We start from the raw sequence: 57,671 nt of genomic DNA, 5'->3' as shown, positions 1-57,671 counted from the left end.
CGGTTGTTGTCCCCGTATGCGTAGTACCAGTCGTTGGTGCCGATCACCTGCGGCAGTGGCCGCGGTTGATGCGCCTGATTCAGCCGGGCGCAAAATGCCGTGAGGGCCAGCAAGGGGTCGGCGGCGGGACTCGTGAAGCTCACCACCTCACAGCACGGCAGCTGGCGGTCGCCCAGCAGAAGCGGGCGCGTGCCGCTGCGCAGATCCAGCCACAGCATCGTGGACGTATTCGTCACGGTCCAGCTGCACAACGTGTTGGGCTGCGTGGCCACCCCCAGGCAGTGGTTGCCTGCCGGGCCGTGTTCGACGAAGTACCAGGGATACACCGCGGCCTCGTCGAGCGGGGTGAAGCGCAGCTCACCGTAGGCCCGTTCGAAGGCGTCGCCCATGAACAAGGCGCCGGGCTGCGACTCGCGCGGCCAGGTCAGCCGCAGCCGCTGCAGCGGTTGGTCGCTGGCGGTAATGGCGACCGCCAGGCTGGCGAAAACGCCCGTGACCGTTGCGGCCGCGTCGCTGGTGGTTGCCTTGGTGGTGACGCGGATGCCGGCGGCCGCCCAGGTATCGCCCTGGCGGGACAGCTCCTGCCAGGCACCATCGGCGCGTTGCACGGTCATTTGGTTGGGATCAAAAGTCATATCACACCTCCAAAATTAGTTGGTCAAAGAAAATTCTCGGGCAGGGGTCAATGAAACGCGAAGTGCGGTTGGACCGATGCTGGGCGATGCGGGTCACCAAGGCCACGGTGGCACCGCGATGCGCCGGCAAGCCCTGTGTTTCACGTGAAACGAATGGCCGCCGTTTTGGTCGAGACGTCGCCGGGGCTGGACAGCGGGTGGCGAGACGTGTAAGCTTCTGCCTTGAAGAAAGCGTTTTTAAAAATCAAAAGGAGCAGATCACATGACCTTACAACAAGACTTGGCTCGCATCGACGCGGTGATCGCCCAGGGTCCGTACCAGGCGACCTGGCAGTCGCTGGCGCAATATTCGGTGCCTTCGTGGTACCGCGACGCGAAGTTCGGCATCTTCATTCACTGGGGCGTCTTCTCGGTGCCGGAGTTCGGCAGCGAGTGGTACCCGCGCAACATGTACATGCAGGACGCGCCAGAGTTTGCTCACCACCGCGCGACTTACGGCGACCAGCGCGAGGTCGGCTACAAGGACCTGATTCCCAAGTTCACCGCCGCCAAGTGGGATCCGCAGGCCTGGGCCGACCTGTTTGCGGCGGCCGGGGCCAAGTTCGTGGTGCCGGTGGCCGAGCACCACGACGGGTTTCAGATGTACCGCAGTGAAATTTCGCACTACAATGCCTACGAAATGGGGCCGCACCGCGACGTCGCCGGTGAGCTCAAGCTGGCCTTGAACCAGCGCGGCCTGGTCTACGGCGCCTCCTCGCACCGCATCGAACACTGGCACTTCCTCGGCCATGGTCGTGAATTCCCGAGCGACATCCACGACCCGCTGCACCGCGGCGACCTGTACTGGCCGGCGCAAAAGGAGCCGGCGGATGCGCTGGACATCACCACGCCACAGCCGGATACGGAATACATGCAGGACTGGCTGGTGCGGTCTTGTGAAATCGTGGACCGCTACCAGCCGCGCGAAATGTACTTCGACTGGTGGATCGAGCAGCTGGCGATGAAGCCTTACCTGCAGCGTTTTGCCGCCTATTATTACAACCGCGCGGCGCAGTGGGGCATCGTGCCGGTGATTGCCTACAAGTTCGACGCCTTCGCCTTCGGCACCGCGTTGCCCGACGTCGAGCGCGGCCAGTTCGCGGATGTCCAGCCCTACGCCTGGCAGACCGACACCGCCATCGCGCGTAATTCGTGGTCCTGGACCCCGGGCAACGATTACAAAAAGGCGCCGGAGGTTCTCTGCAACCTAGTCGATGTCGTCAGCAAGAACGGTAACTTGCTGCTGAACGTCGGCCCCCACGCCGACGGCACCATCGCCCCGGAGGAAAAGTCGCTGCTCTTGACCGTCGGCGCCTGGCTTGCGGTCAACGGCGAGGCCATCTACGGCTCCCGCCCGTGGCGCAAGCCGGCGGAAGGCCCGACCGCGGCGGTCGGCGGCAGCTTCGCCGACAGCAAGGCAATCGCCTACACCGACCAGGACTTCCGCTTCACGGTTAATGACGGCAACCTCTACGCCATCGCGCTGAACCCGACGCCGGGGCATGAGATGTGCATCACATCACTACGAAGCCCCCACGACCACAACTACGACGGCGTGGACTTCCACGGCGGCATCGCCGCGGTCGACGTGCTCGGCGCCGCCGGTGAAACCAAGTGGCACCGCGACGCGGCGGGGCTGCACGTCGCCGCAACTTGGACAACGGATGGGCTGCCCGTGGTGGTGCGGGTTAAGGTGAAGTAGGGCCCAGGCGAATGAAAACGGTCTGTATCGAGATTTGCGCGAAGCAAACCTCGGTATGGACCGTTTTTTCTAGGCCTGAGCGTGAGTCCAGTCGAAGTCGATTGCATTCAGCCATTGAGTGGTGATCAGCATATGCCCCTTGATGTTGGGATGAACGCGATCCGCACTCAGAATATAACTCGAGTTGTGCTGTAAATACGCATCGATGGCGGCCTGAATATCAAGATAACGGCAATGATTCTTGACTGCCAGAGCCTCGGCGACTTGACGATATTGATCGACCATCTGGCGCATCGGCTCACTGCCCTGGGGGATGAACATGAAGGGACTCATTATGGTTAAAGCCTTGACGTGAGGTTGTGTGACATCGATCATCCAAGAGAGGTTCTTCATGTACAGCTCGCTTGAGACAAGATCAGTGGGGTGGTAGAACGTTGAATCAAAGTGACGCCAGACGTCGTTGATGCCTATCAGGATCGTCACGTAATCGGGTTTGCGGTCGAGGACATCGGTTTGCCAACGGTCGACAAGCGAAGCTGTCGTATTGCCGTTGACGCCTTGGTTTTCCACCATAATTCGGCGTTCCGGATAAATGGCCGTCAGTGCAGCGCTGATGAGGTTAGGATAACCGTCGCCTAGCGACTCGGCTGTTCCCGGAAGCGCCTGATAGTCGCGACCTGCATCTGTGACGGAGTCGCCGACGAAGAGCACTTTGCTGTTGGTTTCTAAAATCATTTCAGTTCTCCTTAGCTAAGAATGATTGGATAGATCACGGACCGAGTTTCCTTTGATGAGATGATAGGGCAGTGTCACTTTCTTGATGGTGTCTGGCGCTGCGAGCTTCATCATCATTAGTGCCATCGCGGCCTGGCCGATTTCGAACTGGGCCTGTTGAATGTGGGTGATGACGAAGGCGTTCTCGTCGTAAACGTTGACTTCGGGACCGTCGAAGCAGACAAGCGAGTAATCTTCCGGTATGCGCTTGCCCATTCGTGCGATGGCACTTGAGACCAGCGAGGCGATGTTATACTCCGTTGCAATGACGGCCGTAATGCGAGGGTTTCGTTCCAGGTACTTCACGATGTTCTCAATGTCTGCCTCGATTGGCGTCTTGGAATCGGGAATGACGGATTCGACGGTCGATAGAATCTGCTCCTGGCTGACGGCCATGTTTTCGTCAATGTGGGCGGAGAGAAAACCATTAACTCGCTTGTCAATCGTGGTCACAGGCGAATCCGAAGTGACGATGCCAATGTGACGGTGCCCCTTCGTCAGCAGAAATTTCGTTAAGTCACTGGCGGCGGTGGTGTTGTCGGTGGTGACGCTGCAGATTGGCAGGTCGGACATCATGCGATCGAGGACGACGATGGGAAAGTTTTTAGAAATCAGCTTGAGAATCAGCGGGGAGGTGTACTCGGAGGAAGATGGCAGGATGATCAGCCCATCGACGCCCATTTCGAGCAATTCTCGAATCTGCTTATCCTCTTGCGTGGGTTCCCCGTAGCTGATTTTGGTCACAACGTTGACGGGATGATCATCGTAGGAAATTAGGCTGCGCAGGATATCGGTTCCGAAGACATCGGTGAAGTTTGTGACGACTAGACCAATTGTCACGTTTTTCGTGTCGGAGCTCGCACTGATAACAGCAGCCTGACTGGTTACAACGGTTCCTCGCCGCGGCTTTCGAACAACGAAACCCTGATCCCTGAGCATGTCCAGGGCCTTTTTAATTGTGATCGTGCTGACGTCAAATTGTTCGGCTAGTTCCTTTTCGCTTGGCAACTTTTCGTGAAGCTTGTATTGATTGCCCGTAATCGAGAGCTTGAGTCGTTCGTACACCGTTAAGTATAGTGGCTTTGCCAAGTTGTCACCTCCTGCTATTCCATATTAAATATAATATATATCCGAACCATCGAATTGGCAACGAAATCTTTGAGATAATTGCGACGCCTTGCCCTGCCTGCTTTCACGAGCTTAACAAAGCGCTAATTTAAACATCCCCAAACAAAATGGCAAAGAAAGCGTTGACATTAGGCCGTGGCCAAAATATAATGCACTTGTGATATGTGGTCTTGCTAATTAGCATAATCAATATATCAGAAGTACATATAAGCTGAAGGGGGTGGAAAAATGGAACTGACAAAGCGTCGGCCGCGTCGGCATCACTCGCAAAACGAGCAGCAAAACATCGCGTATCTGTTCATTCTCTTGCCAGTCGTCTTGCTCTTGCTTTTCGCTGCGATTCCGATCGTCATGGCTCTTTTTTACAGCTTCACGGACTACAACGTGGTGGAGAAGCCCAACTGGGTTGGCTTTTCCAACTTTGCCAAAATTTTTAAGGATGAGTACTTCTTCATCGCGTTGAAGAACACTGCAATTTATACAGTTCTATACGTACCACTTGGGTTGGTCACGTCGCTAGGGGCGGCGATGATCCTCAACGCGCATCATAAGGGGACCGGGATTTTCCGGACACTGTTTTACCTGCCGGTGCTGGCATCAAGCGTTGCGAACGCGACGATTTGGTACTGGCTGCTGAACCCGCAGTACGGTTTGTTCAACAAAATCCTTGGATTCTTCGGCGTCAACGGACCGGCATGGCTGTACAGCTCCAAGTGGGCGATGACCGCGATTGTCATCATGAGTGTTTGGATGAGTTTTGGCGGTAACATGATCATCTTCCTTGCGGGACTGCAAGGCATTGGCCCTGATTTGTACGAGGCGGCAGAGTTGGATGGCGCAACAGCCTGGGAGAAGTTCCTGCACGTGACTTGGCCGCAGCTGTCCAAGACGACGTTCCTGGTCACAACACAGCTTCTGATTGGGGCGTTCCAGGTGTTTGATCAGGCCTACATGCTGACGAAGGGTGGACCCGGGAATTCAACGATCACGCTGGTCTACTACATCTACAACAAAGGGTTTGGCGGGCTCAACATGGGCTACGCCTCGGCGCTTTCGTTTGTTCTGTTCATGATCATCTTCGTCTTTTCTGCCATTAACATGAAACTCAACCGCGAGGGCGAATAGGGGGCGCGTGATGAAAAGCTTGAAAAAGAAAAAGATGGTCAACCGCATTCTCTGGTACGTCGCGGTTACACTCATCAGTCTCACCACGGTTTTGCCGTTCGTTTGGACGATTTCGACCTCGCTGAAGAGCGGGGGCGAAATCCTTGGCGGCAGTATGAACATTATTCCTAAGCACTTTACCTTGGAAAACTACAAGGAAGTGTTCGCAACGATGCCGTTCCTCAACTACTTGAAGAACTCCCTGATTTTAGCGGTCGGCGGCGTTTTAACGAACCTGTTCTTCGGTGGCCTGGCCGGTTATGCGTACGGTCAGTTGCACTTTCGTGGTCGTAAGGCCAGCTTCATGATTTTCCTCGGATCGATGATGATTCCAGGGATTGTTACGATGATTCCGACGTTCATGGTTTTGCGCAGCTTCCCACTGATGGGTGGGAACAACATCCTTGGTCAAGGTGGCCTGGGGTTGATCAACTCCTACTGGGCAATTCTGTTGCCAGGGGCCGCCGGGGCGTTCGCCATCTTCTTTATGAAGCAGTTCTTTGAGGCACTGCCAAGAGAGCTTGGCGAGAGTGCGCGAATGGACGGCGCCGGTGAATTCAAGATCTTCTGGCGTGTCTACTTGCCGCTTGCAAAGCCGGCTTTGACAACGCTCGGTATTTTGACCTTCCAATCCGGCTGGAATTCCTTCATGTGGCCGATGATTGTCCTGAATGCGGACAGCATGAAGACGGTTCAGGTTGGGTTGGCGGCGTTCCAGTATAACCACAGCACGAACTATGGCCCATTGATGGCCGGCACCATCTTAGCAACATTACCGATTTTGATTCTTTTCATTTTTGCTCAACGTAATTATGTTCAAGGCATGGCTGAGTCTGGGATTAAATAGGAATGGAGACTGAATAAGATGAAAAAATTACTTACGGCATTGGCAACGGTCGCCGCGGTCGGAACGCTGGCGGCGTGTGGGAGCTCCACGAGCAAGGACTCCTCTGGCAAGAAAGAGCGCCAGACCATCACGATGTGGGGGGCCTGGAGCGGCAAGCAGATCAAGCAACTGAACGAGTTAATTGGCCAGTACAACAAGAGTCAGGACAAGTACACGGTTAAATACAAGGTTCAGGATCAGGTCGAACAGAAACTGCTGACCGGGATTGCCGGCGGTGAAGTGCCTGATGTTATTCTCTGGGATCGGTTCCAGACCAGTGTTTACGCCAAGAAGGGTGCCTTGATGGACCTGTCTGATCTGATTAAAAAAGACAAGGTCAACATGAAGGACTTCTATCCTGAAACCGTTAAGGAAATGAACTATGAAGACAAGCAGTACGGTATCCCGCTGCTTGTCGATAACCGTTCGCTGTTCTACAACAAGAAGCTTCTTAAAGAGGCCGGCGTAGAGCCGCCAACAACTTGGGCCGAACTTGAGAACGTTGCGAAGAAGACAACGAAGTGGGAGAACGGCAAGCTTGTCCAGGCCGGCTTCTCTTTGAACGACGTTGGCCTGTTCAGCCAGTGGATCAGCGCCGCCGGTGGTTCTGTCCTCAACAAGAGCCAGACGAAGACGGCCTTCAACTCCGAACAGGGGAAGACGGTTCTGAAGTTCTGGAACAAGCTGCTGAATGTCGACAAGGTTTACCAGCAAGGCTTTAACGATGGGACGGATCAGTTCGCCGCCGGCAAGGTAGCGATGGTTTACAACGGCCCATGGGCGTTGGCAGATTACGACAAAGTAGACGGTCTTGACTACGGGATTGTTCAGCCGGTGGCCGGCCCTAACGGCGACCACGGCGCCGGTACCGGTGGTTTTGGGCTCGTCATTCCTAAGACGGCTAAGTACAAGGATGGCGCTTGGGACTTCATCAAGTGGTGGACAACCAAGCCGGAAAACGGTGTTGAGTTTGCGAAGATCTCGGATTGGCTGCCGGCGAACATGGCGGCTGCCAAGGATGACTACTTCAAGAGCCCTAAGTACAAGGCCTTCATTCAGGCGATGAACTACGCCAAGATTCGTCCAAACGTGATGGGTTACGCCGATGTTGAAACGCTCGCACTGATTCCACAACTGCAGAACTTTGTTGCGGGTAAGACGAGTGCGGACAAGGCACTGGCCAACGCGCAAAAGCAAGGCGACAAGATTCTGAAGGAAGCTAAGTAGTTCCGGACGGAGGAGAGACATGACATATTCGCACTACGCAGACATTGGCCAGCAGAGCCTCGACGACTTTTACCTGTCGAAGGACCCGATTCAGCGGTACAACAATGCGTATCCAATCACGGATCTGCATCAAAACGACACGTTCAACTACTGGTGGATTGCCCACCTTGTGGATGTTCGCCTGGATGCTTATCTGCGAACTAAAGATGCTAAGTATCTGGAGCTTGCGGAGCAGACCTACGACTACAACAAGACCCGCAATCACGGCACGTTGCTGCATGTCTACTACGATGACATGCTGTGGAACGCCCTGGCGGCGCTGCGCCTATTTCAGATTACTGGTAAGGCGGGTTACCTCGATGACGCCAAAATGGTGTGTGACGACATTTTCCGCACGGCTTGGAACGACAACATGGGCGGCGGCTTTGCCTGGACGCGCATGCAACTCGATTACAAGAACACCCCTGCGAACGCGCCTGTCATGATTTTGGCGCTGCGCCTGTACCAAATCGAGCCGGACCCGAAGTATCTCGAGATGAGCAAGCGTGATCTTGAGTGGATGCGGCGCGTCCTGGTCAACCCCGATACCCTGTTCGTTGAAGATGGGATTAATCGAAACAAGGATGGGCAAATTGACACGCAATGGCAGTTCACCTACAACCAAGGCGTTTATATTGGTGCCTTGCTCGAATTCTACCACGTGACGGGCGAACAGACTTACCTGGATCAAGCGACTAAGTGTGCCCATACGTCACTGGACGTTCTTGTTAAGAACGGTGTCTTCGCCGATGCTGGGGACGGTGGCGATATCGGCCTGTTCAAGGGCATCCTGTATCGTTACATGACGCTTCTGATCAAAGAGACCGATGATGAAACCTTGACGGCGTTCACCCGCTCCAGCTGTGACATTCTCATTGCTCACGGGATGACGGCCGACGGTAAGCTGCTGCCACCGCGTGACTGGAACGACGCTGAGCCGACGTTACCGCTTGATTTATCGGATGAAATCGGGGCCGTGATGTCGCTTGAGGCCGCCGCGGCGCTTGAATAATCTATAGAGAACAGTGGTGGTGACATGAAATTCGTCGATTACGCCGATCGTGGTCAGACCAGTCTGGATACCCTTTTCCACTCGGATGACCCGCGGCAGTTCATGAACAATATTTACCCGTTGGAATCGGAGGAGCAAAACCGCGTCTTCAACTATTGGTGGATTGCGCATCTCGTGGACACCAGAGTCGACGGTTACCTTCGCACCCAGAGCCACGCCTACCGCGACGGTGCGGTTGCGGCCTATCACTACAACAAGAAGCGCAACTACAACAGTTTGATTCACGAGTACTACGATGACATGCTGTGGAATGCGCTGGCCGGGCTGCGGCTGTACGAGGTGACCGGGTTGACGGCGTGCTTGGACGACGCGAAAGCCGTCTGTGCCGACCTGTTCGACACCGCGTTCAACCTGACGGCCGGCGGTGGCTACGCGTGGAAACGCTCGCAGATCAATTACAAGAACACACCGGTCAACGGACCGCTGATGATTCTGGCGCTGCGCCTCTATCAGCTGGACCCCAAGCCGGAGTACCTGAAGAACAGCCTCGACATCCTTCACTGGCTGTACTTCACGCTGGTTGATCCCGAGACGGAATTCGTCAATGACGGGATTAACAGCCGCAACACGATGGCCGTGGATCCTTGGGCGTTCACCTACAACCAGGGCACGTACATCGGCGCGTTGGTCGAGTTTTACAATGTCACCAAGGATCAGCGCTACCTGGATCACGCGCTGAAGTGTGCCCACACGGCGATTGACCGGCTGGGGGCCACCGGGATCCTGCTGGACGACGGTGACGGCGGAGACATCGGGCTTTTCAAGGGCATTTTGTACCGCTACCTCGTCTTGTTGTACAAGGCGACCCACGAGACCTTTATCTCTGACTTCATCACGAAGGCGGTCAAGGTCTTGGTCGAAAATGACTTTGAGGGCGAGACGCTGATGGCGGATCGCAACTGGCAGCCGTACCAACCTGGCAAGGCCATTCCGTTGTCTGATGAAATTGGCGCTGTGATGTCGCTGGAAGCGGCGACGGCGCTGGAACGATATAACCAGTAAACATCCGAAGCATTAGGATCCGTAACTGGGTTCCCCGGCGGGTACGCCGGAGGGGGTGTGCCGTAACGGGCGTTGCGGCACACCCCTTTTGTATGCGCGGCTTGGCCGCGGGATGCATTGCAAGATGGAAGAGAAGGTGCAGGACATGTTGAATGAAAAAAAGCTCGCGCAGCAGATCGGACTGATTCGGGATTATTGGGCCAACCAGTACAAGGATCGCTTTGCGGTGACCATCGTGGCCGATGAGCGGCCAACCCACACGGCGATGCCGGCGGCGACCGACTGGCGACCTTTCAAGCAAGGCGCGACGTTTGCCGGTCGGGATGCCTACTACTGGGTTCGCTTCGAGGTGCCGGTGCCGGCACTGCAGGTCGACGAGCAGTACCGGATCGATGTGCAGATGCTGCGCAATAACGACAACGGCCGTTCCGCGGCGGAAGGGTTGGTTTTTGCCGACGCCGCGCCGATTCAGGCGGTTGACTCGAACCACCGCGACATCATGCTGGATCACGAGTACGGCGGCCGCACGGTGTCGATGGCCATTTGTTTTTGGACCGGGCTGGACGGCAGCGAGCTGTATCCGGAGCCGACCTTCACCTACGTGGCGCTGGCCGGGGGCCGGTTCGACAAGCAGGGTTACCAATGCTTCCGCTACCTGGACGTGATGCTGCAGTGCGTTCAAGAGCTCGATGACGACGAGCCGCTGAAGTATGCCTACCTGAAGGCGCTGGAGCAGAGCGTCGCGCAATTCGACTGGGCCCAGATGTCCCCCGCGGCGTTCAATGCGGCGGTGGCCTCGGTCAACGATTTGATCCACCAGTTCCTGCAGGCGCATGCCGGCGAGAAGAAGCAGTTCAGCATCGCCGCCATCGGGCACACGCACATCGATGTCGCCTGGCTGTGGCGGCTGAAGCACACACGTGAGAAAACGGCGCGGTCCTTTGCGACCGAGCTCAGCCTGATGAAACACGACCCGGATTACGTGTTCATGCACAGCACCCCGCAGGTTTACGCTTACATCAAGCGGGATTACCCGGCCCTTTACGAGCAGATCAAGGCGCGGGTGGCCGAGGGCCGCTGGGAGGCCGATGGCGCCACGTGGCTTGAGCCGGACATGAACATTCCGTCCGGCGAGGCGCTGACGCGACAGTTCCTCTACGGCAAGGCGTTTTTCGGTGAGCAGTTCGGCGCCGAACAAAGTGTGCTGTGGCTGCCGGATGTTTTCGGCTACTCCGCGGCGCTGCCGCAGATCATGCTGGGGTTTGGCGTGAAGAACTTCATGACGACCAAAATCAGCTGGAACGACACGAACCGGATGCCGCACGACACCTTCAACTGGCGGGGCATCGACGGCAGCGAAGTGCTGACCTACTTCATCACAACCGTTGATCAGGACTGGGACTACCACGATACGTCGCGTTTTTCGGCCACGTACAACGGCCAACTGACGCCCCACACCGTGATGGGCAGCTACCACATGTACCGGGACAAGGCGCTGAACGACAACCTGCTGCTGGCGTTCGGCTACGGCGACGGTGGCGGCGGCGCGACGCCCGAGATGGTGGAAAACGAGACGATCATCAATCAGATGCCCGGCCTGCCGACGGTGAAGCCGACGCGCGTCGATGACTTTTTCAAGCAGCTGCACCAGACCATCGCGGCCAGCACGCAGCCGGTGCCGGCCTGGGCTGGGGAGCTGTACCTGGAGTACCACCGCGGCACCTACACCTCGCAGGCGCGGGTCAAGCGGGAGAATCGGGCACTCGAATACGCGATGCGAGCCCTTGAACTGCGCTACACGACGGCGCATGTGACGCGTCAGGTGCCGTACCCGACGACCGAGCTGCAGGATTTGTGGCACCTGATCTTGCGCAACCAATTCCACGACATTCTGCCGGGTTCGGCGATTCACGAGGTGTACGAGGACAACGCGGCCGAGTACCAGCGGGCATTCGCCCAGATCAAGACGCTGAACGACCGGCTGACCGCAAGCCTGAGCGAGCCGGCGCCGGCGGCCGCCGTGGTGACGAACGTCAACGCGTGGCCGTTGGCGGGGCAGGTGACGCTGGCCCAGTCGCAGGCGGGTCACTACGAAACGGCCGCCGGAACGCCGCTGCCGTCGGTTCGCGAGGGGGCAGCGCTGGTGGTGGCTGTGCCGCCGGTGCCGGCGCTGGGTCAACTCGCGCTTCGCTTCGTGCCATCGGCCGCGGTTGCTGCGGCGCCGCTGGCCACGGTGGGTGACAACCAGATCGAAACGCCCGATTACGTCATCGCCTGGGCGGCTTCCGGACAGCTGACGCGCGTTTACGACAAGGTCAATGGCCGGGAGGTGCTCAACGCAGGCGGCGGTAACGTCTTGACCGCCTACGAGGACCGGCCGGTTGACTGGGATAACTGGAACATCGATGGGGATTACCCGGCCAAGGCGACCGTGCTGGCCGCCAGCAGCGTTGCGGTGACCACCAACGATGCGGCCAAGGTGGTGGTTACGTTCAAGTACACCTACCATAACTCCACCATGACGCAGAACATGACGCTGCAGGCTGGCTCGCGGCGCATCGATTTTGACACCCACGCGGATTGGCACGACAACCACGTGCTGCTGCGAACCGCCTTCAACGTCACCGTTGCCGCCGATCAGGCGACCTTCGACATCCAGTACGGCAACGTGAAGCGGCCGACGCATCACAACACCTCTTGGGACGAGGCGCGGTTCGAGACGGTCGGGCACAAGTGGGGCGATCTCTCCCAGCCGGATTACGGCGTCGCGCTGTTGAACGATTCCAAGTACGGCTACCAGATCACCCGCTCGACGCTGTCGCTGTCGTTGATCAAGTGCGGGACCAGCCCGGACCCGACGGCGGATCAGGGGGCGCATCAGTTCACGTACAGCCTGCTGCCGCACCAAGGCGACTTCGTGCAAGGCGAGGTGGAGGCAACCGCGATGGCGCTGAACGTGCCACTGACGGCTCAGGCGCAAATTGACGGGGTTCAGGCACCGCTCTTTGAGTTCGCCGATGCCGCGCATCCGGTCGCCGTCGATGCCGTGAAGCTGAGCGAGGATCAGCAGGCCGTGGTGCTGCGGCTCCACGATTACACCGGCGCGGCGCAGACGCTGCGGGTGCGGGCTAACTTCGCCGCGGCATCTGTGGCCCAAGTGAGCCTGGCCGAGCAGTTCGAACGCGACCTGGCGACTGATGCGGCCGGTTGGGTGACGCTGACGGTCGCGCCGTACCAGATCATCACGTTGGCCTATGCCCTGAACGGCAGTCATTGAGGAGGAAACCATGCGTTACAAAACAAATCTCAACCTCTTGGTCAACTACCAGGCGCAGCCGGTGCTGACAAGCCTGCAGCGCGTCAGCTGGCAAACCGATCAGCTGGGCGCCAACCTGGACGTGGCGAGCGGCACCCTGACGATCCAACAAGAAGACGGCCGGCAGCTTTTGAGCGTGGCCGTCCCACCAACGACCAATGTGTGGCGGGACTTTGACGGCGTCCAACTGGTGCCGGAACACCGGCTGCTGGCCACGGTCACGCTGACGACGACTACCGGGGATCAGTACGAGGACACGGCGACGTTCTTCACCGGGACCGACTTCGGCCAGGCCGCCTGGCTGACCAGTCCAGTGGACACGGCGGCCGGCGAAGGGGAGTTCCTGTTCAGCAAGGCGCTGACCCTGACGGCCGCACCGGTTGCGGTCACCATGTATGCCAGCGCCCGTGGGCTGTACGAGTTGTACGTCGGCGAGCAAAAGGTTAGCGCGGATCTGCTGACGCCGGGCTGGACCAGCTACGATCACACGATTCAGTACCAGGCCTATGACCTCACCCCGTTTTTCGCGCAGGCGACCACGCAGCAGCTGAATGTGCGGCTCGGCAACGGCTGGTACTTGGGTATGTTGACCTGGGATCGCGTCAAGAACATGTTCGGCGATCAAAAGGCGTTCATCGGGTACTGTGTCGCGCGGTTCGCGGATGGCCACACCGAGGTCTGCGCAACGGATAGCACTTGGCAAAGCACGGAGGGACCGATTCGCCTCAATGAAATCTACGACGGCGAGACGATTGACTTCGCCCACGCCCAGGCGGCCTTTCTTGAGGTCACCGATCGCAGCACCTGGCCGCAGGCGCAGGTGCTGGACTTGGCGAAGCGGGTCCTGACGCCGCAGCAGGACCAGGCCTGCCGCGTGACCCAGGTTGTGGCACCGATGGCGATGTACCAGACGCCCAACGGTGACGTGACCATCGATTTTGGCCAGAACCTCGTCGGACGCGTGCGGGTGGATCTCGCGGCGCTTTTGGGTGACGCGCCCACCACGCTGACGCTGCGGCATTCGGAGGTGATCGATGCGCAGGGTAACCCTTACTTTGGCAACCTGCGGGAGGCCAAGGAGACGGTGACGCTGCAAAACGCAACCGCGAAGGTCGGCAGCTACGCGGAGCACTTCTCCTTTCAGGGCTTCCGTTACCTGATTGTCACCGCCAGCCGGCCGCTGCGGGTCGTCAAGACGGCCTTTCAAGCGGAGGTGATTCACACCCCGATGCCGCGAACCGGCGCCTTTGCGTCCGATGATGCGCTGCTGAACCGCCTGTACGAGAACATCGTCTGGGGGCAGCGCGGGAACTTCGTGGATGTGCCGACGGACTGCCCACAGCGCGATGAGCGGCTGGGCTGGACCGGCGACACGCAGGTTTTCATCAGCACCGGCCTGTACAACTTTGACGGTTACGCGTTTTACGCCAAGTGGCTGCGTGACCTCGCGTCCGATCAGCTGCCCCACGGCGGGGTGCCGGCGGTGATTCCGGATGTGGTCACCCGGCTGCAGCCGCAGACCCATTCGTCGGCGGCCTGGGGGGATGCCGCGGTCATCTGCCCTTGGACGCTCTACAAGTTTTACGGCGATGAGACGATTTTGGCCCGGCAGTACGACAGCATGAAGCGCTGGATCGAATTCAACAGCAACGCCGGCCCCACGCCTTACGCCGGCAATCCGGGCTTCCATTACGGCGACTGGCTCGCCCTGGACATCGAAGGCAGCAGCGAAGGCGCCACGCCGCACCCGTACCTGGCCTGCTGCTTCCACCGCTACACGGCCGCTTTGATGCAGCGCATCGCGACGATTCTGGGTCACGCCGACGATGCCGCCAGTTACCAGGCGCTGGTCGCCGGGATTGACGATTACTTCAATCAGACCTACATCAAGGACGGGGAGCTGACCATTGCGACGCAGACCGCGCAGGTGCTCGCGCTGAAAATGATCGGGCTGACCGCAACGCAGCGCCAGGCGATTGCCGCGCGGCTGAACAGCATGGTGATCAACAACAACACACACCTGAACACCGGGTTCGTCGGCACCCCGTATTTGCTGGAAATGCTGACGCAACACGGCTATGCCAAGACTGCGGTGGCGCTTTTGAACCAAAAGTCGTTCCCGTCTTGGCTGTACTCGGTCACCAAGGGCGCGACCACCATCTGGGAACACTGGGACGGCATCAAGCTGGATGGCACCTTCTGGTACGATGCGATGAACTCCTTCAACCACTACGCCTTTGGTGCGGTGGGCAATTGGATGTACCGGTACCTGATTGGCATCGACCAGACCGAAGCAAGCGCCGGTTTCTCGAATCTCGTCATCGCGCCGCTGGTCAGGGATTCGAAGCGGCGGTACGTGAGCGGCAATTACCAGTCGGTGCGGGGCAACATCGCCTGTGCGTGGTCCAACAACGACGGCCAGGTAGCGATGCGCGTCCAGGTGCCGGCCAACACGACGGGGCAGTTGATCCTGCGCGATGCGCGGTTTGGCTCGTGCAGCCTTGAGGGAACCTACGACGCCGCCCAGGCGACCTACACGATTCCCCTGAGCGGCGGCCAGGCGCTGCAGCTGACGTACCAGGTTTTGTAAGCAGACTTAACGATAAACAAGGAGATAGCAATGAAAAACACGCGAATTCCATCGGTGCCACTGTTTGTGCATGATCCGTTCTTCTCAATCTGGTCGCCGGCCGATCACGCCAACGAGGCGACGACGACCAGCTGGAACGATAAGGAGATGCCGGTGACGGCGGTGCTGACGCTCGACGGCGCGGCCTACAGCGTGATCGGCCGCTCGGAGACGCTGCCGAAGCTGCCCCAAGTCGGGCTGGCGGTGACGCCGACGCAGACGCGCTACACGTTCGCCAATGCGGCGGTCCAGCTCGACGTCACGTTCGCCCAGCACTTCGACTTGGCCGACCTGCAGACGGTGTCGGAGCCCATCACCTACGTTCGGATGAAGCTGACGGCGCTTGATGGTGGCCAACACCAGGCGGCCCTGGACTGGCGCTTTGACGGCAGCATCACCTACGAGCGTCTTTGCGACAACCGGCTGCTGACCAAGCGCCTGACGGTGGGTGACGCGCAGGCGGTGTGGCTGGGCAAGGCGCGGCAGACGCCGCTGGGCGATTCGGGCGACCAAAACAACATCGATTGGGGCTACCTCTACCTCGCCTGTGCCAACCAACCCGGCGCCTCGGTGGCGGCGGTTCAGGAGTGGAACCAGCAGGGCCTGGCCGCCCATTTCGACCTTGCGCAGCTGCCGCAGGCCACGCTGCTGGTGGCCTACGACGACCTGCATGCGATCGATTACTTTGGCACGGTCCAAAATGCGTACTGGAAGGCGGCGGCGCCTTCGCTGCCGGCCCTTTTGGCCAAGCGCCTGCCGCAAACCACCGAGATTTTGGCGGATTGTGAGCGGCTGGATGCCCAGATTCTCGATCTTGCGGGCAGCGTCGGCGGCGCCGATTACCAGCTGATCTGCGCGACGGCCTACCGCCAGGCCATCGCCGCCCACAAACTGATTCGCGACGAGGACGGCGAGCCGGTGTTCCTGTCCAAGGAGAATAACTCCAACGGCTGCATCGGCACGGTCGACGTCAGCTACCCGTCGATTCCACTCTTTTTGGCCTTCAACCCGGTCCTGGTGGAGGGCATGATGCGGCCGATCATGCGGTTTGCCGCCTTGCCGGTTTGGCACTTTGACTTCGCGCCGCACGATGTCGGCCGCTACCCATACGCCACCGGCCAGGTCTACGGGCTGGACACGACGGCCGGGCTGGACGACGGGACGCGTCAAGAACAAGGCGACACGGCCGCGCTGTTGTACCAGTATCCGGCCGAAACGAACGCCTATGATTTGCGCTACCAGATGCCAGTCGAGGAGTGCGGGGACATGATCATCATGGCCAGCACCGTGGATCTGCTGTTGCACGACGATTTTTTGACCACGCACCACGACCAGCTGATGGCGTGGAGCCAATTTTTGATTCGCAACGGGCAAGATCCGGACAACCAGCTCTGCACCGACGACTTCGCCGGCCACTTGGCTCACAACGTCAACCTGTCTTTGAAGGCCATCGTTGCGCTGGGGGCGTTGGGGAAGGCGCTGGCTACACACGCCGAATTTGCGCAGGAAGGCCGCGAGCTGTCGGCCACCGCGCAGAAGATGGCGGCTATCTGGCGCGAGCAGGCCAGATCCGAAACCGACACCCGCTTGGCCTTTGATCAGGCGAACACCTGGGCGTTGAAGTACAACCTGGTGTGGGACGAGGTTTTGCATCTCAACTTGTTTGATGCCGGCGTTGGCCAGCGTGAGCTCGCCCGTTACCGGCTTGAAAGCAACCGCTACGGGGTACCCCTGGACAACCGCGCGACCTACACCAAGGTGGACTGGCTGCTTTGGGTCGCGACGATGAGCCAAGACAAGGAACAGCTGGCGCAACTGATTGCGCCGGTTGCCCGTTACCTGAACGAGACGCCAACGCGGGTGCCGTTCTCCGACTGGTACGACACCGTGTCCGGCGAGTGGGTTTCCTTCCGCAACCGGACCGTGATCGGCGGTGTCTTCATGCCGCTGCTCAAGGCGCTGCAGCGGTTTTAGGTGGCGAAAGAACCGCTACAAAAGACAACGCCCTTGAGCCTGACCGGCTGCGGTCGGGTTCAAGGGCGTTGCGCTGACGCGGTTGACCAGCTCGGTTAAAGCTGGCGAACCGTGTTGCCGTTGATGAGCTTGAAGGGCAGGTTGACCTTCTTGAAGAAGCTTGGCGTCGTGATTTGCTTTTTGAGCAGCAAAACGGCCTGCTTGCCGATTTCGGCCTCGTTTTGCTCGATGTGGGTGAACCGGACGGGGTGAGGCTCGTAGGGGTTCATCGCGGGGGCGTCGAAGCTGATGATTGACACGTCTTCCGGGACCCGCTTGCCCAGCGCCTCCAACGCGCTGGTCGCCAGCAAGGCGATGTTGTACTCGGAGGTGACGACGGCGGTCAAGTCGGGGTTTTGCTTGAAAAAGGTCTTGAGCACGGCGATGTCATCGGTGATCGCGCGTTTGGAGTTCGGCACCACGGAGTCGATAGTCGACACAATCTGCTGGCGCGAGAACGGCTGCTGGGCGTCGATGTGAGCGGTGATGAAGCCCGTGATGCGATCATCGATGGTGGAGGCCGAGGCGTCGGAGGTCAGCATGCCGATGCGGGTGTGACCGTTGGCGAATAAGTTCTCGACGGCGGCACGGGAGGCCGCAACGCTGTCGGTCTTGATGGTTGACAGCGGCAGCTCGCCCATCAGGCGATCGATGACGACCACGGGGAAATTTTTGGCAACCAGGTTCAAAAGCTCCGGGGAAGCGTATTCTGATGAGGTGGGGAGTAGAATCAGGCCCTGAATTCCCAGCGCGACCAGGTCATGGATGGCCTGATTCTCGAGTTCGCGGTCGCCGTAGCTCATCTTGACGATAAAATCAGTGGAGCTCTGGGCAGTGGAGAGGATGCTGCGCAGGATCGATGCCCCGAAGAAATCCGTAAAATTCGTGAGGACCAGGCCAAAAATGCGGTGGGAGGTGTCCATCGCGTTCAGCTTGGTCGGGTTGGCCTCCCGCACCGTGGTCCCCTTGCGCGGCTTGCGGGTGATGTAGCCGTCGGTCGAAAGCAGCTCCATCGCCTTCTTGATGGTGATGACGCTGACGCCAAAGCGCTCGGCCAGGCCCTTGTCGGTGGGCAGGTTGGTGCCAACGGGGTAGGTGCCATCCTGAATTTCACTTTGCAGCTGCTTGTAGATGGAATAATACATGGGTGTTTTAGACATCGCGTTGTCCTTTCGAGGTGACTGGGATTATTCAATATGTTTATACAGATTTAAGCTGTCTTAGCTAGTTTATCACGCAAAGCACTTAAAAGGTGTACCCAACATTTTGAATGCTTTTGAGTGTAATGATGTTTTTTGGAGGTCACAATGAGTGAAGTGTTGAATTACGATGCCAAAACCCAATCGGTGACGGTTGGGGCGACGACGGTGCAGCTGGTGACGCCTGCGGTAATCCGCGTGACCCGCGGGGCGGTGCAGGCAGCGGGGACCGGCGTGGTCACGGCCACGCCGCAGCCGGTTGACGTGAACGTCGCGCAGCAAGCAGCGAGCCTGACGCTGACCACCGCCGCGATGCAGGTGCAGGTGGCTGCCGACGGCCACGTCGATGTGTTGACGCCGGCCGGGGCGCCGCTGGTCTGCGATTACCGCCAGCCGCGCCGGCCGCTGCTGCGCGACATCAGCGCGGCGACGCAGGCACTGGTTGAGGCCGAGGGCCACACGGTGCAGGCGACAGGCGAGCAGGCGCCGGTTGAGATTGTGAAGCGGATGCCTGCAGAGGCCCATTTTTACGGGCTCGGCGATAAAACCGGCTTCCTGGACAAGCGGGGTTACGCCTACGACAACTGGAACACCGATCAGCCGGAGCAGATCGAGGAGACCAAGGCGCTGTACAAAAGCGTCCCCTTCGTGATCGGCCACACGCCAAGCGGCGCGTTCGGCCTTTTCCTCGACAACTCGTACAAGAGCCACTTTGATCTGGGCATGGAAAGCCCCGATTACTTCTTCGTGACGGCAGCGGGTGGCGCCTTGGACTACTACCTGATCGCCGGCACCACGCCGGCCGCAGTCCTGACCACCTACACGGGGCTGACCGGCCGCACCCCGCTGCCGCAGAAGTGGACGCTCGGTTACCAGCAGTCGCGCTTCAGCTACCCGGACGCCCCGACCGTTCGCGCTATCGTGAGCGAGTTTGCCCAAAAGCGCTTGCCGCTGGATGCGATTCACCTCGACATCGACTACATGGATGGGTACCGCGTGTTCACCGTCGATTCGCACAAGTTCCCCGATCTCAAGGCACTCACGGCGGGGCTTTCGCAGCAAGGCGTCAAGGTGGTGACCATCATCGATCCCGGTGTGAAGGCGGAGCCCGGGTACCGGGTCTACGAGGAAGGGCTGAGGCAGCGGCTTTTTGCCACCACGGCGGCCGGTGCGACGTACCTGAACACGGTGTGGCCCGGCAAGGCGGCCTATCCCGATTTTGGTCAGGCCGCGACGCGCCGGTGGTGGGGATGCAATCAGCAGTTCCTGGTTGACCACGGCGTCAGCGGGGTCTGGAACGACATGAACGAGCCGGCGGGATTCGACGGCCCGATGCCGGCCGACACGGTGTTTCACAATGAGGAGGCCCCGGCCACCATCCAGCGGATGCACAACCTCTACGGGCACAACATGGCCAAGGCGACTTACGATGGATTGAAAACGTTGACAAAAAGGCGGCCGTTCGTGATCTCACGGGCGGTGTTTGCCGGGACGCAGCGCTACAGCACGGTCTGGACCGGCGACAACCGCAGCTCCTGGGAACACCTGCGGATGATGATTCCGCAGCTGTGCAACTTGGGGATGAGTGGGTTCGGTTTTGCCGGCACGGACATCGGCGGCTTTCTCGGCGACACCACCGCGGAGCTTTTGACGCGGTGGGTTGAGGCCGCCGTGTTCAGCCCGTTGTTCCGCAACCATAGCTGTGCCGGAACGCGAATGCAGGAGCCGTGGCGCTTCGGGGAGCCGACGCTCGCGATTTACCGGCGTTACCTTGAGCTGCGCTACCGGCTGCTGGACTACCTGTACGACCTGTTCGAGGCGGGGACCCGGACCGGGCTGCCGGTCATGCGGCCGCTGGTGCTGAACTACCCCGCGGATGCGGCGGTGGCCAATCTGAACACCGAGTTCATGGTCGGTGACGCGCTGTTGGTGGCGCCGATTCTTTCCCCTGGGGTGCATGCGCGACTGGTCTACTTACCGGCCGGCGACTGGTTCGATTACTGGACCGGTGACGCGGTGGCCGGTGGCCGCACGGTGGTGGTTGCCGCGGATCTGGCCACCTTGCCGCTGTTCGTCAAGGGGGGAACGGTGCTGCCGCTGCGGCCGGCGACCCTGCACGTGGATGTGCCGCGTGAACACGCGCTGACCTTCAAGCTGTGGGGTCAACAAGGGACTTACCGGCACTACCAAGACGACGGGGAAAGTTTTGCCTATGAAAACGGCGCGTATAACCGCTACGAGGTTGCGGTGACTGCGGACCAAGCGACGGTGACCTTGAGCCACCGTAGCCCGGAGGTGCCGGTGTACGCGCGGCTGACGATAGAAACGGCACGGGGCAGCTACGTGCTGGTATTCGATGACGCCACCGGCGCCTATCGCATGGAGGAATGACATGACAACTGACAGCCTTTCCGGCAACGCCCCGCAGTACGCGGCGGCCACTTTGCCACCTGACCCGGCCTCACCGCTTCGCGGCACCACCATCGGGTTTCTGGGCTCCTCGATCACCGTTGGGGCGGCGTCTCTCGGTGAGTCGTTCGTGCAGTTCCTGGCGGCCAAAGACGGCGTGGTGCCGATTGAGTCGGCGATCAGCGGCACCACGCTGGCCGGCACGGCGGCCGACACCTACGTCTCGCGGCTGGCGAGCGATTTTGCGGCGGCGCCGGCGCTTGACGCCTTTGTCCTGCAGCTTTCCACTAACGACAGCCGCCAGGGCAAGGCGCTGGGCGTGATGACGCCGCCGACCGGGGCCGGGCCAGCTGGGACCGCATTCGCCGTCGGGCCAGCCGTGCCACCTGCAGCCGTGCCGACCGGGGCCGCGGTCGCCGATTCGCCGGATCGGGCGACATTACCGACCGCGGCGGCTTCGGCAACCGAACCGACTGCGGCCGGTGGTTTTGCTGTTGACACCACCACCGGGGCCATCGAACACATTTTGGCCACGGTGGCGGCGCGGTGGGGCTGCCCGGTGCTGGTCTACACCTGCCTGCGCGAGCCGGCCGATCGCGATTACGCGGCGCTGGTGGCGCGGCTGCGCGAGCTGCAGGCGAAGTGGCACTTCGCGATTCTCGACCTGTACGGCGATGCGGCGCTGCACGACGCGACCAAGGCGTTGCCGGCGGCGATGGCCGACGATGCCCACCCGACGCGGCTGGGCTACCGAAAGCTGTGGCTGCCGCGGTTCGAGCAGGCGCTGCTCGCCTTGATCGGAGGGGGAAAATGACGACGATGACGCTGTCCGCCTTTGCGGATGAGATCAGCCCGGACCTGGCGACCCAGATTCGGGTGCTGCAGGCAAATAACATTCATCACATGGAGCTGCGGGGCATCGGGGGCCAATCTGTGAGCGATTTCACGCTGGCTCAGGCCGCGGATTACGCGCGGCAGCTGGCGGCGGCCGGCATCGGCGTGTCCAGCATCGGCTCGCCGATCGGCAAAATCGGCATCACCGATTCTTTTGCGCCGCACCTGGCCAAGCTCGACCACACGCTGACGCTGGCCCGCATTTTCAAGGCACCGTACCTGCGCTGCTTCAGCTTTTACGTGCCGGCGGGGGCGGCTGAGGACTACCGGCCGCAGGTGCTGCAGCGGATGCGGGCGATGCTTGAGGTGGCCAAGGCCTACCCCGAGGTGACGCTGCTGCACGAAAACGAGAAGGGTATCTACGGCGACTCGCCGGAGCGCTGCCTGGACCTTGTGACAACGTTGGCGAATCCGCAGCTGCGCCTGGCCTTTGATCCGGCCAACTTCGTGCAGTGCGGCGCAAGTGTCTACCCGGAGGCCTTCGAGCTACTGGCGCCGCACATCGCCTATGTCCACATCAAGGACGCCTTGACCGCAAGCGGCGCGGTGACGCCGGCGGGGCAGGGCGATGGCCACGTGGCCGCGGTGCTGGCGGCGCTGCAAAAGCGCGGTTACGCGGGATTTTTGAGCATCGAACCGCACCTGAGCGTTTTCCCCGGCTTCCGGGAGCTGGAGGCGCGAAGCACGGTGCGTCACCCGGCGCCGACCGGTCTGGCCGCGGTGGGTGCGGCGCCGGTCGCCAACACGGAAGCGGCGGCCCCGGCACGAGCGGCCGGGACCCAGGAACGACCCTCGCGGCCGGCTGGCGCGGCGACCGGGGTGGGCACAGTTGGCGCCAGTTCGCCTCGCGCATCGGGGGCCACGCGCCGCGGCGACGGCGAGGTGTTGTTCAACATTGCGGCGGCCGCGCTGCGCGACCTGTTGTGCAAACTTGATCAGAGGTGGGATTAATGACAACCCTTCACATTGGCATCATCGGCGTCGGCAACATCGGCACCCTTCACGCCAGCTACCTGACCGCCGGCGAGATTCCTCACGCCGAGCTTTCGGCGATTGCCGACATCGACCCGGCGCGGCTGGCCGCGGCGACCGCGCGGTTCGGCGAGCTGACCTGCTACCCGACCGCAGGGGCGTTGCTCGCCGATCCGGCCATCGACGCGGTGATTATCGCCACACCGCATTATTTTCACCCGCTCATCGCGGCCCAGGCGTTGGCGGCGGGGAAGCACGTGCTGTCGGAGAAGCCGGCCGGTGTCTACACCCAGGCGGTGGAAGACGCGCTGGCCGTGGCGGCGCGGCACCCGGATTTGACCTACGCCTTGATGTACAACCAGCGGATGAACCCGGCTTACCAAAAGGCGCGGGAGCTGGTGCAAAACGGCACGTTGGGCGAGCTGCGTCGCACCAATTGGATCATCACCGACTGGTACCGGTCGCAGAGCTATTACAACTCGGGCGGCTGGCGAGCGACCTGGGCCGGTGAGGGCGGCGGGGTGCTGTTGAATCAGGACCCGCACCAGCTGGATCTGTGGCAGTGGATCTGCGGGATGCCCAGCCGCGTGATGGGTTTCACGTACAACGGCAAGCGGCGCGACGTCGAGGTCGAAACCGAGGCGACGGCCTACGTCGAGTACGAGAACGGCGCGACCGGGGTGTTCGTCACCACCACGACGGAGACGCCCGGCACCAACCGGTTCGAAATCGTCGGCTCGCGGGGCAAGTTGGTGATTGAGGACCAGCGGCTGCGGCTGTGGCGCAACGCGCAGGACGAGGCCGACTTCAACCACACGTTCCAAGGCGGTTTCGGTCAGCCGGACTGCAGCGAGGTGCCGGTTGATGTCGCGTTCGACGGCGACTCCGGCCACCAGAAAATTGTGAGGAACTTTGTTTCACACATTCTCACGGGGGTACCGCTGATGTCGCCGGCGGCGGAGGGGCTGCGGGGCCTTTCCATCAGCAACGCGATTTACCTGTCGTCTTGGGAGCACCGCTGGGTCGAGCTGCCGATCGACGGGGCGGCCTTTTTGAAGGCGTTGAACCGGCGGCGGGAGACGTCGCGCTACCGACCGGGGACGACGGGACGGGTGTTGGACACCGAAGGGAGCTACTGATGATGCTACGATTCGGGATTATCGGCTGCGGCGCGATCGCCCACGCCCATGCCGCGGCGATTGCGGCACTGCCAGACGCGACGCTTGCGGCCTGTTGCGATTGCGACGTGGTCAAGGGCCGGGCGTTCGCCAAGGCGGCCGGGGCGGTGGCCTTTTACTCGGATTACCACGAGCTTTTGGCCAGCAACCTGGATGTGGTCACGATCGCGACGCCGCACTTCCTCCACGCGACGATGAGCATCGCGGCGCTTCAGGCCGGCAAGGCGGTGCTGTGCGAAAAACCGCTGGCGATGACGCCGGCGGAGGGTCGCGCGGTGCTGGCCGTGGCGGCAAAATTTCCCGGGAAATACGCGGTGATTTTCCAAAATCGCTTCGCCCCATCGCTGGTCGCGGCCAAGCGCTTGCTGGCTTCAGGCCGGCTGGGTAAGGTGACCGGCATCAAGGCCACGCTGACTTGGCACCGCGATGCGGCCTACTACCAGGCGGCGGCCTGGAAGGGGCAGTGGGCGACGGAAGGCGGCGGGGTGCTGATCAACCAGGCGATTCACACGCTGGACGCGCTGTGCTTTCTGGGCGGCCACCCCAGGCGGGTGCGGGGCCAGGTGATGACCGCGCTTTTGGCCGGCGCGGTAGAAGTCGAAGACGCCGCGATGGCCACGGCCGTGTTGCCCGGTGGGGTGCCGGCGGTGATTTTTGCCACCAACGATTACGCCCGAGACGACCCGGCCACGCTGACCTTCGCCTGCAGCGGCGGTGAGCTGACGGTGACCAACGCCGGGCTGTGGCTGGACGGCGTGGTTCAGGAGGCGCGAACGATTGCGGTGGCCAAGGACCAAAAGGCCGCGTGGGGCGACGGCCACCAGCGCCTGTTCGCGGCGTTCGTGCATCGCCTCACGGGAGAAGCCGATCCGCTGGTCGGCTACCTGGCCGGGGCGGATGCGCTGGTGCCGCTGACGCTTTTGAACGGCATCTATCAAAGCAGCCGCAGCGGGGCCTGGGTCACGCTGACGGAGTAGGCGGTCAAGCGCCGGCGGCCGCCGATAGGCCAATGTCACCGGCCATGAATCGACTTAAACACACGACTCGAAACACGACGCTGACCCTTACGCCCAAAGTTGGAACAAAACTTTGGGGGTGAGGGTCAGTTGGCTTATCCCCCTATTCCAGCTCTTGGTGCAAACTGCGCGTCAGAGACACGCAAATGGGGTCCAATGCGTTATGATAAGCAGGTAATCTTACTAACCGGGCCGCTGATGCCCGGGACCTTTGGGAAGGGGACTAGACATGTATTCAAAAGAAAAAGTCACGCAGCAGCTCCACACCCTGAACAGCTACATTTATGCCAACTTCCAGCCGATCACCGGCATGGGCATCTGGCACGACGACCGCGAGGATCACAAGCCGCTGCCGCCGACCAACGCCGAGTTCGCGCCGATCGCGATCGGGGACACCTGGTCCGGCCGCGACGACTACTACTGGCTGCGCTTCACGCTGACCGTGCCGACGCTTGCCGCCGGTGAGAAGTACGTCGCTCACCTGGATTTGGACCGCAACGGCAACAACGGCGCCTTCGAGGGGCTGGTTCACCTGAACGGCCACCCACGCCAGGCCGTCGACCGCAACCACAAGGACGTGGTGCTCGACCACCGCTTCTCTGATTCGACGGTCGCCGTCGCCATTTGCATGTGGACCGGCCACGAAGGCGGCGGGTTGCAGCGCATCCAGCACTACATTTTGCAGGAGGCCAAGGCCGGCAAGCTGATCGCGCCGATCCGCGACCTGGCGCGGTGGCTGGACATGATCGACCAGACCACCCGCGAGCTGGACCGCGACGAGCCGCTGTTGTACGAGTACCAGAAGCTGCTGGACCGCGTCTTGCGCCGCTTCGTCTGGGGCAACCAGACGCTTGAAGACATCACCGCCACCGCGGCGCTTGGGCTCAAGGACGTTCAGGCCTTCCTCGCGGCTCACAAGGGCCAAAACAAGCAGTTCAAGATTTCCGCCATCGGCCACTCCCACATCGACGTGGCCTGGCTGTGGCGCCTGCGTCACACGCGCGAAAAGTCCGCTCGCACCTTCTCCACGGTGCTGTCTTTGATGGACGAGTACCCGGAATACAAGTTCATGCACTCGACCCCGCAGGTCTGGAAGTTCGTCAAGGAGGACTACCCGGAGCTTTACGCCAAGATCAAGGAACGCGTCAAGGAAGGGCGCTTCGAACCCGAAGGCGCGACCTGGCTTGAACCCGACACCAACCTGCCGTCCGGGGAGTCTTTGACTCGCCAGTTCCTGTACGGGACGCGCTTTTTCAAAAAGGAATTCGACGCCAAGCAAAACGTGCTGTGGCTGCCGGATGTCTTCGGCTACTCTTGGGCCTTGCCGCAGATCATGAAGGGCTTTGGCATCAACAACTTCATGACCACCAAGATTTCTTGGAACGAAACCAACCGGATGCCGCATGACACGTTCATGTGGAAGGGCATCGACGGCTCCGAGGTCCTGACGCACTTCATCACCACCATCGGCCAGGAGTACGACTACAAGAAGACCGCGGATGGCTACTACTTCTACACCTACAACGGCCTGGTCACCCCGCACACGGTGCTGGGCTCCTACGACGTTTACGCCGATAAGGCCCTGAACAACGACCTGCTGTTGGCCTACGGGTTCGGCGACGGCGGCGGCGGTCCGCAGCGTGAGATGATCGAAAACATCGACATGATTAACCAGCTGCCGGGCCTGCCGACCATCGAAAACACCCGCGTCGACGACTACTTCGAAAAGCTCAACGAGACCATCGACGACTCCGATCAGCCGATCGCCGAGTGGAACGGCGAGCTGTACCTGGAGTTCCACCGCGGTACCTACACCTCCCAGGCCCGGGTCAAGAAGCAAAACCGCCAGCTCGAGTTCGCGATGCGCGACCTCGAGGCCCGGTACGTCCAGGCCGGCGTCGAAAACGGCGTGGCCTACCCGGCGGCGGAGATTCAAGACATCTGGGAACACCTGTTGACCAACCAGTTCCACGACATTTTGCCTGGCAGCTCGATTCACGAGGTCTACGAGGACAATAAGGTCGAGTACCAGCAGCTGTTCGCGCGGATCGCCAAGCTCAACGCCGCCTTGGATGACGCGGCGCTGACGCCAAAGGCCGACGCCTACACCGTTCGCAACCTCAACGCGTGGAGCCTGCAGGACCTGGTGGCCGTGCCGGAAACCCGCGACGGGCAGTTCACGGACGCGCGGGGCCAGGTGCTGGCCGCCGAAAAGCACGGCGACCACTACCTGGTGGCGGCAACGGCGCCGGCGTTCGGCGAAAGCAGCCTGACCTTCACGCCGCAGACCACGCCGGTACGGATGGCCGCTGAAATCACCGGCAACACGGTCGAATCCGCTCACTACCGCCTGACTTGGGCCCAAAACGGTCAGCTGACGGAGATCTACGACAAGGACAACGACCGCGAGCTGTTGGCCGCCGGCAAGTTCGGCAACGTGCTGACCGTCTACGAGGACCGGCCGCTGCAGTACGACGCCTGGAACATCGATGAGGACTACCCGGAAAAGACCATCACCCTGGCCGCCGACGCGATCACCGTGCATGAGGCCGGGCCGCTGTCGCAGCAGATCGAGTTCCACTACACCTTCCGCGACTCCACGGTTGCCCAAACGGTGATCTTGTACAGCCACTCGCGCCGCATCGACTTCAAGACGCACATCGACTGGCACGAGCACCAATTCCTGCTTCGCACCGCGTTTGACACCACCATTTTGGCCGACCACGCGACCTTCGACGTGCAGTACGGCAACGTGTCGCGCCCGACCAGCAACAATACCTCGTGGGACACCGCGAAGTTCGAGACGGTCGCCCACAAGTGGGCCGACCTGTCGCAGCGCGACTACGGCATCGCCTTGCTCAACGATTCCAAGTACGGCTACAGCATCAAGGACGCGCATCTGTCCATGTCCCTGCTGAAGTCGGGGATTGAGCCCGACCCAGAGGCCGACCAAGGCGCTCACGACTTCACGTACAGCCTGCTCGGCCACCGCGGTGACTTCGTCGAAGGCAACGTGGAGCCGATCGCCATGGCCCTCAACCACGGCCTGACCGTCGTCGACGGCGCGGCCAAGGCTGCCGCCAAGCCGCTGTTCACCTTCGCGGCCACGCAGCCGGTCGAAGTCGACGCCATCAAGCACAGCGAAGACGGCGACCAGGTGATCCTGCGCTTCCACGAATACACCGGTGAAAACACGGTGATCAACGTGACCCCGACCTTCGACTACCAGTCCGTCGCCAAGGTGCGGCTGGATGAGACCCACCCGGAACCGCTTGAGGCCAGCGACGGCAAGCTGGCGATCAAGGTCACCCCGTACCAGGTTGTGACCCTGGCCTTCACGCGCTGATGGCAGCGGGAGGCGAACGGGCCGCGGCGCCAAGCACCCGGCCCGACCCGACGACCGGGGCCACCCAGCCGGTTGGTGCCGCCCGAACCGCGGCGACCACGCGCGTGAGCGGCCGTTCCGCGGCGCAACCGAATACCGCGGCGCAACCGGACGTGAGCGACGACGGCGCGGCGGTTCGGCCCGGCATCCTCTGGCTGGACTGCGGCGACACCCTAGTCGACGAAGATAGCCAGGTCTTCGATGACGCCGGCAACGTGCTGACCGCGACACTTTTGCCCGACGCGCTTGCGGTGCTGACGGCGCTTCAAGCGGCCGGCTGGCGCCTGGGGCTGGTCGCGGACGGCCGCGTCCGGTCGTTCGAGAATATCCTCGCAAGCACCGGGCTCGCCCCGCTGTTTGAGACGCGAACGATTTCCGAGGCTGTGGGTCAGGAAAAACCCGCCGCCGCGATGTTTGCGGCGGCCCAGGCGGCGATGCACCTGACCGCCGGCGACCTGCGCCGCACCGTCATGGTAGGTAACAACCTCGCCCGTGACGTCCAAGGCGCCAACGCGTTTGGCGTCTTGAGTGTCTGGTACGACTGGTCGCCGCGGTACCCGCACGCGCCAAGCGGCGACCTGCAGCAACCGACCGCCACCATCACGGCGCTGGCCCAGCTGCCGGCGGCGCTTGACGCCCTGATCTGACGAAAGGCCTGTTCCTACCGCGTGGCGGTGGGGACAGGCCTTTTTGTATCGAAAAAGCGTTATTTATTTACACAACGTTTACCAAACATTTACACTGAGGCGAGTCGAATCGCTTGGCAAAACCGGCCACCTGGTGTTATCCTATCAGCGTAGAATTCCACAGCGCCTGGCGGCTGGCACGGCCGGCGGCGCAGCTGATGGCAGTTTGCGACGAACATCATCCTCATCTGATGAACGTCGACCTATGTCGACCACGTCCGCGGCGTGAGTGTCTAGCGACGAAGAAATTCGCGTAAAAGAAAACAGCTTAACTGGTTTGATTCCAGGGAGTCGCAGCTGCCAGTTCCACCACCGTGCGTTCCACACCTGAATCGGCTTTGTTCGCCTGGCGGGGGTAGTCTGCCCGGCCAGCGGACCGGTTCGTCAATTCAATATCAACCGGGGTGCTGTGGGGAAGCCTGCAGTACCCTTTGTGTGGTGCAAGCACACCAAAAAGCGGCGAGCTCGTGGGCGTTCGCCGCTTTTTGCCGTGCCGTCCAGCCGCGTTGCCGTGCCGTCCAGCCGCGTTGCCGTGCCGTCCAGCCGCGTTGCCGTGCCGTTCAGCTGCCGGCGGCCGCGTCACGTGCCGCGATGTCGGCCAGGGCCGCCGCAACGCCTTGATCCCACACCGCCCATTCGTGGGTGCCGGGGACGCTGGTCAGGGTGCAGTCAAAGCCGCTGCGGCTGGCCAAGTCAGCGTAGGCGCGGTTGTCCGGGTACAGGCCGTCTTCGGTGCCGCAGCGCATGCGGATGAACGGGCGCCGCGGGGCCTGCCAGTGCGTCGTCAAAAACGGCACATCGGAAACGCTGCCACGAAGCTGCTCGCGGCTGCCGAAGTTGGCGTCAAAGAGCGGGCCAATCGTCGGATCGTTTTCGCGGTCCCAACGGGCCAGTAGGTCGGGAACGCTCGACATCGCGTAGATGCCGGCGAACTGCTCCGGGTGGTTCAGGCCGAGCTTCAACGCGCCGTAGCCGCCCATCGACAGGCCACCGACGAAGGTGCGGGCGGGATCAAGCGCCAGGTTGAACCAGTCGCGGCAGCGGACCAGCAGCTCTTCGCTGACGTACTGGTAGTAGTGGATGCCGCTGGGCTGATCGGCGTAAAAACTGCGGTCGACCCGGGGCATGATCACCACCGTGTTTTGCCCGTCGGCGTAGGCCAAAACGCGCGACCGCTGCAGCCAGGCGTTCTCGTCGTCGGAGTGGCCGTGAAGCAGCAGCAGCACGTTGGCGGTCGCCGGGTGGTCGGGTAGCAGGACGTTGACGCGGGTCTGCATGCCGAGGCTTGCGGCGTGAAAATTCAGGGTGCTAAGTGTCATGTAATCGCCTCCAAGGATAATCTCCCTTGATTATAACGCGAAAACGTTTGCACAACGACAACGAGCCAAAAATCGACCCGTTCGCCGCGAGCAGTCGCGCAAGGGCGGCGGGCCATTGCGCGGTACTTCACGGCAAGTGGGTCGGTTCGGTGATGGCATCAGGCGGTGACGGCCGCCCAGCCGATCAGCGTCAGCCCAGGCTGCGCCGCGATTAAGGCGGCCAGGGCGGGGCTTTGCAGCACCCGGGCGTCGGCCTCGCGTCCGGTGGTCAGGCTGGAGCGTTCAAGAAGCGCCGGGGTCACGCGGCCGGGGTGGCAAACCACCTCGAGTGTGGCCGCTTCCGGCAGCGCCGCAATCGTGGCCATCAAGGCCGCCGTGGCGCCGGCGTCGTGGGCGAGGTTGGCGTGGTGGTCGGGCATCGCAATGCCTCGAAGTGGCGCCGCGAAGTTGTTGCGCATCGGCAGCCGCTCCGTTCTCGCAATGTTTTCGACGGTGGCGGCCAGCATCGGACTGGCGTTGACGAAGGCGTGGTGGGTGGTGATGTGGTCGATGGCCAGCCCGGCTTGCCGGGCCAGGCGCAGCTGGGCGACAAGCTCCTTTTGGACCTCCGCCGGCACCAGCCGCCCGGCCGCCGCCTTGGCCTGAACCTGGGCCCAGGGCAAAAGCAGGCCGCGGGAATCGACCAGAGAGGGGATGGTGGCCGGGGCACTGGCCGGACGGTGGCGGTCCAGGATGAAGTGGATGCCCATCGCGGTGATACCCGCCGCCTTGGCCGCCGCGACCGCCGCCGGAAATTCCGGCATGGTCGGCATGCAGTTGGTAGCGGTCAGCTGACCGGCCGCCAAAAGCTCAAGCAGGGTGGCCGAAACCGCCGGCGTCAGGCCGAAGTCGTCGCCTTCAAGCAGCAGCCGGCTCATGAGCGGTCACCGGCCAGCGCGTCACCGACCGGCGCCGCAACCGCGGTGGCGCCGCTGGTTGCCGGGGCCGCCACCCCGGCGACGGGCTGTGCCTTGTTAGCGGTCGGCGCTTCGTCGGCGGCCTTCACCCCGTCGGTAGTCTTCGCCCCGGCGGCGGCCTTCGGCTCACCAGCAGTCTTCGCCCTGTTGGCGGCCTTCGGCTCACCAGCAGTCTTCACCCCGTCGGTAGTCTTCGGCGCATTGGCGGCCTTAGCCCCGTCGGTAGTCTTGGCCTCGTCGACAATCTTGGCCTCGTCGGTGGTCGCCGCATCCGCCGCCGTTGCGTCGCGCAGCAGCGCTAGGGTGGCGAAGGCCGGCAGGGTCACCGCGCCTTTTGGCCAGCTCGGGGCGACGTTTTGAATCAGGACCCGGCAGTCAGGGGCCAGCCAGGCGGCCGGCAGCGGCACCGTGATCGGGTGGTCGGCGAAGTTGTTGAGGACCAACAGCGCCTGGGTCGCGGTGGTGCGTTGGTAGGCGTAAAGCCAGGCGATGGTGGTGCCGAAGGGGCGGTAGTCGCCGGTTTGAATCACCGGCTGGGTTTTGCGCAGGTGAATCAGCCGCTGGTAGAACGGGAAAATTTGGCCGTGAGCGAGCTCGGCCTCGACGTTGATCGTCGCCTGGTTGGTCGGCCGCAGCCACGGGGTGCCGGTGGTGAAGCCGGCGTTGACGCCGGCGGTCCACTGCATCGGGGTGCGGCTGTTGTCGCGGTTTTTGGCCTTGACGATGGCGAAGGCCTCCGCCGGGGTCTTGCCGGCCTGCACCAGCAGGTGATAGGCGTTGACGGTTTCGACATCCACGTAGTCCTTGATGCTGTGGTAGTCGGGGTCGCACATGCCGATTTCCTCGCCCATGTAGATGTACGGGGTGCCGCGAGACAGGTGGATGCTGGCGGCCAGAAGCTGCGCCGACCGCACCCGGTAGCGCGTGACGTCGCCGAAGCGGTTGAGGGCTCGCGGCTGGTCGTGGTTGTTCCAAAACAGCGCCTGCCAGCCGCCGGCCTTGGCCAGTCCCGCGCCCCAGTGGTGCAAAACGTCTCGGAGCTGGTCAAAGTCGTAGCGCATCAGGGTCCACTTGCTGCCGTTTTGGTAGTCGGTCTTGAGGTGGTGGAACTGAAACACCATGCTCAGCTCGTGGTTGGCCGGGCGGGTGTAGGCCACCGCGTTGGGCAAAGTTGTCGAGCTCATCTCGCCGACCGTCACCGCGTCGGCGTCTTGACCGAAGCTGCTTTCGGCCAGCGCCTTGATGTAGGTCTGCACGATCGGCTTGTCGGTGTAAAGCGTCTTCCTTTCCACGCCGGGCGGTGCGTCTTGAAGCAAGGGGTCCTTGCCGATCACGTTCAAGACGTCGAAGCGAAAGCCCTGGACGCCTTTTTCGCGCCAGAAGTTCACGATGGCCGCCGCGGCCTTGCGAACGTTGGGGTTGCGCCAGTCGAGGTCGGCCTGGCTGACGTCGTACAGGTGCAGGTAGTACTTGCCGGTGTCGCCGAACGGGGCCCAGGCCGGGCCGCCGAACTTGGACTCCCAATTGGTCGGCAGGCTGCCGTCTGGCTTGGGGTCGCGAATCAGGTAGAACGCCTGGTAGTAGGGGTCGCCGGCCAGGGCCTTTTGGAACCAGGCATGGGCGGTGCTGGTGTGGTTCAAGACCATGTCCAGCATCACGCCGATGCCGGCCTCGCGCAAGGCGGCGACCAGCGCGTCGAAGTCCTGCATCGTGCCGAAGCGCGGGTCGATGCGGTAGTAATCGGCGATGTCGTAGCCGTTATCGTGCTGCGGCGAGACGAAGAACGGGTTGAACCACACCATGTCGACGTTGAGGCGGCGCAGGTAGTCGATTTTTTGGATGATGCCGCGCAGGTCGCCGATGCCGTCGCCGTCGCTGTCGTAAAACGACTTGGGGTAAAGCTGATAAATGACTTTGTCTGCCAAACTCATGGTAGTTCCTTTCTGGTCCGGTGACGGTCAGCTGCGCCGGGCGAATTCCTGGAAGCGGAAGCGGTCGGCGCGGTGGCGCGATTCCGTGTACTGAAACTGGGTCGTGTCCTCGAGGCTTGAGACGCTTCGAATCACGACGATCGGGTCGCTTGCCGTCAGGTGTAGCAGCTCCTGATCGCGCGGCGTCGCCTTTTCCACCGTGATCTCCTTTTTGGAGTAGGCGATGGACAGCTTCAGCTCGTCTTCAAAATACGCGTAAATCGAATGGGTCGCCGCCTTGTCCGGGATGTCTGGGATGACGGTGGCGTCGAGGTAGTCGGTGTCGATGATCACCGGCTCGTCGTTGACCGTGCGGACCCGCACCAGCTTGGTGACGGGAATCGCCTTGGCCCCGGCGTCGATGGAGGCGAAAACCTTGGCCGGCAGCTTGGTCTTGGTTTTCTCGATCAGCGTGGTCTTGGCGTTCAGGTTCAGCCGCGCGGCCAGCTCGTGGTAGGACACCACGCCGGACACCGGGAACGTGTACTGCTGCTGGTTGATGACCACCGAGCCCTTGCCGCGCTGCGACTGGATGAAGCCCTCGTCGCGCAGCCGGGCCAGGGCCCGGCGAATCGTGTCGCGAGAGGCGCCGTAGAGCTGGGCCAGCGCGTTTTCGCTGGGCAGCAGGGCGTTGGTCTTGTAGATGCCCTCGTCGATCTTGGTTTTGATGTCGTGGTAAACCAGGTTGAATTTTGCCATGATAGCCTCCTAATCGTTGCCCCAGTCGGTGGTGAAGGGTGCGACCGCGACGTGATGCGCCGAGGCGTAGGCCTCGCGCGACTGGTAGGCGCGACCGGCCGCGATCTCGTTGGCCCAGCGCTTGGACGGGGTGCCAGCGACGGTGCGGGTCAAAATCGGGTCGTCGGTCTCAAGCAGCCACTGGTGCAGCCGGTGGCGAAGGTCGTGGTAGACCTTGGCGTAGGCCGGGTTGGCGACTAGGTTGTGCTGCTCGAGCGGGTCGGTGGCCAGGTCGTACAGCTCCTCGGGGGCGTTAGGGACGTAGAATTGGTCGCGCATCTCGGCACCGGGGCCGGTCAGGTGGATGTCGACGGGCATGTAGGTCGCCGGCCCGTCTGCGAAGTTTTTGACGAAGCTGTAGTCCTTGGAGCGAATGCTGCGCATCGGGTGGTAGGCGTCGTGCCAGGTCAGTTCGCCAAACACATAGTCGTGGCCGTCCGGTGCCGCCGCGGCGCTAGCGAAGCTGGCCGCAAAGCTGCGGCCGGCGATGCCGGGTACGGCGGGGGCTTGGACCAGCTCCAGCAGCGTCGGCAACAGGTCGGTGTTGCTCAACAGCGCGTGTTCGCGCTTGCCGGCCAGGTCCGGCCGCTGCGGCAGCCGCACGATCAAGGACGTCGCCAGCCCGGTGCGGCGCAAGGTCCCCTTGTGGCCGGGGAACGGGGCCCCGTGGTCGTTGGTGAAAATCACGATGGTGTTCTCAAGCAGCCCGTGCTGTTGCAGCAAGTCGTAGACGGCGCCGACGCCTTCGTCCAGCACATGCGCGGCGCCGGTGTAATGCGACACCTCCGTTCGCACCACCGCGTCGTCCGGCAGCCCGAGCGGCACCTGAACGCCGCTGGGGTCGTCGCCCTTGGCCGCGTACTCGTCGTAGGGCAGGTGGGTCTCAAACAACCCGAGGTTGAGGTAAAAGGGCTGGGCCAGCGACTGCTTGGCCAAAAAATCGGCCGCCGCGGCGACGACGTCCGGGGTGCGGTCCCCCGGCGTGGGGATGTACTGGTCGTAGCCCAGTGCGGTGCCGGAGGTGAACACGCGGTCTGCGACCGGCGGCGGGGTGCCGATGGTTTCGTGGCTGAGGCCGATCAGGGTGCTGGTGTAGCCACAGTCGTGCAGCGCCTTGGGCAGCGTCGTGAAGCGGCTGGCGATGGCAAAGCCCAGGTGAGCCAGCCCCATCAGGCCGTTGGTGTGTGGGTAGCAGCCGGTCAGGATGCTGCTGCGGCTGGGGCTGCACTGCGGCGCCGTGGCGAAGTACTGATCGAACAAGACCCCTTCGTCAGCGAGCTTGTCCAACGCCGGGGTGGCGACGCCGTAGCCGTAAGGTTCGAACAGCTGCCCGGAGTCGTGGGAGATAATCATCACAATATTTGGTTTCATAAACTGACCTCGCAATCGTGTTAACCTGTGGCTAAATGGCGGCCGCAAAGCCGACAGGTCGCCGTTCCATCGTCAAGGTTACCGCAACTTGTACGAACAGGCAACTCTAAAATTATTTTGGGTGTAAGCGTTGACAGCTGGGAACCTCCGTGTTAGATTTACGATGTTGTACGTACAGGTTACAAACTCAATCTTGGAGGACAACAAAGTGAAAGAAAACAGTCGCTTCATCCAGGGGCTCGAGAAGGCCAACGAAAAGTTGAGCAACCTCAAGACGCTGCGAACGATCACCAACGGGTTGGTCGGCGTCTTGCCGCTGATCATCGTCGGCGCCATTTTGTCTCTGATCGCGAACTTCCCCGTCACCGCGTATCAAAATTGGCTGGTCGCGGCCGGCCTGAAGTCATTCCTCGCACTCGGGGGCCAGTTCACCACCAATATTATCGCCATCATCGCCTGCCTTTCCATCACCTACACCCGCGTGACGCGCGACAAGCTCGATGCCATTATTCCGACGCTGGTGGCCCTGGTCGCATTCCTGATGATCACCCCGTTGCACGTGGAGAAAAAGGCCTCGTTCATCGCCTTTGACTGGCTCGGCGCCCCCGGATTCTTCGTCGGCATCCTGCTGGGCTTGGCGGTTGGCGCCAGCTACGCCTACATGATCAAGCACAACTGGACCTTCCGGCTGCCGGACCAGGTGCCGCCGATGGTCGCCAAGTCGATCGGCAGCATCGTGCCGACCACCATCATCCTGCTGGTCGCGCTTTTGATTCGCTTCGTCTTCTCCCTGACCAGCCTCGAGACCATTCACAACGTGGTTTACACGCTGATTCAGCAGCCTTTGACCCATGTCGGCAACTCGATTTGGGCGCTGCTGTTGGTCACCTTCGTCGCCCGGCTGTTCTGGTTCATCGGGATCCACGGCATGCTGGTCGTGATGCCGATTCTTTTGACCGTGTTCCTGCCGCTTGACCTGCAGAACCTGGCCGCCTTCAATGCCGGCCAGCCGCTGCCCAACATCGTGACGGTGGCGCTGTGGATCCTTTGCACCTCCATCGGGGGTGGCGGCGCGACGCTTGGCTTCAACTTCCTGATGGCCTTTCGCGCCAAAAGCGAGCAGTACGGGGCCCTCGGCAAGCTCGCGCTGCCGGCCGGGCTGTTCGGCATCAACGAGCCTTTGACCTACGGGGTGCCGCTGGTGTTCAACGTCATCTACGCGATTCCGTACATTTTCGTGCCGGTGCTGAACCTGATCATCGGCTACCTGCTGATCAAGGTCGGCGTGATGCCGGCCCCAAGCGGCGCGACGATTCTCGGCATGCCGCTGCCGATTTTCTTCGCCGGCTTAATGGAAGGCAGCTGGAAGCTGGGCGTGTTCCAGCTCGGGCTGCTGGTGCTTGACACCGCGCTTTGGTACCCGTTCTTCCGGGCCGGCGACGCGACGGCGCTCAAGCAGGAGCAGGAGCTGGCCAAGCAGGCTTAGTGTCAGATTTCGTTGAAGGCAGGTCCCGCAAGCGCGGCGGCCTGCCTTTTTGGCGTGGCGGTCGGGCGAAACATTGACGTGCCGGGAAAAATGCGGCATGATACGGTTAAATCGCCGCCGGTCCCTGTGCGGCGCCTCGGGAGGTAATAGGATGACAGTCCCTAAATTTTGTGCGAATTGCGGCGCCCCGCTGACGCCTGGTGCGAAGTTCTGCACCCGCTGCGGCGCCAAAGTGGCGCCGGTGGCCGAAACGCCGGCGGAAGCGGCGGGGCGTGACGCCCCGCGCGGCGCGGCCCAGGCTGCACCGGTGGCACCGGTAGCACCAGCAAGCCCGGCAGCGCAGGCGGCCCCAGACGCGACGGCTGCGGCGGCCACCGCGGCGCCGACAGAACCGGCAGACGCGGCCGAGGCCCCGGTCACCGCGGCAGAAACCGCGGCAGAAAACGCCACCGGCCCGGCCAGCGAGGCCCCGGCCAGCGAGGCCACGGCAACCGAAACCTCGGCCAGCGCGACCGCCTCAGCCAGCGCAACGCAGCCAGCGGCCGCGGCCCAGCCGACCGCTCCGGTCACCGCCACCCCGGCCTCGGCCAGTGCCACCCAGCCGGCGGCCGCGCCGGCCTGGTGGGTGAAGCTCTGCGCGGTGGCGCAAGACCCCCGCGTCGGGGCGGTTTTGACCGTTTTGATCGGGCTCGGGTGGTTCATCGGCGGCAACGCCTTGCACCGCGTGGTCACCGGCGTCAACACCCTGCTGAACACCATCGCCTTTGACGCCGGGGTCAACACCGAATCGCTCGGCCTCAGCGGCGTCACCAACGGCATTGGGGCCCTCGGCACGTTGATGATGCTGATCGCCATCGTCGTCGCCGCCGTCGGGGTGCTGGTGTGGTTCCGGCCGCAAAGCCGCGCGAAGGCGATGCTCGGGTTGATCACCACCGATCTCGGGGCGGCCGCCGTTGGCATTTTGCTGTACGTCGGCATCAAGTTCCAGTTGTCACACACGATGCTGCCCAACACCAGCTACTCGGTTGGCCAGCTGCTCAAAACCGCGCAAACCAGCACGGACTGGCTGAACAACTCGGCGCTTGGCAGCCTGAGCAAGTACACCGACATGCTGCGCGGCCTGATCGGCAACATCACGCTGGCCCAGACCATGTTGCTGGTGGTTGCCGTGGCCGGCGCCGTGGTCGGCGGCCTGCTTTTGTACGTGCGGGGCAAGCACGACTAGGACCAAAAAGGGCGACGGCCCTTTTTTCGTGACATCACGCTGCTTATTTGTTGCAAATTTGCGGCAGACATGATATCTTTTCTCGAAAAGGGGGTGATTTCTTGCAGGCTGCAGATCAAGATATTCGACCGGTATCGGAGTTGCGGCGCTACAATGAGTTGCTGGCCGACGTGACGCCTGACCATGCCATCACGTTGACCAAGAATGGCTACGGTAAGTACGTGGTGATGGATCTCTCCGAGTATCAGCGCTTAATGCGCCAGGCGCTGGGGGCTGAGTTGAACCGAATGATGACCCAAGCACTTCAGGAGCCGACGCGACCGCTTGCCGATTTCATCGCAGAGTTGCAGGCCAAGTGATGATGGCCTTAACAATCGCGGCTGGCGCTGAACAAGATTTGCTGGCGCTCCAGCAAGCACTTGATCGGCGATTTGGCCGCCAAGTCAGAAGACGCGTGATTGACGAACTCGTGCAGTCCTTGAACAAATTGGCCCAATTTCCCGGCCTAGCGCGACCGTTCTCGGGGCTGAAACTTTCCGTTGCGGTTCCGGGATACTTCTACCGCACTCAGCGAAACACGTTCCTGCTGGCGATAGACGAGACGCAGATTCGGGTGTTGCGCGTGTTGGATAATCATCAGGATGTTGCGGCGGCGATTGAAGCCATGTTGACGTGGTGACGCAAAATCGCCAGTTTCCAGGTCATTTGGAAGCTGGCAATTTTGAGTGTGAGTGGTTTAAGGTCACTCGAATTCTAGCGGTGATGCGGATCTGGACAACCGAGCGTCGAGGTACTTGCGGGTCGTTTCCCGTCCCGATTCAGTGCTTGCGCCGCCACTTCAGCAGCTTGCGCAGCAGGTAACCGGCGACAATCAGCACGGCCAGCAGGTCGACCAGGCGCATCAGGTAGGTCTGCCAGTGGCCGCGCCAGGCCGCGCGAACGCGCTTGACGGTCGCTTGGCGGCCGGCCTTGGCCGACACGGTGAAGCCGCGGGTGAAGCGCCAGCGGCCGTTGTCGCCAACGACGGTGGCGACCAGGCGGTAGCGGCCGGCCGCCAGCCCCGCGGTGGCCAGCGGCTGCTTCAGGGTGAAACGGTTGCTGGGGGCGAAGGCCAGCTGGCGGCGCCGCACCGTGGTGGGACGCTTGCCGACCGACGTGAGCCGCAGCCGCATCGTGACGTTGCCGATGATCACTGGCTCGGCGTTGGTGAAGGTCAGCGCCAGCGCCGGTGAGCCGCTGTCGCGGTAGCGAACGCGGTTCAGTGAAAGTCGCGGGGCCGGCATTTTGGCGGCTTCCTGCAGCGACACGCCGATGACGTAATTGGCGAGGTTGGCGAACCCCGCCTGGTGCTTGGCCTTCGCCGCCGCGGTGCGGGAGGTGACGTTGAAGGCGCCGAGCACCAGCCCGGCGAAGCGGCGCCGGGGGACGGTCAGCGTGAAGCTGACGCGGCGGGTCGCACCGGGTCCCACCCGCACGGTTTTGGTGCGGTCGGTGCCGAGCATCTGGGTGAAGCTGAGGTGGCTGGGCGCCGTCTGTGCGGCGCCTTGATCGTAGGTGATCATGCCGGTGGGGTTGGTGACGGCGTTGGCCGCGGCCACCTGCAGCCGCTGGGCGGTGGTGGCGGTGTTGGTGACCGCCACGGTGAGGGTGCGGGTGCGACTCGGGGTCAGGGTCAGCGCCAGGTAGGACTTGCCGGCGGCGTTGTCGGCCGGCAACACCGCCTTGGCGCTGAAGTCGTTGACCAGCGCGTGGGTGGGTTGGACCGGCGCCAGCAGCGCGGTGCCGAGTAGAACGGTGGCAATCATAAGCAGGTGCTTCATGGGCGTCTCCTTTGTTGAAAAATAAAAAGGCCACCAGGGCCTTTTTACCGAAAACTAATTGGCTGAGCTTGAGGTCTGCGTGTCACTGAGCGTCCAGGTAATCGGGGCGCTGTAGGTCCCGGCCGTCGCTGGTAGGTTGGTGACCCCGAGCGTCAGGTTGTTGAAGTCCAGCTGGGTGGTCCCCATGCCGGTGCCAGGGGCGGCCACAATCAGCTGCGACGCGGTGCCGGTCGGCATCCCGACGGCGCTGCCGACCGCAGCGGTCCCGCCGGAGACGCTGGTGTCACCGGTCACCGTGTTGGAGTTGAACTGCAGGTCAAGCGTGACACCGCTTGGCTTGGTGACTGCACCGAGCGTCGCCGCCAGTTGCCAGCCGGCGCCGGTGCCGCGGGTGTCGGAGACCTTGACCGGCTGCGTGGCCGTGCCGTTCAGCCGCTCGTTCAGCTTGTCGGCCGTGCCGGTGAAGTCGAGGTCTGGCACCTGGTCCAGGGTCAAGGCCCCGTCCTTGTTGCCGGTGATGTCGATGTTAACGTTGGAATTCTGCGTTTGGTCCGCCGCGTGGACGGTCGTTGGAAGCGTCAGCAGTCCGGCGGCGAGAATTACACCGCAAATCAAGAACTTAATATTTTTCATGACAATGCCTCCATTCGGGCAGTAGTCCTGCCTTCATGGATTAGTGTAACTCGTGAATTAGTTTTTGTTAAGGCGATGAATGCGCTTTATGTTATGATAATCAGCCGCGTTGCCACCGCAGCACGTGCCGCTCCACCGCGTTGAGGACAGCGAACAGCGCGAAGGCCACCGCCGCCAGCACCACGATCCCGGCGTACATCAGCGGGTAATCCAGGCGGTTCCACTCGTCCATGATGAAGTAGCCCAGCCCGTAGTTCGTCCCGTAAACCTCGGTGAAAAACAGCGTGGCGATTGCGGTGCCCAGCGCGATGCGCAGGGCAGAGAGCACCCCGGCAAGCGATGCCGGCCAGGTCGCAAACCAAAACAGCTCAAGCCGCGTCGCGCCGGCCACCCGCAGCTGCTTGTACAGGCTGTCCGGCACTTGCCGCACCGCGTCTCGCACCGAGATGATGATCTGAAACACCGTGATCAGCGCGATCATGATGATTTTGGCCGAGTCGCCCAGGCCGGCCAGTAGCATCACCACCGGCAACAGCGCGATCTTGGGCAGCGGGTAGGTCATGTACACAACCGGATCGAGCCAGGCGCCGAGCCGCGGCAGCCGCACGATGGCGATGCCCAGCGGCACCCCGATCAGCGCCGCCCAGCCCAGGCTCCAGCCCAGCCGGTACAGCGAAAAATACAGGTGCCAGCCGATCTGATGGCTCGCCAGCTGCGGCAGGACGGCGTAAACGGTGATGGGGCTTGGCAGCACCGGCTTGTTGACCAGCCAGGCCGCGATCAGCCACAGCACGTGCAGCCCGAGCAGCGCCCCGAGGGACTGACCGGCCCGGCGCCAGCCGCCGGGTTCGGCGCCGGGGGTCACGCCCTGACCGGCGGCTGCGCCGCGACCGGCATTGGCGGCTGCACTGGCGGCCGCACCGCGACCGGCATCGGTGTTCGCATCAGCGGCCGCGCCGGCGCTGACACTGGCGTTCGCGGCCTCGCTTGCCGGGTCGGCCGCCGTCCCGCGCGTCGCGGTCGTCACTGCCGGGTCGGTCGTTGTCCCGCTACGGTTGGTTTTCAGTCCTGCCATGTCGCTTCCACCTCCTGACGCAGCGCCGCCACCGCTTGGTAGTAGTCCGGCCGCTGCGGCCGAGCCGCCGGCGGCACCGCCGCCAGCGGATTGGCCCGGTGCTGGCCCCGGCCGTGGTTCAAGAGCAGCAGCGAATCGCCCAGCAAAAGCGCCTCCTCGAGGTCGTGGGTGATCAACAGCGTGGTTACCGGCCGCGCCTGCCACTGGGCCGCAAACAGGCGGTAGGCCTTGGCCTTGACCACCGGGTCCAAGGCGGCAAAGGCCTCGTCGAGCATCAAAAGGTCCGGGGCCTGGGCGAACGCCCGGGCCAGCGCCACGCGCTGGCGCTGGCCACCGCTCAACGCGGCGGGGTAACGGGCGGCCAGGTCGGCGATGCCAAGCGCCGCCATCACCTGGTTCGCAGCCGCGGTTTGGGCCGCATCCAAGCGGTGGTGCTGGTTGAGGCGCCGGGCCAGGGTCACGTTTTGGCCGACCGTGGCCCAGGGCAGCAGCCCGTAGTCCTGCGGCACCACGGCTAGGTGGTGTTGCCGCGGGTCGATTGGCGTCCCGTCAAGCAGCACCGTGCCGCTGGCCGGCACCTGGCGGGTGAGGGCGTCGATCAGCGTGGTTTTGCCCGTGCCGCTGGGGCCCAGCACCGCCAAAATGCCGCGGTCGGCGACGGTGAAGCTCAGCGACTTCAGGACCTGGCCGGCGCCGCGGCTCACGGTGAGGTCGGTGATGGTCAGCTTCATTCGGTCACGCCGCTCAGCGAGACGGCCGCGGGGTCCAGCGTCGTGGCGGTGACGCCTTCGGACTTGGCGTAGGCGAAGGCGGCCTTGAGCACCGCCGGCTTGACGGCATGCGCCTTCGTGTAGCGAACCAGCTCAACCTTAGGCACCAAGGCGGCGGGGTAGCCGATGTCTTGGGTCAAAATGCCTTGGAAGTCGGCGGCCTGGCCGGCGTTGAGCGTTTGGACCGCCCGGTTGTAGGCGGCCAAAACGCGCCTGGCGACCGGCTTGTTCTTGGCGAGGCCCGGGGCGACGGCCAGAATCGTGGTTTGGTAGGCGACCGGGTCGCTTTGGGCGATCACCCGGGCCCCCTTGGCCTTGGCAATCGCCATGAACGGGTCGGGAACAATCATCGCGTCGATTTTGCGGTCCAGGCACAGCTGGATGCGAGCGGGAATCTGGGCGACCTCGCTGAGTTTGACGTCTTTTTCACTCAGGCCGACTTGGGCGAGCGCCTGATCAAGGTAGAAGGTCGGCGTCTGGTGGGGCATGGTCGCGACCGTTTTCCCCTTCAGGTCGGCCACGGTCTTGATGCTCGGCTGGTTGGTCAGGATGCCGAAGGAGCCATTCAGGCCGGTGGCGATTTTCCAGCCCAGCTTGCCGTTTTGGTAGGCGGCCAGGGTCACGACGTCGGTCACGGCGCCGTCGAGCTGGCCGCTGGCCACCGCGGCGTCGCGCTCCTTGGGCGACTTGAAGTTCTGCAGCGTGACGTTGAGGTGCTGGGCTTTGAAGTAGCCCTTCTTCTGCGCCAGGTACAGCGGAATCGACTCCGGCGCCGACATCGTGCCGAAAGTCAGGTCGACCGTCTTCGCCGTTTTGGCGGTCGGGGTCTTGCTCGCCGACCCCTTCAGGCTGCTTTCCTTAGGGGCACAGGCGACCAGCAGCGTTGCAACCAGCAGGGTACCCAGCCCTAACCCAAGTTTCTTCATTCGTATCTCCTCCTAAAAAAGTTTCCAGATGGTCCAACCGGCCAGCACCAAGACCTCGGCGCCGGCGGTCAGCAGCAGGTTGTTGACGGCGGTTTTGAATGTGAGCCGCCGCACTTGCACGGCCAAAAACCGCCGGATGTTCTTGTGAATCACCGGCCAAAGGCCCAGCACCAAAAGTGTCGGCCAGGGCATCACCCCAAGCGCTACGGCCGCCACAATCGCGACGTCAGCGGCCACCGGCACCCAGCGGTAAATCGCCAGGGACCGGTCGTGGCCGAGGTACACGGCCAAAGTCGCCCGGTGGTTGGTGATGTCCTCTTGAATGTCGCCGATGTTGTTGGCAAACATGATGTTGGCCTCCAGCACGATGATCGGCGCGGCGACCAACAGCAGCTTGGCGATGGTCGCAACGTCACCGTGCAAAACAAACGCCTGCCAGCTGAGGTCAAGCCCCAGCGGCCGGTGCGGTACGTTGACGAAGTAGGCGATGAAGAAGGTCCCGAAGCCTTCGGTCATGCTGGAGACCAGCTCGCCGATCGGCAGCCGCGAAATCGGCATTGGCCCGAAGGTGTAAAAAATCGCGATGGCGATGGCCGTCGCCCCGATGAACAGCAGCACGAGGTCGGTGCGAACCACCAGCACCAGCCCGGCGCAGACGGCCACGCCCAAAAGCGTCAGCATCAGCGCCATGATGCGCTGGGGGTTCAGGTGAGCGGTGCCGAGGATGTTGCCGTTTTGCCGGTAATCCTCGTCGTGGGACTTGTGGAAGTCCTGCACATTGTTGAAGCCGGTGACGAAGCAGGCAATGCTCATCTGACCCACAAAGTAGATCAGCGTGTTGACCCAATTGAAGCCGCGCTGGTCGTACCAGGCGTATAGCGTCCCCAGGGCGAAGGGCATCACCGAGGCCAGCTTGACCGGCAGCCGGATCAGCTGCAGGAACAGGGGCAAGGTGAGTTTGTTGTAAGGCGTTGTCTCGTGCATGTGAATCCTCCCGTCGCGGCAGCGAAGCGCTGCCAACACTCATCCAGTCTACGTGAGCCGGCGGGGTTTGTACACAATTGCACAAAAAAATGAGAGGCACCGCCCCTCATTTTTACGCCGATTTAATTTTAGAATTGGAAGGCCGGGTCTGCGGCCACGCTGGCCGCGGTCAGCACCAGCCGGTCCGCGGCGGCTGCCGTGAAGTGGTTGGCGGCCAACAGCGCCCGGGCCGCGGCGGCCTCTTGGGGGACCACCACGAACAGCGATTGCAGGCCGAGCTCGAAGAACGCGAACCCCGCCACCCGCGGCAGCACCTCGGCCATCACGGCCGCCGGCGTGGTCGCCAGCGCCTCGAAGCGCAGCTGCGCCGTGGTTTTCGCTTCATTGAAGTTCCACAGGCAGATGCTGCCGAGAAAGGCGCCGGTGGTGCGGTCGCCGATGCCGTACAGCAGGGCCTGGTCGCCCATCACCAGCTGCATCGAGCGGTTGACGTACCGCGCGGTGGCCTCGATACTCGTATCGACCTCGCGCCCGGACAGCGCGGCTTGGACCGCATCGGCGCGAAGGGCGTGGACGTCCTTGAGGCGAAACAGCGTCAGCCAGTCGAGCTGGTAATGCGCCGACAGCAGCGGGTGGTATTTTTCAAAATGGGCCATGTCGCGCCTCCTAGAAGATGCCGTTGTCCTGTGGGTCGGTGATCGGATCGTTGAAGTTCTTGTGGTAGTAGGTCTCGTTCATCACCTTGTACTTGCCGTTGGCGAACTTCGCGATCAGGTCGCCGGGGGTGGCAATCTGCGCGTCGGAGTTGGGCACGTGCAGCTCAACCGACGGCAGCGGCGTCAGCGCGACGAACTTGGCGTCCGAACCGAAGAAGGTGTCGATGGCCGCGCGGTCGATGTTCTCACGCACCGGCAAAAAATACGACATCTTGGCAGTGGAAAACGCGGCGAACTCGCCGCCGGGAAACTTGGATTCAAAGGCAGGCATTGCCGGGACCTCTTTTCAATGGTTTCACTAAGTATATCACGTATAATGGAGAGGGTGGAGCCAGCCGGGTTTAGCGAGGCGAATAGCCTAGCTGAGTCGCATGGGCCCGGGCTTGGCCCAAGCGACGCGGCGTAGCTATTCGAGCTCGCGTTGGCTGGCGTAGCCCGTTTATGGAGAGGGTGGAGCAAGCCGGGTTTAGCGAGGCGAATAGCCTAGCCGAGTCGCATGGGCCCGGGCTTGGTCCAAGCGACACGGCGTAGCTATTCGAGCTCGCGTTGGCTGGCGTAGCCCGTTTATGGAGAGGGTGGCGCCGAGCGGGTTTAGCGGGTCGGGTTGCCTAGCCTAGGCAATCGGGGCCCTCCAGCCGCTACACAGCGGTATCACGCGACAGACGGATTACTGCAGGTATGTCATTCGGTACCTGGCCGTAATCCGTCTACGTTTTACATGATAGCGGGCTTTGGTTTCCAGCACGTGCCGCTATCCGCCGCGATTCGTTGTTCCAATTCCCACGCATTGTGAAAGAAGGCACCTTCATGGACTTATTTGAATCCGCCGGCCAGGCGCTGCAACCGCTGGCCAGCCGCATGCGGCCGCAAAGCCTGGCCGAGTTTGCCGGGCAGGCCCAGCTGGTCGGGCCCGACGCCGTTTTGACCAAGCTGATCACGCAAGACGAGATTCCCTCAATGATTTTCTGGGGGCCGCCGGGCGTGGGGAAAACCACGCTGGCGCAGATCATCGCGCGGCAGACCAAGGCGGCCTTTGTGAACTTCTCCGCCGTCACCAGCGGCATCAAGGAGATCAAGAAGGTGATGGCAGAGGCCGAGAACAACCGCAAGCTGGGGCAAAAAACCATTGTTTTCGTCGACGAAATTCACCGCTTCAACAAGGCCCAGCAGGACGCCTTTTTGCCCTATGTCGAACGCGGTTCGATCACGCTGATCGGCGCGACCACCGAGAATCCGTCATTCGAGGTCAACGCGGCGCTGCTGTCTCGCACCCGGGTGTTCGTGATGAAGCCGCTGGCCACCGCCGACTTGGTGGGGCTGTTGCAACGCGCCTTGCGCGACCCGCGCGGCTACGGCCTGGAAAAAATTGCCATCGAACCGGACTTGTTGCAGCGCATCGCTGCCTTTGCCAACGGGGATGCGCGAATCGCGCTGAACACGCTGGAGATGGCGGTGACCGACGCCGGCGGCAAGCCCGGTGAGGTGATTCACGTCACGAAGCAGGCGGTCGGCCAGCTGCTGTCCAAAAAGGCGCTGCTCTACGACAAGAACGGCGAGGAGCATTACAACCTGATCTCGGCCTTGCACAAGTCGATGCGCAACTCCGACGTCGACGCGGCGGTTTACTGGCTGGCGCGGATGCTCGAGGCCGGCGAGGACCCGCTGTACATCGCCCGGCGGCTGGTGCGGTTCGCCTCCGAGGACATCGGCATGGCCGACTCCCGGGCCCTGGAAATCTGCACCAGCGTTTTTCAGGCCTGTCAGTTCATCGGGATGCCGGAATGCACCGTTCACCTGACCCACGCGGTGGTGTACCTGAGCCTGGCGCCGAAGAGCAACGCCCTGTACACGGCCTACTCGGCAGCCAAAAAGGACGCGACGGAAACACTCGCGGAGCCGGTGCCGCTGCAGATTCGCAACGCCGTGACCGACCTGATGGGTGAGGTCGGCTACGGCAAGGGTTACGAATACGCGCACGACACCAAGGACAAGCTGACGACGATGCAGACGATGCCGGACAACCTGGTCGGCCACCACTACTACCACCCGACCACGCAGGGCAGCGAGGCCAAGGTGGCCCAGCGGCTGGCGCAGATTCAGGCGTGGCACCGGGAACACGACGGCGGTCTCGACGACTAAATCACCGATGTCGCCCATGAACATGAACGGGACGTCCCTCGGCCTTGGGCTGAAGAACGTCCCGTTTTCGTTACAAGGCGGCGACTGGAACACCCATCTGCTGGAGCCACGCCAGGTCTGATGTGAGAAGTGACTCTGCACCGATTTCGTTCAAAAATGCAATCAGGGTCTGCATACTGGCCAGTGTTTTGGCGCGAGTGGACGGATTGAACTCGTAGCGAAGTGTGAGATCAACGAGGCGAGTACGGTATTTAAGCAGGAGACTGTTGTTTTGATTATCAAGCCGGGGTAAGCAATCGAGCAGATATTTTCCTAACTGAGCATTATGTTTTTCAACAGCTCGTACACTCGCGTTGAAAAAACCGTTTGAGAGAGTTGTAACCAGTGATTTTGATTGACCAGAAGTAGTGAATTCAAGGATACTTCGTGCCAATAATGGTGTCAGCTGTTCGTTGGAGACAAGATAGATGATGTTGCTGAATAAGACGAACTCAAGTCGAAACCAACGCTCATTCTTAAGGAGATAGTCTGCTACCGGTTCAATCTCAGCGGCCGTCAATTCGCTTTGCTTTTCGTAGAAGAATTGATAACCACGCAACAGATGACCAATCAGATTGTTAACATAGTCAGAACTTGCTTCGTAAAAGGCAACTTCGGAATCGAGCTGTTTGCCATCCTCTGAGGCGGCGACACTTGCAAGCAACCGCCAAGTCCGAGAGGAACGATTTGGCTCGTCACATAGGCTCAATGCCTCGGTCAATGACCCATGGGCATTATGAAACATCTGAATTGCGTTAACGACGGAGGGGACTCCGCTACCGTTTTCGAAGCGAGATACCGCGCTTTTACTACTGCCGACGCCAACTGCCGCGAGTGTCAGACCGCGCCGTGAACGCATGGCGAAAAGGAGTTCACCGAGCTGATTGACCGTTGAATTCATTAGGATAGCCTCACTTTTCCCGATAATGGGACAACAAGATGATACTGATTGGAATGGCGAATTTAACAGGATAAGATGTGAGCGAAAGGAGGCGCAAAATGAGAAGACCTTGGTGGAAAATCTTGTGTGCGATGATTATGATTTTTTCAGTTGCTGGTATCATTATCATCTCCAACGAGACAGATGGCGGTGACAGTTTTGCAGTCAGTCACCGGACAGTTCTTTGGTCAGAGGTAACGCAGTGATGGAATGTTCAAGTCGCAGAAGCGAGTGGCATATGCTGAACTGCTAGTCGTGTCTCGGGATGAGAAATGACAAGTGACACTATCGACAGTCAGTCTGTTACGCTGCTTTGCTGAAGCATTGTCGAGAAGGGTTTCGTTATGAGAAAAAAGCTTTTGCTTACGCTATTTTTTGGGGGGCTACTTTGTTTTAGTCTGTCTAATCGGCAGTCTGTCTCTGCGACGGAGGTAGAGGATACGGTTGCATCATCCTCTGTTGTTGAGTACCACATTTTGTCGGTTCAAGATTATGTTGCCGCGCAAAACCGGATTCTTACACTTCCTAAGGAGAATCAAGATGACGCCTTAAAGGCCTTGGCGGACGCAACACCACGACTAATTCTAACACAAGTGATTGGTTCGGCGTTCTCAGCTTTAGAAACAACACAGTCGCAGATTTTACCAGATGATACACAGACAATAACTGCTACGAATGGTGTTGAGGTGCAGGTCACATCAAGTGATCATGCTACTGATGAGACAGGACGTGTGATTCCAGAAGAGCGAAGCGGTTTTTTCGCCAAAAAGAATGGTGTAACGAAGGCCTTTGGAGCAAGACGTTGCGATGCATATGTTAAACTCCCTGGTATTATTGCCTTTGATTTTTACACGCATTATCGAGTTGGTACGACAGGTTTAACGCTCACCTCAGCAAATTTTTATATTGTGACTGACTACGTGGGTTGTTTCTCTGAAGGGGTAGAATATAAAGAGGCAGAGGACAAACGTGCTGAAAAGGTTGGATATGACATCAACGGCGTGTGCATGTTAAAATCTTCGATATCAATTAATCTCGGCGTATCAGCAGTTGTTGCTAGTGCTTCAACTTCTGTCGGTTATTCAACGACCTTCTACGTGGTGAGTTACGTCAAGATGACCTCGAAGCATAGTAGCAGCGTAACCGTTGATGAAGGAATGAATATCCTGTCACATTCTCTACTAAATACCTTCTAGATTGGACGTAGCCTGCGGCGAGAATCCCTTGCTAGCAGGGCAGATTACTTTAGCTCCACTTTATGAAGTCCTGAGGAAAGGGAGCTTTGTCATGCGAGATCTTTGGTTGAACATTCAGACGCTTGGCGGTTTTATCGCTTTTATGTTACCTGTTATCGTGTTTTTGGTCATTTTCGCCGCGGTAGTGATTGGACTTGTCTGTCTCATTATGTTTGTTGTTCGTCAGGAGCGCCGATCTAATCGGAATCGCTAGCCTGGCTTGGACTGATGCCTCTGAGAACTCGTGCGGTGTAGGCTAGTGTTTGCATTCCACTGGCCGGATGACAAAATTCGGGGGAGACACGTTACGGTCACGCAGAAATAGGCAGATACAATGCAGCGTAAGCCGTATTGTATCTGCCTATTTGCGTGAGTGTTGAATGAAATACTTCCCGCTAACCCCGCCGTACTCGGCTCTGGGTTCGTCGAGTTCCGTGCGACAACGGCAACTCGTCCAGCTAAGGCCAGCACTCGGGGCAAGGAACGCCCCAAGCACTGGCCTTGCGCTAGACGATTGCCTAAATTCGCCGCACTCCGCTCTGGGTTCGTCGAGCTCCGCCGAGCATCGCCGGTGCGTCTAGCTCGGGTCGGACACTGGGCCAAGTTCGGGCCCAATGCCCAACCCTACGCTAGCCGGCCGGCTAAACGCTCGGCTGCGCTCTGGTTCGTCGAGCTCCGTGCGGCAACGCGGGTGCGTCTAGCTACGCACTGACGCCGAGGCATAACCCGCCTCAACGCCAGCGCTAGGCTAGCCGACCCGCTAAACCCGCCGCACTCCGCTCTGGGTTTGTCGAGCTCCGTGCGGCAACGCGGGTGCGTCTAGCTACGCACTGACGCCGAGGCATAACCCGCCTCAACGCCAGCGCTAGGCTAGCCGACCCGCTAAATTCGCCGCACTGCGCTCTGGGTTACTTTTCCACTTCCTGCAACTTCTGGTTGTCGTCCAGCTGCGAGACACCCATCAGGTGCTTGCGCTGCAGGTACTGCATGACCAGCCAGAGGAGGGCCAGGGAGCCGAGGATAACGCCGATCAAGACGACGACCGCCTGGGCGACCGTGCCGGAGGCGATGCCCGAGGTGATGGCCTGACGGAAGCCCATGATCGAGTAGCTCATCGGCAGGAACGGGTGGATGACGTTGTAGAAGTGGTTGGTGATTTCAAGCGGGAACGTCCCGCCGGCACCGCCCAGCTGCAGCATCAGCAGCACCATCGCGACGAAGCGGCCCGGGTTGTCCAGCCACATTGACAGGAACATGACCAGGTACATGGACGCGAGGGCGAAGAGCTCGGCAAAAAGGTAGAAGAGGCCGACGTGGTCGACGGTCAGGCCGGCCGCGATGATCAGCGTGGCCTCGACCAGCGCCATGCCGGTGGCGACCAGGCCGCCGAGCACGATCTTGGAGGCGAACCACTGCGTCGCCGTGCCGTCCTTCTTAGAAACCTTGCGGATCGGGTAGGCGAAGTTGAAGACCAACGCGCCGACGTAAAGTGCTAGGGACAGCACGTAAGGCGCCAGGGCGTGGCCGTAGTTGTCGACCTTGCTGTAGAAGCCGTGGTGTAGCTTGGTCGGGGCCGCGAACATTTTGGCCGTCTTGTCGCTCAACTTAATGCCGTTGACCTGCTTGGCGCCAGCGCCGAGGCTGGTCGACAGGGTCTTGGCCCCGTCGCCGAGCTTGTCGGTGCCGGAAGTCAGGTCCTTGGACTTGTCGTCAAGCTGCTTGGTGCCCGAAGCCAGCTGGGTGACGCCGCTGGTCAGCTGCGGCAGCTGCGCCTGCATCTGGCCGAGGCCGCTTGCCAGCTGCTTGGAGCCTGCGGTCAGCTTGCCGCCGTTGGCCGCAAGCTGTTGGCCGCCGTTGTTGAGCTGGGAGACGCCGGCTGTCAGGGCCGGGATCTGGCCGTTCATGGTGTTGAGGCCACCGGCGAGCTGCTGGGCCCCGCCGTTGAGCTGGGAGACGCCGGCTGTCAGGGCCGGGATCTGGCCGTTCATGGTGTTGAGGCCGCCGGTCAGGGTGGCCGCACCGAGCTTCAGCTTGAGGCTGTTGGCGGTGACGAGCCCAACGCCTTGGTCGAGCTGGTCGATGCCGTCAAGCAGCGCCGGCAGCCCGGCGGTCAGCTGCGCAACGCTTGCGTTCAGCGTGTCGGAGCCTTGGGTCAAGGCCGTGCCCTTGGTGGCCAGAAGCTTCGCGCCGGCTTGCAGCTGGGTGAGGCTTGCCGCGAGCTTGGTGATGTCGCCGGTTGAGGCCAGCTGGGTGTCAAGCGCGGCAGACAGGGCCTTAGCGCCTTCCTCAAGCTGGGTCAGGCCGCCCATCAAGGTCGCGGTGTCGGCCGTGTCGGCGGCGGTGCCGGTCGCTTTTTGCTGCGTGGTGGCAAAATCCATGAAGTCCGCGTACATTTTGTCCAGCGACTTGGCGGTGGCGCTGTCCTTGGCCACACCGGCTGCGGTCAGCTGCGCCTTGGTCGTGGCGTAATCCAGCACGACCTTGGTCGCCTTGGTCTTGGCCAGGGCGCTAGTGGCGGTGACTTCCGCCTTGATCTTGGTGACGCCGGCCGCCATCTTGTCGATGTTGCCCTGAAGCGTCTTCATGTTGCTCGGCAGCGTCTGCGCCGCCGCGTTGAGCTTGGTCAGGTTGTCGGACAGCGTGGTGACGCCGGCGACGTACTTGCCGGTGCTGCTGTTGAGCGTGGCGCTGCCATCGGCCAGCTTCTTGAGGCTGGCGGCGTCAAGGCTTGCCGTCTGGCTCTTCATCGCGGAGACGCCCTTGGCGACCTGGGAGACGCCAGCGGTGTAGTCGCCGATGCCGGTGTTCAGGGTCTTGGCGCCATCGGCGAGCTGCTGGGTGCCGTCTGCCAGCGGCTTGACCTTGCCGGCCAGCGTGTTGATGCCGCCGGCGAGGGTGTCGGTGCCGGCGACGTACTCGCCGAGACCGCTGTTAAGCGTGTTGGCACCGTCTGCGAGCTTTTGGGTGCCGGCGGCCAGTGGCCCGACCTTGGACTTGAGTTCCTTGGTGCCGTCCGACAGCTGGTTGGCGCCGTCTGCGAGCTGCTTGGTGCCGGCGGCCAGTGGCCCGACCTTGGACTTGAGTTCTTTGGTGCCGTCCGCCAGCTGGTTGGCGCCATCGGCGAGCCGCTTGGTGCCGGCGGCCAGTGGCCCGACCTTGGCGTTGAGCTGCTTGGTGCCAGCGGCCAGCTGGTTGGCGCCGGTAGCGAGCTTTTGGGTGCCGGCGGCCAGTGGCCCGACCTTGCCGGCCAAGGTGTTGATCCCGGCCGCCAGGGTGTCGGCACCGGTGACGTATTGATCAAGCCCCGCGTTCAGGGTTTTGGCCCCGCCAGCGAGCTGGTTGACGCCGCTTGTCAGCGGCTTGACCTTGACGCTCAGGGTCTGGACGCCGTCGTTGACCTTGGAGACGCCGACGACGTACTGGGAGACGCCGTCATCCAGCGTGGCGAGGCCGTCGGAGAGCTGCGTCGCCCCCTTGGCCGCCTTGTGCATGCCTGAGCCAACCGTTTTGATCTGGTCGAAAACGGCGCTGGCGTAGGCGTTGGTGACGTTGGCGCGAATCTCCTTGTCGAGCTTGTCGACGCCGATGCCCGAGATCACCGAGCTGAGGTAGTTCAGCGAGTCGTTGGTCTGGTAGGTCAGCCGCATCTTCTTGGGGTTGGCGTCCAGCACGGTCGCCGCGTTTTGCGAGAAGTTCGCAGGGATGGTGACGACGGTGTAGTACTTGTTATCTTTCAGCCCCTTGGCGGCCTGCTTGGCGCTGACGAAGTGCCAGCCCAGCTGCTTGTTCTTGCGCAGCTTCTTGACCGTCTGCTCCCCGACGTTCAGCTTAGTGCCGTTGTAAGTGACGGCGCGGTCGTTGTTGACCACGGCGACGGGTAGGTCCTGGGTGTCGCCGTACGGATCCCAGACCGACTTCAGGAAGAAGATGCTGTACAGGAACGGGATGATCATGATGACCATCACGGACAGCAAGATCAGCTTGTTGCGCTTGATGAACCCGAATTCATCTTTTATCAATATCGTTGTGCCTCCTTATGCGATGACTTCATTGAGGTAAAGGCTGACCAGCTGGGCGTAGTTCCCGTTTTGACCGTGGGGCATGAAGCCCATGATCTCCAGCACGGAAAAACCCAGGACGCTGGCAATCAGCGCCTGCTCGAAGGCCTGCGGGGACATGTGGCGCAGCTTGGTGTGCGTGATCAGCCGCCGCAAGAGGTCCAGCACCTTGGCCGTCGCGGCCACGAACGGGCTGTCTTGCGGGTAGCGATGCACGTAGTAAAAAAGCTGCACCAACGCGCCGTTTTGGTCGAAGAACTGATGCGCCGTGGCGGTGTAGGCGGCCAGGGCCGCGCGGCCGGACAGGCCGGTCGCCGCCTCCAAAAGCTGCGTGTAAAGGTCGGCCATGAAGGTCGTGCCGAGGTCCTCGATCACGGCCTCCACGTTGTCGTAGTAGTTGTAAAGCGACTGCGAGCGAATGCCCAGCCGCTTGGCCAGGTGCTGAAAGCTCAGCGCCTGAAAACCGTCCTCACGCACCAGCGCTTGCGCCTCCGCCAGCACCTGAGCGTGGTCAAGCCTGCGGTGTCCCCCCATGGTTGTCCCTCCTCAATTGATTTCACCCAATAAATATTACAAGATGTAAATATAAAGGGATTCATTGAAGCCCACAACCTACAAAATGTAGATTGTGCCCAAAAACGCGCAAAAACCCCCGGCGCGGTGAGGCGACCGGGGGTGAGGTGGCGGGGCGAAGCAGCGGTGAGGGAGCGGGGCGAGCGAATTGGGCGTTGGCGCGACAGCAAAACACGCGTTGGCGCCACCGAGTGGGGCCAACGCGTGTCTGTCAGTGTCTAGTTGGTGCGGCTACAGCCGGAAGTGCAGGTCCGGATGCGTGTCTAAGACCACGACGCCGATCATGAGTAAGGCGGTGATGACCGCGGCGACGACGGCATGCACGGCGAGCAAGGCGGCAAAGGCGAAGGCGGCCACGCCCAAAACGATCCAATCAAAGGTGTTCATTGACATAAGACTCACTCCTTTAGACGCGCGATGGCGGCCGAGCGGTGCGACCGCTTGATTCCGCTTTCATTATATCACCTTCCATTCGAGTTTGTGAATAGTTTTTCAATTCAACCGGTCCGAGCCGGAAAAAGGCGGCCGGCGCGGCGGGGGATTACAATAGTAGAAGGGGCTGTCGCGGCCGGCTCACCCCGCCCGGCTCCGCCCTCTAAACGGGCTCCCCCGAGCAACGCGTTTCGCGCTTTTCCACTTTTTAAGCAATATTAAGCGAAACTAAGTGATTTTTCCGTTTTTCGTGGTATACTGGGGTCAACAACTTAGAAAAGGATGGTGTCGTTCATGACGACAGCAGTTGATTATTCTTCCAAGGACTACTTCGACAAGATGACGGCTTACTGGCGTGCGGTCAATTACGTGTCCGTGGGTCAGCTTTACCTCGCCGACAACCCGCTATTAAAGCGGCCGTTGGAGTCCGACGATGTGAAGTTCTACCCGATCGGCCACTGGGGCACGATTGCCGGCCAAAACTACATCTACACGCACCTCAACCGGGTCATCAACAAGTACAACCTGAACATGTTCTACATTGAAGGTCCCGGTCACGGCGGCCAGGTCATGATCTCCAACGCTTACCTGGACGGCACCTACACGGAGACCTACCCGAACATCACCCAAGACGAAAAGGGCATGAAGATCCTCTTCAAGCGCTTCTCCTTCCCGGGTGGCGCGGCGAGCCACGCCAACGCGCAGATTCCAGGTTCGATTCACGAAGGCGGCGAGCTGGGTTACGCCCTGAGCCACGCGACCGGCGCGATTCTTGATAACCCGGATGTGATCGTCGCGGCGGTCACCGGTGACGGCGAAACCGAAACCGGGCCGCTGGCGACCAGCTGGTTCTCCAACACCTTCATCAACCCAATCACCGATGGCGCGGTGCTGCCGATCGTTCACATGAACGGCTTCAAGATTTCCAACCCAACCATTCTGTCCCGCAAGTCCGATGCCGACCTGCGCAAGTACTTCGAGGGCATGGGCTGGGATCCATACTTCGTCGAAGGCGACGACGCAGACAAGCTCAACCCGATTATGGCCAAGACCATGGACACCGTGATCGAAAAAATCAAGGCGATCCAAAAGCACGCCCGTGAAACCGGCGACACCACGATGCCGCACTGGCCGGTGCTGATCGTCCGCACCCCAAAGGGCTGGACCGGCCCGAAGACCTGGGACGGCGAGCCGATTGAAGGCTCCTTCCGTGCCCACCAGATTCCGATTCCAGTCAAGCGCGACGACATGACTCACGCCGACTCCCTGGAAGGCTGGTTGAAGTCCTACAAGCCGGAGGAACTCTTCGACGACAACGGCGTTTTGAAGCCTGAACTACGGCAACTGACGCCCAAAGGTACGCACCGCATGGCGGCCAACCCGATCACCAACATGGGCTACAACACCAAGCCGCTGGTGCTGCCGGACTTCAAGGACTACGCGCTGGACAACACCAAGCGCGGCCAAAACGTCAAACAGGACATGATCATCTGGTCCGACTACCTGCGCGACCTGATCAAGTTGAACCCGGACAACTTCCGCGTCTTCGGCCCTGATGAAACCATGAGCAACCGCCTGTACGGCCTGTTTGAGGCCACCGATCGCCAGTGGTTAGAGCCGATCGACCAGAAGGGTTGCGATGAGAAGATGGCCCCGAGCGGCCGCATCATCGACTCGCAGCTGTCCGAGCACCAGGCGGAAGGCTTCAACGAAGGCTACACGCTGACCGGGCGCCACGGGCTTTTCACCTCCTACGAGGCGTTCCTGCGCGTCGTGGACTCCATGCTCACCCAGCACTTCAAGTGGATGCGTGAGGCCGCCGAGCAGCCTTGGCACAAGCCTTACCCGTCCCTGAACGTGGTGTCGACCTCCACGTCCTTCCAGCAGGATCACAACGGCTACACCCACCAGGATCCGGGCATTTTGACCCACCTGGCCGAGAAAAAGGGCGCGTTCATCCGCGAGTACCTGCCGGCCGACGCCAACTCGCTTTTGGCCGTATCGCCTAAGGTCTTCGAGAGCCAAAACACGATCAACTTGCTGATCACCTCCAAGCAGCCGCGGCCGCAGTTCTACTCCATCGAAGAGGCGCAGGTTCTGGCCAACAACGGCCTCAAGCGCATCGACTGGGCGTCCAACGACGACGGCGTTGAGCCGGACGTCATCATCGCCGCAGCCGGCACCGAGCCGAACATGGAGAGCCTGGCCGCCATCGACCTGCTCCATGCCAACTTCCCAGACCTGAAGTTCCGCTTCATCAACGTGGTCGACCTACTGAAGTTGCGCTCGCCCGAGCGCGACCCCCGCGGCCTGACCGACGAAGAATTCGATCGCTACTTCACCACCGACAAGCCGGTCTTCTTCCAGTTCCACGGCTTCGAGGACCTGATTCGCGACATTTTCTTCGACCGGCACAACCGCAACGTCTTCGTTCACGGTTACCGCGAGGAAGGCGCGATCACCACGCCGTTCGACATGCGGGTGCTCAATGAGCTCGACCGCTTCCACCTGGCTAAGGACATCATCGCGCATGTCCCGGGTTACGCCGAAAAGGCCGGTGCCTTCATCCAGAAGATGGACGACACCCTGCAGTACCACCACGATTACATCCGCGAACACGGCGAGGACATCCAAGAAGTCCTCGACTGGACGTGGACCGACATCAAGTAACACCGCTCTGCTCCGGACACGACAGGCCGGGTGCGTCGCAAGACGCGCTCGGCCTTTTCGTGTGGCGGCGGCAGACCCGCGATTGCCGAATGAAAGCGCTTGACTTTTTGTAAGCACCCAATAACAGACCGGATATGATTGCCCCTTGCCGGGCAGTATGATTGCCTCATCAAATCTAAATTGGTGAGGTAATTTTATGGATGAGAAACCTGAGATTGTTCGGATCAAATT

General features: G+C 61.4%; 43 protein-coding genes and 1 pseudogene (1 of these 44 running past the window's edge). 23 read left to right on the top strand and 21 right to left on the bottom strand.

Translation table 11 applies throughout. The features are described from left to right. Window positions 1-635 carry the 5' portion of an alpha-amylase family protein gene (locus NUH19_RS07540; RefSeq protein WP_262315945.1) on the bottom strand. 967 nt of this gene lie to the left of the window's left edge, so the window shows 635 of its 1,602 coding nt (coding positions 1-635); its start codon is at window positions 633-635; its stop codon lies beyond the left edge, outside the window. A 262-nt stretch (window positions 636-897) separates the two neighbouring features. Here NUH19_RS07540 and NUH19_RS07535 point away from each other — a divergent pair, with 262 nt between their 5' ends. Then, window positions 898-2,376 carry an alpha-L-fucosidase gene (locus NUH19_RS07535; protein ID WP_262315944.1) on the top strand — a complete coding sequence of 493 codons (1,479 nt, stop codon included), beginning with the start codon at window positions 898-900 and terminating at the stop codon, window positions 2,374-2,376. 69 nt (window positions 2,377-2,445) lie between these two features. On the opposite strand, the gene NUH19_RS07530 is transcribed toward NUH19_RS07535, so the two are convergent. Then, window positions 2,446-3,111 (bottom strand): SGNH/GDSL hydrolase family protein, encoded by a 666-nt coding sequence (locus tag NUH19_RS07530; RefSeq protein ID WP_262315943.1) that lies wholly within the window; start codon window positions 3,109-3,111, stop codon window positions 2,446-2,448. A 15-nt stretch (window positions 3,112-3,126) separates the two neighbouring features. Then, window positions 3,127-4,239 carry a GntR family transcriptional regulator gene (locus tag NUH19_RS07525; protein ID WP_262315942.1) on the bottom strand — a complete coding sequence of 371 codons (1,113 nt, stop codon included), beginning with the start codon at window positions 4,237-4,239 and terminating at the stop codon, window positions 3,127-3,129. A 267-nt stretch (window positions 4,240-4,506) separates the two neighbouring features. Here NUH19_RS07525 and NUH19_RS07520 point away from each other — a divergent pair, with 267 nt between their 5' ends. The 8 genes from NUH19_RS07520 to NUH19_RS07485 all read left to right on the top strand — a co-directional run bounded on the left by NUH19_RS07520 (window position 4,507) and on the right by NUH19_RS07485 (window position 17,587). After that, window positions 4,507-5,403, top strand: coding sequence for a carbohydrate ABC transporter permease (locus tag NUH19_RS07520; protein ID WP_262315941.1), 897 nt, complete (start codon window positions 4,507-4,509; stop codon window positions 5,401-5,403). Between the two features lie 10 nt (window positions 5,404-5,413). After that, entirely contained in the window at window positions 5,414-6,289 is an 876-nt protein-coding gene (locus tag NUH19_RS07515) for a carbohydrate ABC transporter permease (protein WP_262315940.1), read from the top strand. 18 nt (window positions 6,290-6,307) lie between these two features. After that, window positions 6,308-7,555 (top strand): ABC transporter substrate-binding protein, encoded by a 1,248-nt coding sequence (locus tag NUH19_RS07510; protein ID WP_262315939.1) that lies wholly within the window; start codon window positions 6,308-6,310, stop codon window positions 7,553-7,555. A 19-nt stretch (window positions 7,556-7,574) separates the two neighbouring features. Continuing rightward, complete coding sequence (locus NUH19_RS07505; RefSeq protein WP_262315938.1) at window positions 7,575-8,606, top strand: glycoside hydrolase family 76 protein; 1,032 nt, start codon at window positions 7,575-7,577, stop codon at window positions 8,604-8,606. 24 nt (window positions 8,607-8,630) lie between these two features. Further along, window positions 8,631-9,668 carry a glycoside hydrolase family 76 protein gene (locus tag NUH19_RS07500; RefSeq protein WP_262315937.1) on the top strand — a complete coding sequence of 346 codons (1,038 nt, stop codon included), beginning with the start codon at window positions 8,631-8,633 and terminating at the stop codon, window positions 9,666-9,668. 145 nt (window positions 9,669-9,813) lie between these two features. Beyond that, complete coding sequence (locus NUH19_RS07495) at window positions 9,814-12,945, top strand: alpha-mannosidase (RefSeq protein ID WP_262315936.1); 3,132 nt, start codon at window positions 9,814-9,816, stop codon at window positions 12,943-12,945. A gap of 10 nt (window positions 12,946-12,955) precedes the next feature. Beyond that, window positions 12,956-15,574 (top strand): glycoside hydrolase family 78 protein, encoded by a 2,619-nt coding sequence (locus NUH19_RS07490; RefSeq protein ID WP_262315935.1) that lies wholly within the window; start codon window positions 12,956-12,958, stop codon window positions 15,572-15,574. Between the two features lie 30 nt (window positions 15,575-15,604). Then, window positions 15,605-17,587, top strand: a complete 1,983-nt coding sequence (locus tag NUH19_RS07485; RefSeq protein ID WP_262315934.1) for a glutaminase domain-containing protein — start codon at window positions 15,605-15,607, stop codon at window positions 17,585-17,587. Window positions 17,588-17,682: 95 nt separating this feature from the next. Here NUH19_RS07485 and NUH19_RS07480 read toward each other — a convergent pair whose 3' ends face one another. After that, window positions 17,683-18,786 (bottom strand): LacI family DNA-binding transcriptional regulator, encoded by a 1,104-nt coding sequence (locus NUH19_RS07480; protein ID WP_262315933.1) that lies wholly within the window; start codon window positions 18,784-18,786, stop codon window positions 17,683-17,685. A 147-nt stretch (window positions 18,787-18,933) separates the two neighbouring features. Between NUH19_RS07480 and NUH19_RS07475 the strand changes: the two genes are divergently transcribed. From NUH19_RS07475 to NUH19_RS07445, 7 genes are all read left to right on the top strand, one after another. After that, complete coding sequence (locus tag NUH19_RS07475; protein WP_262315932.1) at window positions 18,934-21,216, top strand: glycoside hydrolase family 31 protein; 2,283 nt, start codon at window positions 18,934-18,936, stop codon at window positions 21,214-21,216. Window position 21,217: 1 nt separating this feature from the next. Then, window positions 21,218-22,048 (top strand): SGNH/GDSL hydrolase family protein, encoded by an 831-nt coding sequence (locus NUH19_RS07470; protein ID WP_262315931.1) that lies wholly within the window; start codon window positions 21,218-21,220, stop codon window positions 22,046-22,048. Further along, window positions 22,045-23,079 (top strand): sugar phosphate isomerase/epimerase family protein, encoded by a 1,035-nt coding sequence (locus NUH19_RS07465; RefSeq protein WP_262315930.1) that lies wholly within the window; start codon window positions 22,045-22,047, stop codon window positions 23,077-23,079. The genes NUH19_RS07470 and NUH19_RS07465 overlap by 4 nt, the downstream gene beginning before the upstream one ends. Continuing rightward, window positions 23,079-24,239 carry a Gfo/Idh/MocA family protein gene (locus tag NUH19_RS07460; protein ID WP_262315929.1) on the top strand — a complete coding sequence of 387 codons (1,161 nt, stop codon included), beginning with the start codon at window positions 23,079-23,081 and terminating at the stop codon, window positions 24,237-24,239. The genes NUH19_RS07465 and NUH19_RS07460 overlap by 1 nt, the downstream gene beginning before the upstream one ends. Beyond that, on the top strand, window positions 24,239-25,255 hold the full coding sequence (locus NUH19_RS07455; protein WP_262315928.1) for a Gfo/Idh/MocA family protein: 1,017 nt from the start codon (window positions 24,239-24,241) through the stop codon (window positions 25,253-25,255). The genes NUH19_RS07460 and NUH19_RS07455 overlap by 1 nt, the downstream gene beginning before the upstream one ends. 268 nt (window positions 25,256-25,523) lie before the next feature. After that, window positions 25,524-28,640 carry an alpha-mannosidase gene (locus NUH19_RS07450; protein WP_262315927.1) on the top strand — a complete coding sequence of 1,039 codons (3,117 nt, stop codon included), beginning with the start codon at window positions 25,524-25,526 and terminating at the stop codon, window positions 28,638-28,640. Beyond that, a complete protein-coding gene (locus NUH19_RS07445; RefSeq protein WP_262315926.1) occupies window positions 28,640-29,326 on the top strand; it encodes an HAD family hydrolase in 687 nt (228 codons plus the stop codon). Before NUH19_RS07450 ends, NUH19_RS07445 begins: the two co-directional genes overlap by 1 nt. 599 nt (window positions 29,327-29,925) lie before the next feature. Here NUH19_RS07445 and NUH19_RS07440 read toward each other — a convergent pair. The 5 genes and pseudogenes from NUH19_RS07440 to NUH19_RS07420 form a co-directional block, all read right to left on the bottom strand. Next, entirely contained in the window at window positions 29,926-30,684 is a 759-nt protein-coding gene (locus NUH19_RS07440) for an alpha/beta hydrolase (protein ID WP_262315925.1), read from the bottom strand. 158 nt (window positions 30,685-30,842) lie between these two features. Next, window positions 30,843-31,601: a carbohydrate deacetylase gene (locus NUH19_RS07435; RefSeq protein WP_262315924.1), complete on the bottom strand. Its 759-nt coding sequence runs from the start codon at window positions 31,599-31,601 to the stop codon at window positions 30,843-30,845. A 320-nt stretch (window positions 31,602-31,921) separates the two neighbouring features. Then, window positions 31,922-33,571: pseudogene (locus NUH19_RS07430) on the bottom strand (alpha,alpha-phosphotrehalase); the annotation flags it as partial. A gap of 27 nt (window positions 33,572-33,598) precedes the next feature. Beyond that, a complete protein-coding gene (treR, locus tag NUH19_RS07425; RefSeq protein WP_262315923.1) occupies window positions 33,599-34,309 on the bottom strand; it encodes a trehalose operon repressor in 711 nt (236 codons plus the stop codon). Between the two features lie 9 nt (window positions 34,310-34,318). Continuing rightward, a complete protein-coding gene (locus NUH19_RS07420; protein ID WP_262315922.1) occupies window positions 34,319-35,719 on the bottom strand; it encodes a sulfatase family protein in 1,401 nt (466 codons plus the stop codon). A 208-nt stretch (window positions 35,720-35,927) separates the two neighbouring features. Here NUH19_RS07420 and NUH19_RS07415 point away from each other — a divergent pair, with 208 nt between their 5' ends. The 4 genes from NUH19_RS07415 (at window position 35,928) to NUH19_RS07400 (ending at window position 39,109) form a co-directional block, all read left to right on the top strand. Continuing rightward, a complete protein-coding gene (locus NUH19_RS07415; RefSeq protein ID WP_262315921.1) occupies window positions 35,928-37,205 on the top strand; it encodes a PTS sugar transporter subunit IIC in 1,278 nt (425 codons plus the stop codon). Window positions 37,206-37,356: 151 nt separating this feature from the next. After that, window positions 37,357-38,430: a zinc ribbon domain-containing protein gene (locus NUH19_RS07410; RefSeq protein ID WP_262315920.1), complete on the top strand. Its 1,074-nt coding sequence runs from the start codon at window positions 37,357-37,359 to the stop codon at window positions 38,428-38,430. 101 nt (window positions 38,431-38,531) lie between these two features. Continuing rightward, window positions 38,532-38,789 carry a type II toxin-antitoxin system prevent-host-death family antitoxin gene (locus NUH19_RS07405; RefSeq protein ID WP_262315919.1) on the top strand — a complete coding sequence of 86 codons (258 nt, stop codon included), beginning with the start codon at window positions 38,532-38,534 and terminating at the stop codon, window positions 38,787-38,789. Then, the gene (locus NUH19_RS07400; protein WP_262315918.1) at window positions 38,789-39,109 is read left to right on the top strand and encodes a type II toxin-antitoxin system RelE/ParE family toxin; all 321 of its coding nucleotides are present in this window, start codon (window positions 38,789-38,791) and stop codon (window positions 39,107-39,109) included. The genes NUH19_RS07405 and NUH19_RS07400 overlap by 1 nt, the downstream gene beginning before the upstream one ends. A gap of 139 nt (window positions 39,110-39,248) precedes the next feature. Here the strand turns inward: NUH19_RS07400 and NUH19_RS07395 are convergent, their stop codons facing one another. The 8 genes from NUH19_RS07395 to NUH19_RS07360 all read right to left on the bottom strand — a co-directional run bounded on the left by NUH19_RS07395 (window position 39,249) and on the right by NUH19_RS07360 (window position 45,625). After that, on the bottom strand, window positions 39,249-40,250 hold the full coding sequence (locus tag NUH19_RS07395; protein ID WP_262315917.1) for a DUF916 and DUF3324 domain-containing protein: 1,002 nt from the start codon (window positions 40,248-40,250) through the stop codon (window positions 39,249-39,251). A gap of 54 nt (window positions 40,251-40,304) precedes the next feature. Next, window positions 40,305-40,883: a WxL domain-containing protein gene (locus NUH19_RS07390; RefSeq protein ID WP_262315916.1), complete on the bottom strand. Its 579-nt coding sequence runs from the start codon at window positions 40,881-40,883 to the stop codon at window positions 40,305-40,307. Between the two features lie 100 nt (window positions 40,884-40,983). Continuing rightward, window positions 40,984-41,958, bottom strand: coding sequence for an ABC transporter permease (locus tag NUH19_RS07385; protein WP_262315915.1), 975 nt, complete (start codon window positions 41,956-41,958; stop codon window positions 40,984-40,986). Then, entirely contained in the window at window positions 41,946-42,689 is a 744-nt protein-coding gene (locus tag NUH19_RS07380) for an ATP-binding cassette domain-containing protein (protein WP_262315914.1), read from the bottom strand. Before NUH19_RS07380 ends, NUH19_RS07385 begins: the two co-directional genes overlap by 13 nt. Continuing rightward, window positions 42,686-43,654: an ABC transporter substrate-binding protein gene (locus NUH19_RS07375; RefSeq protein ID WP_262315913.1), complete on the bottom strand. Its 969-nt coding sequence runs from the start codon at window positions 43,652-43,654 to the stop codon at window positions 42,686-42,688. The genes NUH19_RS07380 and NUH19_RS07375 overlap by 4 nt, the downstream gene beginning before the upstream one ends. Window positions 43,655-43,666: 12 nt before the next feature. Next, window positions 43,667-44,638 (bottom strand): UbiA family prenyltransferase, encoded by a 972-nt coding sequence (locus NUH19_RS07370; protein ID WP_262315912.1) that lies wholly within the window; start codon window positions 44,636-44,638, stop codon window positions 43,667-43,669. A gap of 128 nt (window positions 44,639-44,766) precedes the next feature. Next, window positions 44,767-45,294, bottom strand: coding sequence for a GNAT family N-acetyltransferase (locus NUH19_RS07365; RefSeq protein WP_262315911.1), 528 nt, complete (start codon window positions 45,292-45,294; stop codon window positions 44,767-44,769). Between the two features lie 10 nt (window positions 45,295-45,304). Continuing rightward, entirely contained in the window at window positions 45,305-45,625 is a 321-nt protein-coding gene (locus NUH19_RS07360; protein ID WP_262315910.1) for a hypothetical protein, read from the bottom strand. A gap of 536 nt (window positions 45,626-46,161) precedes the next feature. Between NUH19_RS07360 and NUH19_RS07355 the strand changes: the two genes are divergently transcribed. Further along, window positions 46,162-47,493: a replication-associated recombination protein A gene (locus NUH19_RS07355; RefSeq protein WP_262315909.1), complete on the top strand. Its 1,332-nt coding sequence runs from the start codon at window positions 46,162-46,164 to the stop codon at window positions 47,491-47,493. 70 nt (window positions 47,494-47,563) lie between these two features. Here the strand turns inward: NUH19_RS07355 and NUH19_RS07350 are convergent, their stop codons facing one another. After that, entirely contained in the window at window positions 47,564-48,433 is an 870-nt protein-coding gene (locus NUH19_RS07350) for an Rgg family transcriptional regulator (protein WP_262315908.1), read from the bottom strand. 383 nt (window positions 48,434-48,816) lie between these two features. On the opposite strand from NUH19_RS07350, the gene NUH19_RS07345 reads away from it, so the two are divergent. Then, window positions 48,817-49,668, top strand: a complete 852-nt coding sequence (locus NUH19_RS07345; protein ID WP_262315907.1) for a hypothetical protein — start codon at window positions 48,817-48,819, stop codon at window positions 49,666-49,668. 947 nt (window positions 49,669-50,615) lie between these two features. Here the strand turns inward: NUH19_RS07345 and NUH19_RS07340 are convergent. The 3 genes from NUH19_RS07340 to NUH19_RS07330 form a co-directional block, all read right to left on the bottom strand. Beyond that, entirely contained in the window at window positions 50,616-53,726 is a 3,111-nt protein-coding gene (locus NUH19_RS07340) for a YhgE/Pip domain-containing protein (protein ID WP_262315906.1), read from the bottom strand. A gap of 15 nt (window positions 53,727-53,741) precedes the next feature. Next, window positions 53,742-54,299 carry a TetR/AcrR family transcriptional regulator gene (locus NUH19_RS07335; protein WP_262315905.1) on the bottom strand — a complete coding sequence of 186 codons (558 nt, stop codon included), beginning with the start codon at window positions 54,297-54,299 and terminating at the stop codon, window positions 53,742-53,744. A 270-nt stretch (window positions 54,300-54,569) separates the two neighbouring features. Further along, a complete protein-coding gene (locus tag NUH19_RS07330) occupies window positions 54,570-54,731 on the bottom strand; it encodes a hypothetical protein (protein WP_262315904.1) in 162 nt (53 codons plus the stop codon). A gap of 333 nt (window positions 54,732-55,064) precedes the next feature. Between NUH19_RS07330 and NUH19_RS07325 the strand changes: the two genes are divergently transcribed. Next, the gene (locus NUH19_RS07325) at window positions 55,065-57,440 is read left to right on the top strand and encodes a phosphoketolase family protein (RefSeq protein WP_262315903.1); all 2,376 of its coding nucleotides are present in this window, start codon (window positions 55,065-55,067) and stop codon (window positions 57,438-57,440) included. Window positions 57,441-57,671 lie beyond the last annotated feature (231 nt).

This window comes from Lacticaseibacillus parakribbianus (assembly GCF_025490915.1).
GTDB classification, from domain to species: domain Bacteria; phylum Bacillota; class Bacilli; order Lactobacillales; family Lactobacillaceae; genus Lacticaseibacillus; species Lacticaseibacillus parakribbianus.
Note: the sequence above shows the minus strand (reverse complement) of the source record. Positions and strands in the feature narration are given on the sequence as shown.

Excerpts from the sequence above, each read along its gene's own strand:
- NUH19_RS07520 (WP_262315941.1), top strand. The coding sequence starts at position 4,507 with ATGGAACTGACAAAGCGTCGGCCGCGTCGGCATCACTCGCAAAACGAG.
- NUH19_RS07360 (WP_262315910.1), bottom strand. The coding sequence starts at position 45,625 with ATGCCTGCCTTTGAATCCAAGTTTCCCGGCGGCGAGTTCGCCGCGTTT.
- NUH19_RS07470 (WP_262315931.1), top strand. The coding sequence starts at position 21,218 with ATGACAACTGACAGCCTTTCCGGCAACGCCCCGCAGTACGCGGCGGCC.
- NUH19_RS07515 (WP_262315940.1), top strand. The coding sequence starts at position 5,414 with ATGAAAAGCTTGAAAAAGAAAAAGATGGTCAACCGCATTCTCTGGTAC.
- NUH19_RS07500 (WP_262315937.1), top strand. The coding sequence starts at position 8,631 with ATGAAATTCGTCGATTACGCCGATCGTGGTCAGACCAGTCTGGATACC.
- NUH19_RS07400 (WP_262315918.1), top strand. The coding sequence starts at position 38,789 with ATGATGGCCTTAACAATCGCGGCTGGCGCTGAACAAGATTTGCTGGCG.
- NUH19_RS07435 (WP_262315924.1), bottom strand. The coding sequence starts at position 31,601 with ATGAGCCGGCTGCTGCTTGAAGGCGACGACTTCGGCCTGACGCCGGCG.
- NUH19_RS07440 (WP_262315925.1), bottom strand. The coding sequence starts at position 30,684 with ATGACACTTAGCACCCTGAATTTTCACGCCGCAAGCCTCGGCATGCAG.
- NUH19_RS07385 (WP_262315915.1), bottom strand. The coding sequence starts at position 41,958 with ATGGCAGGACTGAAAACCAACCGTAGCGGGACAACGACCGACCCGGCA.
- NUH19_RS07480 (WP_262315933.1), bottom strand. The coding sequence starts at position 18,786 with ATGTCTAAAACACCCATGTATTATTCCATCTACAAGCAGCTGCAAAGT.
- NUH19_RS07535 (WP_262315944.1), top strand. The coding sequence starts at position 898 with ATGACCTTACAACAAGACTTGGCTCGCATCGACGCGGTGATCGCCCAG.
- NUH19_RS07475 (WP_262315932.1), top strand. The coding sequence starts at position 18,934 with ATGAGTGAAGTGTTGAATTACGATGCCAAAACCCAATCGGTGACGGTT.
- NUH19_RS07365 (WP_262315911.1), bottom strand. The coding sequence starts at position 45,294 with ATGGCCCATTTTGAAAAATACCACCCGCTGCTGTCGGCGCATTACCAG.
- NUH19_RS07505 (WP_262315938.1), top strand. The coding sequence starts at position 7,575 with ATGACATATTCGCACTACGCAGACATTGGCCAGCAGAGCCTCGACGAC.
- NUH19_RS07445 (WP_262315926.1), top strand. The coding sequence starts at position 28,640 with ATGGCAGCGGGAGGCGAACGGGCCGCGGCGCCAAGCACCCGGCCCGAC.
- NUH19_RS07380 (WP_262315914.1), bottom strand. The coding sequence starts at position 42,689 with ATGAAGCTGACCATCACCGACCTCACCGTGAGCCGCGGCGCCGGCCAG.
- NUH19_RS07510 (WP_262315939.1), top strand. The coding sequence starts at position 6,308 with ATGAAAAAATTACTTACGGCATTGGCAACGGTCGCCGCGGTCGGAACG.
- NUH19_RS07325 (WP_262315903.1), top strand. The coding sequence starts at position 55,065 with ATGACGACAGCAGTTGATTATTCTTCCAAGGACTACTTCGACAAGATG.
- NUH19_RS07460 (WP_262315929.1), top strand. The coding sequence starts at position 23,079 with ATGACAACCCTTCACATTGGCATCATCGGCGTCGGCAACATCGGCACC.
- NUH19_RS07495 (WP_262315936.1), top strand. The coding sequence starts at position 9,814 with ATGTTGAATGAAAAAAAGCTCGCGCAGCAGATCGGACTGATTCGGGAT.
- treR (WP_262315923.1), bottom strand. The coding sequence starts at position 34,309 with ATGGCAAAATTCAACCTGGTTTACCACGACATCAAAACCAAGATCGAC.
- NUH19_RS07395 (WP_262315917.1), bottom strand. The coding sequence starts at position 40,250 with ATGAAGCACCTGCTTATGATTGCCACCGTTCTACTCGGCACCGCGCTG.
- NUH19_RS07485 (WP_262315934.1), top strand. The coding sequence starts at position 15,605 with ATGAAAAACACGCGAATTCCATCGGTGCCACTGTTTGTGCATGATCCG.
- NUH19_RS07335 (WP_262315905.1), bottom strand. The coding sequence starts at position 54,299 with ATGGGGGGACACCGCAGGCTTGACCACGCTCAGGTGCTGGCGGAGGCG.
- NUH19_RS07465 (WP_262315930.1), top strand. The coding sequence starts at position 22,045 with ATGACGACGATGACGCTGTCCGCCTTTGCGGATGAGATCAGCCCGGAC.
- NUH19_RS07355 (WP_262315909.1), top strand. The coding sequence starts at position 46,162 with ATGGACTTATTTGAATCCGCCGGCCAGGCGCTGCAACCGCTGGCCAGC.
- NUH19_RS07420 (WP_262315922.1), bottom strand. The coding sequence starts at position 35,719 with ATGAAACCAAATATTGTGATGATTATCTCCCACGACTCCGGGCAGCTG.
- NUH19_RS07390 (WP_262315916.1), bottom strand. The coding sequence starts at position 40,883 with ATGAAAAATATTAAGTTCTTGATTTGCGGTGTAATTCTCGCCGCCGGA.
- NUH19_RS07375 (WP_262315913.1), bottom strand. The coding sequence starts at position 43,654 with ATGAAGAAACTTGGGTTAGGGCTGGGTACCCTGCTGGTTGCAACGCTG.
- NUH19_RS07450 (WP_262315927.1), top strand. The coding sequence starts at position 25,524 with ATGTATTCAAAAGAAAAAGTCACGCAGCAGCTCCACACCCTGAACAGC.
- NUH19_RS07455 (WP_262315928.1), top strand. The coding sequence starts at position 24,239 with ATGATGCTACGATTCGGGATTATCGGCTGCGGCGCGATCGCCCACGCC.
- NUH19_RS07530 (WP_262315943.1), bottom strand. The coding sequence starts at position 3,111 with ATGATTTTAGAAACCAACAGCAAAGTGCTCTTCGTCGGCGACTCCGTC.
- NUH19_RS07490 (WP_262315935.1), top strand. The coding sequence starts at position 12,956 with ATGCGTTACAAAACAAATCTCAACCTCTTGGTCAACTACCAGGCGCAG.
- NUH19_RS07410 (WP_262315920.1), top strand. The coding sequence starts at position 37,357 with ATGACAGTCCCTAAATTTTGTGCGAATTGCGGCGCCCCGCTGACGCCT.
- NUH19_RS07350 (WP_262315908.1), bottom strand. The coding sequence starts at position 48,433 with ATGAATTCAACGGTCAATCAGCTCGGTGAACTCCTTTTCGCCATGCGT.
- NUH19_RS07370 (WP_262315912.1), bottom strand. The coding sequence starts at position 44,638 with ATGCACGAGACAACGCCTTACAACAAACTCACCTTGCCCCTGTTCCTG.
- NUH19_RS07345 (WP_262315907.1), top strand. The coding sequence starts at position 48,817 with ATGAGAAAAAAGCTTTTGCTTACGCTATTTTTTGGGGGGCTACTTTGT.
- NUH19_RS07330 (WP_262315904.1), bottom strand. The coding sequence starts at position 54,731 with ATGTCAATGAACACCTTTGATTGGATCGTTTTGGGCGTGGCCGCCTTC.